General features: G+C 70.8%; 60 protein-coding genes, 1 tRNA gene and 1 pseudogene (2 of these 62 running past the window's edge). 26 read left to right on the forward strand and 36 right to left on the reverse strand.

Annotation, left to right across the window (positions count from 1 at the left end; all coding sequences use genetic code 11):
• Both ABD830_RS06725 and ABD830_RS06730 read left to right on the forward strand, forming a co-directional pair.
• Positions 1–1,450, forward strand: the 3' portion of a protein-coding gene (locus tag ABD830_RS06725) for a hydantoinase/oxoprolinase family protein (RefSeq protein WP_344985538.1). 566 nt of this gene lie to the left of the window's left edge; the window shows 1,450 of its 2,016 coding nt (coding positions 567–2,016); its start codon lies beyond the left edge, outside the window; its stop codon occupies positions 1,448–1,450.
• The gene (locus ABD830_RS06730; protein WP_344985539.1) at positions 1,435–3,135 is read left to right on the forward strand and encodes a hydantoinase B/oxoprolinase family protein; all 1,701 of its coding nucleotides are present in this window, start codon (positions 1,435–1,437) and stop codon (positions 3,133–3,135) included. The genes ABD830_RS06725 and ABD830_RS06730 overlap by 16 nt, the downstream gene beginning before the upstream one ends.
• On the opposite strand, the gene ABD830_RS06735 is transcribed toward ABD830_RS06730, so the two are convergent.
• The 6 genes from ABD830_RS06735 to ABD830_RS06760 all read right to left on the reverse strand — a co-directional run bounded on the left by ABD830_RS06735 (position 3,078) and on the right by ABD830_RS06760 (position 8,189).
• Entirely contained in the window at positions 3,078–3,671 is a 594-nt protein-coding gene (locus ABD830_RS06735; protein ID WP_344985541.1) for a Uma2 family endonuclease, read from the reverse strand. The genes ABD830_RS06730 and ABD830_RS06735 overlap by 58 nt on opposite strands.
• Positions 3,672–3,734: 63 nt before the next feature.
• Complete coding sequence (locus ABD830_RS06740; RefSeq protein ID WP_344985542.1) at positions 3,735–4,376, reverse strand: adenosylcobinamide amidohydrolase; 642 nt, start codon at positions 4,374–4,376, stop codon at positions 3,735–3,737.
• Complete coding sequence (locus ABD830_RS06745; RefSeq protein ID WP_344985543.1) at positions 4,373–5,146, reverse strand: ABC transporter ATP-binding protein; 774 nt, start codon at positions 5,144–5,146, stop codon at positions 4,373–4,375. Before ABD830_RS06745 ends, ABD830_RS06740 begins: the two co-directional genes overlap by 4 nt.
• Positions 5,143–6,177, reverse strand: a complete 1,035-nt coding sequence (locus ABD830_RS06750) for a FecCD family ABC transporter permease (RefSeq protein WP_344985544.1) — start codon at positions 6,175–6,177, stop codon at positions 5,143–5,145. Before ABD830_RS06750 ends, ABD830_RS06745 begins: the two co-directional genes overlap by 4 nt.
• A 2-nt stretch (positions 6,178–6,179) precedes the next feature.
• The gene (locus ABD830_RS06755; RefSeq protein WP_344985545.1) at positions 6,180–7,130 is read right to left on the reverse strand and encodes an ABC transporter substrate-binding protein; all 951 of its coding nucleotides are present in this window, start codon (positions 7,128–7,130) and stop codon (positions 6,180–6,182) included.
• A gap of 201 nt (positions 7,131–7,331) precedes the next feature.
• Positions 7,332–8,189: a Gfo/Idh/MocA family protein gene (locus tag ABD830_RS06760; protein WP_344985546.1), complete on the reverse strand. Its 858-nt coding sequence runs from the start codon at positions 8,187–8,189 to the stop codon at positions 7,332–7,334.
• Positions 8,190–8,311: 122 nt separating this feature from the next.
• Between ABD830_RS06760 and ABD830_RS06765 the strand changes: the two genes are divergently transcribed.
• Positions 8,312–9,844: an alpha/beta fold hydrolase gene (locus tag ABD830_RS06765; RefSeq protein WP_344985547.1), complete on the forward strand. Its 1,533-nt coding sequence runs from the start codon at positions 8,312–8,314 to the stop codon at positions 9,842–9,844.
• A 60-nt stretch (positions 9,845–9,904) separates the two neighbouring features.
• Here ABD830_RS06765 and ABD830_RS06770 read toward each other — a convergent pair whose 3' ends face one another.
• The 4 genes from ABD830_RS06770 to ABD830_RS06785 are packed head-to-tail and all read right to left on the reverse strand — an operon-like array spanning position 9,905 to position 13,615.
• Positions 9,905–10,720 carry an SDR family NAD(P)-dependent oxidoreductase gene (locus ABD830_RS06770; protein ID WP_344985550.1) on the reverse strand — a complete coding sequence of 272 codons (816 nt, stop codon included), beginning with the start codon at positions 10,718–10,720 and terminating at the stop codon, positions 9,905–9,907.
• Positions 10,717–11,910: a cytochrome P450 gene (locus ABD830_RS06775; protein ID WP_344985551.1), complete on the reverse strand. Its 1,194-nt coding sequence runs from the start codon at positions 11,908–11,910 to the stop codon at positions 10,717–10,719. The genes ABD830_RS06770 and ABD830_RS06775 overlap by 4 nt, the downstream gene beginning before the upstream one ends.
• A complete protein-coding gene (locus ABD830_RS06780) occupies positions 11,907–12,863 on the reverse strand; it encodes a phosphotriesterase family protein (RefSeq protein ID WP_344985552.1) in 957 nt (318 codons plus the stop codon). Before ABD830_RS06780 ends, ABD830_RS06775 begins: the two co-directional genes overlap by 4 nt.
• Positions 12,848–13,615 (reverse strand): phytanoyl-CoA dioxygenase family protein, encoded by a 768-nt coding sequence (locus ABD830_RS06785; RefSeq protein ID WP_344985553.1) that lies wholly within the window; start codon positions 13,613–13,615, stop codon positions 12,848–12,850. The genes ABD830_RS06780 and ABD830_RS06785 overlap by 16 nt, the downstream gene beginning before the upstream one ends.
• A gap of 274 nt (positions 13,616–13,889) precedes the next feature.
• Between ABD830_RS06785 and ABD830_RS06790 the strand changes: the two genes are divergently transcribed.
• Both ABD830_RS06790 and ABD830_RS06795 read left to right on the forward strand, forming a co-directional pair.
• Complete coding sequence (locus tag ABD830_RS06790; RefSeq protein ID WP_344985554.1) at positions 13,890–14,798, forward strand: TIGR03621 family F420-dependent LLM class oxidoreductase; 909 nt, start codon at positions 13,890–13,892, stop codon at positions 14,796–14,798.
• A 73-nt stretch (positions 14,799–14,871) separates the two neighbouring features.
• On the forward strand, positions 14,872–15,456 hold the full coding sequence (locus ABD830_RS06795) for a histidine phosphatase family protein (RefSeq protein WP_344985555.1): 585 nt from the start codon (positions 14,872–14,874) through the stop codon (positions 15,454–15,456).
• Between the two features lie 72 nt (positions 15,457–15,528).
• Here the strand turns inward: ABD830_RS06795 and ABD830_RS06800 are convergent, their stop codons facing one another.
• Entirely contained in the window at positions 15,529–15,897 is a 369-nt protein-coding gene (locus ABD830_RS06800) for a hypothetical protein (protein WP_344985556.1), read from the reverse strand.
• Positions 15,898–15,954: 57 nt separating this feature from the next.
• Here ABD830_RS06800 and ABD830_RS06805 point away from each other — a divergent pair, with 57 nt between their 5' ends.
• Both ABD830_RS06805 and ABD830_RS06810 read left to right on the forward strand, forming a co-directional pair.
• Complete coding sequence (locus ABD830_RS06805; protein ID WP_344985559.1) at positions 15,955–16,146, forward strand: hypothetical protein; 192 nt, start codon at positions 15,955–15,957, stop codon at positions 16,144–16,146.
• Between the two features lie 44 nt (positions 16,147–16,190).
• Positions 16,191–17,075 carry a TolB family protein gene (locus ABD830_RS06810; protein WP_344985561.1) on the forward strand — a complete coding sequence of 295 codons (885 nt, stop codon included), beginning with the start codon at positions 16,191–16,193 and terminating at the stop codon, positions 17,073–17,075.
• A 7-nt stretch (positions 17,076–17,082) separates the two neighbouring features.
• On the opposite strand, the gene ABD830_RS06815 is transcribed toward ABD830_RS06810, so the two are convergent.
• The 6 genes from ABD830_RS06815 to ABD830_RS06840 form a co-directional block, all read right to left on the reverse strand.
• Positions 17,083–18,222, reverse strand: coding sequence for an FAD-dependent oxidoreductase (locus ABD830_RS06815; protein ID WP_344985563.1), 1,140 nt, complete (start codon positions 18,220–18,222; stop codon positions 17,083–17,085).
• Between the two features lie 242 nt (positions 18,223–18,464).
• Positions 18,465–18,710 carry a GNAT family N-acetyltransferase gene (locus tag ABD830_RS06820; RefSeq protein WP_344985565.1) on the reverse strand — a complete coding sequence of 82 codons (246 nt, stop codon included), beginning with the start codon at positions 18,708–18,710 and terminating at the stop codon, positions 18,465–18,467.
• Between the two features lie 30 nt (positions 18,711–18,740).
• Positions 18,741–19,487 carry a hypothetical protein gene (locus tag ABD830_RS06825; RefSeq protein ID WP_344985566.1) on the reverse strand — a complete coding sequence of 249 codons (747 nt, stop codon included), beginning with the start codon at positions 19,485–19,487 and terminating at the stop codon, positions 18,741–18,743.
• 43 nt (positions 19,488–19,530) lie between these two features.
• Positions 19,531–19,788 carry a hypothetical protein gene (locus tag ABD830_RS06830; protein ID WP_344985567.1) on the reverse strand — a complete coding sequence of 86 codons (258 nt, stop codon included), beginning with the start codon at positions 19,786–19,788 and terminating at the stop codon, positions 19,531–19,533.
• A gap of 87 nt (positions 19,789–19,875) precedes the next feature.
• On the reverse strand, positions 19,876–20,112 hold the full coding sequence (locus ABD830_RS06835; RefSeq protein WP_344985568.1) for a DUF397 domain-containing protein: 237 nt from the start codon (positions 20,110–20,112) through the stop codon (positions 19,876–19,878).
• On the reverse strand, positions 20,113–20,934 hold the full coding sequence (locus ABD830_RS06840) for a helix-turn-helix domain-containing protein (RefSeq protein ID WP_344987643.1): 822 nt from the start codon (positions 20,932–20,934) through the stop codon (positions 20,113–20,115).
• Positions 20,935–21,164: 230 nt separating this feature from the next.
• Here ABD830_RS06840 and ABD830_RS06845 point away from each other — a divergent pair, with 230 nt between their 5' ends.
• Both ABD830_RS06845 and ABD830_RS06850 read left to right on the forward strand, forming a co-directional pair.
• Positions 21,165–21,659, forward strand: a complete 495-nt coding sequence (locus ABD830_RS06845) for an ATP-binding protein (RefSeq protein ID WP_344985569.1) — start codon at positions 21,165–21,167, stop codon at positions 21,657–21,659.
• A 78-nt stretch (positions 21,660–21,737) separates the two neighbouring features.
• Positions 21,738–24,158 (forward strand): helicase-associated domain-containing protein, encoded by a 2,421-nt coding sequence (locus ABD830_RS06850; protein WP_344985570.1) that lies wholly within the window; start codon positions 21,738–21,740, stop codon positions 24,156–24,158.
• Here ABD830_RS06850 and ABD830_RS06855 read toward each other — a convergent pair.
• Positions 24,142–25,152: an ABC transporter substrate-binding protein gene (locus ABD830_RS06855; protein WP_344985571.1), complete on the reverse strand. Its 1,011-nt coding sequence runs from the start codon at positions 25,150–25,152 to the stop codon at positions 24,142–24,144. The two genes, ABD830_RS06850 and ABD830_RS06855, sit on opposite strands and share 17 nt — an antisense overlap.
• An 87-nt stretch (positions 25,153–25,239) precedes the next feature.
• Between ABD830_RS06855 and ABD830_RS06860 the strand changes: the two genes are divergently transcribed.
• Genes ABD830_RS06860 through ABD830_RS06870 form a run of 3 tightly spaced genes read left to right on the forward strand, consistent with a single transcriptional unit; the run spans position 25,240 to position 28,191 of the window.
• Positions 25,240–26,343, forward strand: coding sequence for a FecCD family ABC transporter permease (locus ABD830_RS06860; RefSeq protein WP_344985573.1), 1,104 nt, complete (start codon positions 25,240–25,242; stop codon positions 26,341–26,343).
• Complete coding sequence (locus ABD830_RS06865) at positions 26,340–27,347, forward strand: FecCD family ABC transporter permease (protein WP_344985575.1); 1,008 nt, start codon at positions 26,340–26,342, stop codon at positions 27,345–27,347. Before ABD830_RS06860 ends, ABD830_RS06865 begins: the two co-directional genes overlap by 4 nt.
• Positions 27,348–27,387: 40 nt before the next feature.
• On the forward strand, positions 27,388–28,191 hold the full coding sequence (locus tag ABD830_RS06870) for an ABC transporter ATP-binding protein (protein WP_344985576.1): 804 nt from the start codon (positions 27,388–27,390) through the stop codon (positions 28,189–28,191).
• 10 nt (positions 28,192–28,201) lie between these two features.
• Here ABD830_RS06870 and ABD830_RS06875 read toward each other — a convergent pair whose 3' ends face one another.
• Both ABD830_RS06875 and ABD830_RS06880 read right to left on the reverse strand, forming a co-directional pair.
• On the reverse strand, positions 28,202–28,801 hold the full coding sequence (locus ABD830_RS06875) for a TetR/AcrR family transcriptional regulator (RefSeq protein ID WP_344985577.1): 600 nt from the start codon (positions 28,799–28,801) through the stop codon (positions 28,202–28,204).
• Between the two features lie 45 nt (positions 28,802–28,846).
• Positions 28,847–30,112 carry an ArgE/DapE family deacylase gene (locus tag ABD830_RS06880; RefSeq protein WP_344985578.1) on the reverse strand — a complete coding sequence of 422 codons (1,266 nt, stop codon included), beginning with the start codon at positions 30,110–30,112 and terminating at the stop codon, positions 28,847–28,849.
• 50 nt (positions 30,113–30,162) lie between these two features.
• Between ABD830_RS06880 and ABD830_RS06885 the strand changes: the two genes are divergently transcribed.
• Both ABD830_RS06885 and ABD830_RS06890 read left to right on the forward strand, forming a co-directional pair.
• On the forward strand, positions 30,163–31,095 hold the full coding sequence (locus ABD830_RS06885) for an endonuclease/exonuclease/phosphatase family protein (RefSeq protein WP_344985579.1): 933 nt from the start codon (positions 30,163–30,165) through the stop codon (positions 31,093–31,095).
• A gap of 48 nt (positions 31,096–31,143) precedes the next feature.
• Positions 31,144–31,464 carry a GroES family chaperonin gene (locus ABD830_RS06890; protein ID WP_344985580.1) on the forward strand — a complete coding sequence of 107 codons (321 nt, stop codon included), beginning with the start codon at positions 31,144–31,146 and terminating at the stop codon, positions 31,462–31,464.
• Here the strand turns inward: ABD830_RS06890 and ABD830_RS06895 are convergent.
• Positions 31,459–32,190 (reverse strand): TolB-like translocation protein, encoded by a 732-nt coding sequence (locus tag ABD830_RS06895; protein ID WP_344985581.1) that lies wholly within the window; start codon positions 32,188–32,190, stop codon positions 31,459–31,461. The genes ABD830_RS06890 and ABD830_RS06895 overlap by 6 nt on opposite strands.
• Before the next feature lie 255 nt (positions 32,191–32,445).
• Complete coding sequence (locus ABD830_RS06900; RefSeq protein WP_344985582.1) at positions 32,446–32,916, reverse strand: TIGR02611 family protein; 471 nt, start codon at positions 32,914–32,916, stop codon at positions 32,446–32,448.
• Between the two features lie 149 nt (positions 32,917–33,065).
• On the opposite strand from ABD830_RS06900, the gene ABD830_RS06905 reads away from it, so the two are divergent.
• The 5 genes from ABD830_RS06905 to ABD830_RS06920 all read left to right on the forward strand — a co-directional run bounded on the left by ABD830_RS06905 (position 33,066) and on the right by ABD830_RS06920 (position 36,220).
• Entirely contained in the window at positions 33,066–33,974 is a 909-nt protein-coding gene (locus ABD830_RS06905; protein WP_344985583.1) for a phosphotriesterase family protein, read from the forward strand.
• A 34-nt stretch (positions 33,975–34,008) separates the two neighbouring features.
• Positions 34,009–34,398: a PPOX class F420-dependent oxidoreductase gene (locus ABD830_RS06910; protein ID WP_344985584.1), complete on the forward strand. Its 390-nt coding sequence runs from the start codon at positions 34,009–34,011 to the stop codon at positions 34,396–34,398.
• A gap of 394 nt (positions 34,399–34,792) precedes the next feature.
• The gene (locus tag ABD830_RS54095; RefSeq protein WP_425567074.1) at positions 34,793–34,933 is read left to right on the forward strand and encodes a pentapeptide repeat-containing protein; all 141 of its coding nucleotides are present in this window, start codon (positions 34,793–34,795) and stop codon (positions 34,931–34,933) included.
• Positions 34,866–35,531 carry a sensor histidine kinase gene (locus ABD830_RS54100; RefSeq protein WP_378520797.1) on the forward strand — a complete coding sequence of 222 codons (666 nt, stop codon included), beginning with the start codon at positions 34,866–34,868 and terminating at the stop codon, positions 35,529–35,531. The genes ABD830_RS54095 and ABD830_RS54100 overlap by 68 nt, the downstream gene beginning before the upstream one ends.
• Positions 35,528–36,220, forward strand: a complete 693-nt coding sequence (locus ABD830_RS06920) for a response regulator (RefSeq protein ID WP_344985585.1) — start codon at positions 35,528–35,530, stop codon at positions 36,218–36,220. Before ABD830_RS54100 ends, ABD830_RS06920 begins: the two co-directional genes overlap by 4 nt.
• 1 nt (position 36,221) lies before the next feature.
• On the opposite strand, the gene secY is transcribed toward ABD830_RS06920, so the two are convergent.
• Together secY and ABD830_RS06930 are read right to left on the reverse strand one after the other, a co-directional pair.
• Positions 36,222–37,505 (reverse strand): preprotein translocase subunit SecY, encoded by a 1,284-nt coding sequence (gene secY, locus ABD830_RS06925; RefSeq protein ID WP_344987645.1) that lies wholly within the window; start codon positions 37,503–37,505, stop codon positions 36,222–36,224.
• 126 nt (positions 37,506–37,631) lie between these two features.
• Positions 37,632–38,408, reverse strand: coding sequence for a putative hydro-lyase (locus tag ABD830_RS06930; protein ID WP_344985586.1), 777 nt, complete (start codon positions 38,406–38,408; stop codon positions 37,632–37,634).
• A 125-nt stretch (positions 38,409–38,533) separates the two neighbouring features.
• Between ABD830_RS06930 and ABD830_RS06935 the strand changes: the two genes are divergently transcribed.
• Positions 38,534–40,165, forward strand: a complete 1,632-nt coding sequence (locus tag ABD830_RS06935; RefSeq protein ID WP_344985587.1) for a sodium:solute symporter family protein — start codon at positions 38,534–38,536, stop codon at positions 40,163–40,165.
• Positions 40,162–40,323 carry a hypothetical protein gene (locus tag ABD830_RS06940; RefSeq protein ID WP_344985588.1) on the forward strand — a complete coding sequence of 54 codons (162 nt, stop codon included), beginning with the start codon at positions 40,162–40,164 and terminating at the stop codon, positions 40,321–40,323. The genes ABD830_RS06935 and ABD830_RS06940 overlap by 4 nt, the downstream gene beginning before the upstream one ends.
• 89 nt (positions 40,324–40,412) lie before the next feature.
• Here the strand turns inward: ABD830_RS06940 and ABD830_RS06945 are convergent, their stop codons facing one another.
• Positions 40,413–40,643, reverse strand: a complete 231-nt coding sequence (locus ABD830_RS06945; protein WP_344985590.1) for a hypothetical protein — start codon at positions 40,641–40,643, stop codon at positions 40,413–40,415.
• Complete coding sequence (locus ABD830_RS06950) at positions 40,640–40,867, reverse strand: DUF6158 family protein (protein ID WP_344985593.1); 228 nt, start codon at positions 40,865–40,867, stop codon at positions 40,640–40,642. The genes ABD830_RS06945 and ABD830_RS06950 overlap by 4 nt, the downstream gene beginning before the upstream one ends.
• Positions 40,868–40,961: 94 nt before the next feature.
• Here ABD830_RS06950 and ABD830_RS06955 point away from each other — a divergent pair, with 94 nt between their 5' ends.
• Entirely contained in the window at positions 40,962–41,897 is a 936-nt protein-coding gene (locus ABD830_RS06955) for a LysR family transcriptional regulator (RefSeq protein ID WP_344985594.1), read from the forward strand.
• 48 nt (positions 41,898–41,945) lie between these two features.
• Here the strand turns inward: ABD830_RS06955 and ABD830_RS06960 are convergent, their stop codons facing one another.
• The gene (locus ABD830_RS06960; RefSeq protein ID WP_344985595.1) at positions 41,946–42,476 is read right to left on the reverse strand and encodes a histidine phosphatase family protein; all 531 of its coding nucleotides are present in this window, start codon (positions 42,474–42,476) and stop codon (positions 41,946–41,948) included.
• 206 nt (positions 42,477–42,682) lie between these two features.
• Between ABD830_RS06960 and ABD830_RS06965 the strand changes: the two genes are divergently transcribed.
• From ABD830_RS06965 to ABD830_RS06980, 4 genes are all read left to right on the forward strand, one after another.
• Positions 42,683–42,756: transfer RNA gene (locus ABD830_RS06965), tRNA-Ile, on the forward strand.
• Between the two features lie 308 nt (positions 42,757–43,064).
• Positions 43,065–43,745 carry a CBS domain-containing protein gene (locus ABD830_RS06970; protein WP_344985596.1) on the forward strand — a complete coding sequence of 227 codons (681 nt, stop codon included), beginning with the start codon at positions 43,065–43,067 and terminating at the stop codon, positions 43,743–43,745.
• Positions 43,730–43,924: a CBS domain-containing protein gene (locus ABD830_RS06975; RefSeq protein ID WP_344985597.1), complete on the forward strand. Its 195-nt coding sequence runs from the start codon at positions 43,730–43,732 to the stop codon at positions 43,922–43,924. The genes ABD830_RS06970 and ABD830_RS06975 overlap by 16 nt, the downstream gene beginning before the upstream one ends.
• 6 nt (positions 43,925–43,930) lie before the next feature.
• Entirely contained in the window at positions 43,931–44,188 is a 258-nt protein-coding gene (locus tag ABD830_RS06980) for a BON domain-containing protein (RefSeq protein ID WP_344985598.1), read from the forward strand.
• A gap of 142 nt (positions 44,189–44,330) precedes the next feature.
• Here ABD830_RS06980 and ABD830_RS06985 read toward each other — a convergent pair whose 3' ends face one another.
• The 9 genes and pseudogenes from ABD830_RS06985 to ABD830_RS07025 all read right to left on the reverse strand — a co-directional run.
• On the reverse strand, positions 44,331–45,308 hold the full coding sequence (locus ABD830_RS06985) for an Acg family FMN-binding oxidoreductase (RefSeq protein ID WP_344985599.1): 978 nt from the start codon (positions 45,306–45,308) through the stop codon (positions 44,331–44,333).
• 133 nt (positions 45,309–45,441) lie between these two features.
• Complete coding sequence (locus ABD830_RS06990) at positions 45,442–46,062, reverse strand: vitamin K epoxide reductase family protein (RefSeq protein WP_344985600.1); 621 nt, start codon at positions 46,060–46,062, stop codon at positions 45,442–45,444.
• Positions 46,059–46,817 (reverse strand): DsbA family protein, encoded by a 759-nt coding sequence (locus ABD830_RS06995; protein WP_344985601.1) that lies wholly within the window; start codon positions 46,815–46,817, stop codon positions 46,059–46,061. Before ABD830_RS06995 ends, ABD830_RS06990 begins: the two co-directional genes overlap by 4 nt.
• Before the next feature lie 175 nt (positions 46,818–46,992).
• Complete coding sequence (locus ABD830_RS07000; RefSeq protein WP_344985602.1) at positions 46,993–47,484, reverse strand: hypothetical protein; 492 nt, start codon at positions 47,482–47,484, stop codon at positions 46,993–46,995.
• A 47-nt stretch (positions 47,485–47,531) separates the two neighbouring features.
• Positions 47,532–48,224: a respiratory nitrate reductase subunit gamma gene (gene narI / locus ABD830_RS07005; RefSeq protein ID WP_344985603.1), complete on the reverse strand. Its 693-nt coding sequence runs from the start codon at positions 48,222–48,224 to the stop codon at positions 47,532–47,534.
• Positions 48,221–48,886, reverse strand: a complete 666-nt coding sequence (gene narJ / locus ABD830_RS07010; RefSeq protein WP_344985604.1) for a nitrate reductase molybdenum cofactor assembly chaperone — start codon at positions 48,884–48,886, stop codon at positions 48,221–48,223. The genes narI and narJ overlap by 4 nt, the downstream gene beginning before the upstream one ends.
• Positions 48,883–50,433 (reverse strand): nitrate reductase subunit beta, encoded by a 1,551-nt coding sequence (gene narH, locus ABD830_RS07015; RefSeq protein ID WP_344985605.1) that lies wholly within the window; start codon positions 50,431–50,433, stop codon positions 48,883–48,885. Before narH ends, narJ begins: the two co-directional genes overlap by 4 nt.
• Positions 50,433–54,048, reverse strand: a pseudogene (locus ABD830_RS07020) (nitrate reductase subunit alpha). Before ABD830_RS07020 ends, narH begins: the two are co-directional and overlap by 1 nt.
• A gap of 138 nt (positions 54,049–54,186) precedes the next feature.
• Positions 54,187–54,453 carry the 3' end of a globin domain-containing protein gene (locus ABD830_RS07025; protein WP_344985606.1) on the reverse strand. The gene runs 903 nt beyond the window's last position, so the window shows 267 of its 1,170 coding nt (coding positions 904–1,170); the start codon falls outside the window, past its right edge; its stop codon occupies positions 54,187–54,189.

The raw sequence follows: 54,453 nt of genomic DNA on the forward strand, positions 1-54,453 counted from the left end.
GGAGATCTGGCCGGAGATCCGCGAGTACGAGCGCGCCACCACCACCATCATGTCCGCATATATAGGCCCATTGATGGCGTCTTACCTTTCGCGGCTCCGGGAGCGGCTGGCCGAGATCGGGATCCGCGCGCCCATCCACGTCATGGAGTCGAGCGGCGGCGTGATCTCCGCCGAGCTCGCGGCCCGGCGGGCGGTGGCCACGATCGAGTCGGGCCCGGCCGCGGGGGTGCTGGCGGCGGCGGGTACCGGGTTCGCGAACGTGATCTCGTTCGACATGGGCGGCACCACCGCCAAGACCTGCGTGGTGCGCGGCGGGCGTCCGGAGATCACGCACGAGTTCCACGTGGGCGGCAAGGGCAGCTTCGGGGGGCGGCGCTCGGGCACCGGCGTACCGATCAAGACCCCGGCCATCGACCTGGCGGAGGTGGGGGCGGGCGGGGGCAGCGTGGCCTGGCTCGACCCGGCGGGCGCGCTGCGCGTGGGCCCGCACTCCGCGGGCTCGTCGCCCGGCCCCGCCTGCTACAGCCTGGGCGGCTCGGAGCCCACCGTCACGGACGCGAACCTGGTCCTCGGCTACCTCTCCTCGGCCTCGCTCCCCCTCTCGCCCGACCTGGCCGGCAAGGCCCTCGACCGGCTGGCGTCGCCTCTGGGGGTGTCCCGGGAGGAGGCCGCGTACGCCGTCCACGAGATCGTGAGCGCCTCGATGGCGTCGGCGGTGCACGTGGTGACGGTGCAGCGCGGCATCGACCCGCGCGGCTTCGCCCTGGTGGCCTTCGGCGGCGCGGGGCCCATGCACGCGGCCCGGGTGGCCGAGCGCTTCGGGATCGGGACGGTGGTCGTGCCCCCGTACTGCGGCGTGGCCTCGGCCGCGGGCCTCCTGTCGGGCGCCCTGTCCACGGACCGCGTCCTGTCCCGCCTGGACGCCCCGGACCCTGCGGCCGTGTTCGCCGCCCTCGCCGACGAGGCCGCCGCCGACCTAGGCGTCTCGCCCTCAGATCCCGGGGTGCTGGTGTCGCGGTCGGTGGACGTGCGCTTCAAGGGCCAGTCCCACGACCTGACCGTGGAGTGGACATCCGAGCGCCCGGTGCTGGCGTCCCGCTTCTTCGAGCGGTACGAGGAGGTGTACGGCATCGCGCAACGGGGCGAGATCGAGCTGGTCAGCTACCGGGCTCGGGTCACCGTCCCCACCACACCCCACCTCCCGGGCGCCGGTGCGGCGGCGGGCGAGCGTGCGACACCCGGCACAAGGAGGGCGTACTTCCCGGAGACCGGCGGCTACACCGAGGTCCCGGTCCACACCAGGGACACCGTCGACGGCAGCCCACTCCACGGCCCCGCGATCATCGAGGACGCCGAGTCCACGATCGTCGTCCCGCCCGGCTGGAGCGCCGCCCTGGCCGGGACCCGCGCCGTACACCTCACCAGGAGCACGACATGCCCGACCCCCTGACCGCCGAGGTGCTCAGGAACGCACTGGTCGTGGCGGCCGAGGAGGCCAGCATCGTGGTGGTCCGCTCGGCGTACTCGACGTTCATCGTCGAGGGCTCCGACGCCTCGGCCGCCATCCTCGACGCCCGGGGCCGCCTGATCGCGCACTCCATGGCCACCACGCTCATGAACAGCATGGCGCTCAAGGTGGCACTGCCCGAGCTGCTCAAGGACATCCCCCCGGACACCATGCGCCCCGGCGACGTGTACGTGCTCAACGACGCCTACCGCGGCGGCGTGCACACCAACGACCTGCTCGTCTACCGCCCGGTCTTCGTCCGGGACACTCCGGCGTACTTCACCGCCACCATGATCCACGTCTCCGACCTCGGCGGGCTCTCGGCGGGCGGCATGGCCCCGCTGGCCACGGACATCTTCCTGGAGGGCCTCCAGCTGCCCCCGGTGCGCCTGGCCACCAAGGAGGGCCTCGACCGGGCTGTCGAGGCCGTGCTCAGGGCCAACAGCCGCACCCCCGACAAGGTCATGGGCGATGTACGCGCGCTGGTGGCCGGGACTGCGGTGGCCGCCGCCCGCCTGGAGAGCCTGGTCGGCGAGTACGGCGAGGACGGCCTGAGCGCGGGCGTCGGCGAGTACCTGGACTACACGGAGGCCAGAACGCGGGCGGCGCTGGCCGAGCTGCCGGAGGGCCGGTTCGAGGCGGCGTACCCGATCGACGACGACGGCATAAATGCAGAACAATCCCACTACATCCGCGTCGCCGTCACCCTCGGCGACGACCGGGCCGTGCTGGACTTCGCGGGCACGGACCCGCAGGTCCCGGCGGCGATCAACGCCTCGGCCTCGCAGTCCCTCGCCGCCGCCGTCTTCGCCGTCCGCTGCTTCCTGGACCCCACCATTCCCATGAACGACGGCTGCCTGCGCGCCATCGAGGTGCGCCTCCCCGAGGGCTCCCTGCTCAACGCCCGCTCCCCCTACCCGTGCGGCGGCCGCTACGTCCCGATCTACGCCGCCATGGAGGCGGTCTTCCAGGCCATGTCGGACGCCGTCCCCGGCCGGGCCATCGCCGCCAGCGGCATCCTGCAGCCGTTCTCGATCTCGGCGGTGGGTGCGCCGTACTGGATCCACCTCTCGTACGACTTCGGCGGCGTCGGCGCCCGCCCCGGCCTGGACGGCCCGGACGCGACGGGCGTGCACTTCGGCATCGGCCGCAACTCGGTGCCGCAGGCGGAGCCGGTGGAGAGCCGCTGCCCGCTCATCGTCGAGTCCATCGAGACCATCCCGGACTCCGGCGGCCCCGGCCGCTTCCGCGGCGGCCTCGGCTCCCGCACGGTCTACCGCTTCCTGGCCGACTGCCACGTCACGACCCGCGGCGACCGCCTCCGCCTCGCGCCTCCCGGCCGGGACGGCGGGCTGCCGGGGCGGCTCGGGGGGTTCTTCAAACGCCACCTGGACGGGACGGTGGAGCGGCTGGCATCCAAGGTCAACAATGTGCGGTTCTCGGCCGGGGAGGCGTTCATCGTGGAGACGACGGGCGGCGGGGGGCTGGGGGCACCGGGCGAGCGGTCCAGAGAGGCGGTCCTGGCCGACCTCGAGGCGGGGCGTGTCACGCCTCGAGGAGCGGCCGAGGATTACGGATTCGAGAGCCGGCGGCCGAACAACTCTGCGGGATCGAAGCTGACACGGTAAGGGGTCGAGAGCGTGACCGTGGTCCCTGCCTTGTAGACGCTGGGGTCCCGGTAGGAGTCACCCTCGAGTTCGTGAACGTAAAGTGCCGGCCCTGGTTCGGGTTCGACGCGCCAGTAGAGGGGAATGCCCGCTGCCGCGTATGCCGCCGCTTTGGCCCCTCTGTCATGCATCTTGGTGCTCGGGCTGACCACCTCAACCGCCAGAAGCAGATCGCTGGGCGCGAACATGAGCCCCACCGACTCAGACACCGCCTCGGGCACCACGACCAGGTCGGGGATGTAGAAATCCTTGTCGCCAGGGCAAACGTTGACGGTTGGCAGTGCCTCCAGCCCAGGTGGCGCCGCGTCGGTGAGGATATGCGCCAGCCGGTAGATGGCACGCTGGTGCAGGGGGGTGGGGGCAGGGCTCACTACTAGGCTCCCGTTGAAGAGCTCGTAACGATTCCCGTCGTCCGGGAGTTTGAGCAGGTCGTCGACTGTGTATGGCGGCGCAGGAAGGACAATCTTGCGCCTCGCGGTCGGTTCGATCGTCGCCATTGCGGTCACCCACTCAGTATCGGGAGTCTCGCCCTCGCCCACATGCTACTTGCCCAAATTCCGTCACTTAAAGTCACGAGGCCGCCACGCCTCAGCGCCTCGCCGCACAGCCGTGTGCACGGCACGGGCCAGCCGCGCCCCCCACTCCGAGCGCGGCCCGCCGAACAACTCCTCGGGCCCGTCAACAGGCACCACCACGCACAACGCGTCCGACGCCGTCCCCGTGCACGGGAACCCCGCCTCGATGAGCGCCTGGGACTTCGCCTCCGTGACCGTCATCACCGCGTTGACCAGCGCCGCGTCCGTCATGGCCACCGGCAGGACGGCCACGATGTTGACGGTCCCCGCCCGGATGGGCGCCAGCTCCGGATCCGCGGCCCCCTCGGGGGCGGCGGCCCAGGTGGGGACGCGGAGGCCAACGGTCGCGTACGCCTCCACGCCGCCGTCGCAAGCCTGGACGTAGCGGTCGACGGAGGCGGCGGTCAGCATGCCGACCCCGTCACCACCGCCGGGGCCTAACGACACCAGGTGATCCACCGGATCCATCCGCGCATAGCCCGCCACCACCTGCGCGTTCAGCACCCACTCGCGGACCCCGATGCCGCCGCCGAGGAGGGCGGAGGAGATCATCCGCCACCCCGGCCCGAACTCCCAGAGCAGCGCCCCCAGCCGCGCCCCGTCCTCCACCCGATACGTGAGCTTCACGGCCCTCCCCTGACCAGGTGCACGACAGGCCGGCCGTCCGGCCCTGGCTCGATCTTGACACGGGCGTCGAAGTGCCGTCCCACCAACGACTCGGTGAGCACCTGGGCGGGCTTGCCCGAGGCGGCCGCGCGCCCGCCGGCCAGCAGGAGCAGGGCGTCGGCGTAGAGTCCTGCGACGGTCAGGTCGTGCAGGGTGGTGACGACGGTCAGGCCGTCGGCCCGGCGCAGCCGGTCCACCAGCTCCAGCACCTGCTGCTGGTGACCGAGGTCCAGCGCCGTCGTGGGCTCGTCGAGCAGCAGCACGGGCGCCTGCTGGGCGAGCGCCCTGGCCAGCACCACGCGCTGGCGCTCGCCGCCGGACAGCTCCCCGACGCGGCGCATGGCGAACGCGGCCAGGTCGAGCCGGTCGAGCACCGACGCGGTGACCTCCCGGTCGTGCGCGCTCTCCCGGCCCAGATACGGGATGTACGGGGTACGCCCGAGCAGCGCGTAGTCGAAGACCGTCATGTCGGGCGGCAGGGCGGGGGCCTGCGGCGCGTAGGCGAGCAGGCGGGCCCGTTCGCGGGGCTTGAGCCGGGCCGACGGCCGGGAGTCCAGCGTGACCTCGCCCCGGTGCGCGACGAGCCCCATGACGGCCTTGAGCAGGGTGGACTTGCCTGCCCCGTTGGGCCCGATGACGGCCAGCCACTCGCCGGCACGCACCTCCAGGGAGACGTCGGACACGACCTCGCGGTCGCCGAGCCGTACGGACAGCCCCTGAGTCCTGATCACGTGGCCGCCCGCCTGGTCATGCGCAGGACGCCGACGAAGAACGGCGCCCCCACGAACATGGTCACCACCCCGATCGGCAGCTCGGCGGGCGCGATCACGGTGCGCGCGATGAGGTCGGCCAGCACCAGGAACGCCCCGCCGCCGATCAGCGAGAGCGGCAGCACGATCCGGTACGACCCGCCCGCCAGCCGCCGCACGATGTGCGGGATGACGATGCCCACGAACCCGATCAGCCCGCTCACCGCCACGGCCGCCGCGGTGGCGAGGGAGGCGGCCAGGAGCACGGTGAAGCGCACCCGGGCCGCCCGCACGCCGAGGCTCGTGGCCTCCTCGTCGCCCACGGACAGCACGTCGAGCATCCGCCCGTGCAGCAGGAGCAGCACGGCCGAGACGGCGGCGTACGGCAGGACCAGCCAGAACTGGTCCCACCCGCCGCCGACGTCGCCGAGTATCCACGAGTAGATGCGCTGCAGCTCCTCAACCTTGAGCTGCTGGATGAACGCCTGGATCGCGGTCAGGAACGACGTGACCGCCACCCCGGCCAGCACCAGCGTCGCGGTGCCGCCCGCGCGCCCGGCGGTGTTGCCGAGCGTGTACGCGAGGAACACGCCGCCCACGGCCCCGAGGAAGGCCGCGAGGGGGATGCTCCCGGCCGACCCCGGCAGCAGCACGATGGCCGCGGTCGCCGCCAGTCCCGCCCCGGCCGCGGCGCCCAGCAGGTACGGGTCGGCGAGCGGGTTCCTGAACACGCCCTGGTACCCCGCTCCCGCCATGGCCAGCAGCCCCCCGACCACGGCGGCCACCAGCACCCGCGGCAGCCGCAGCTCGAACAGCAGCCCCTGCTCGACCGGCGCGAGCCCCGAGTCCACGTGCACGAACGGCAGCCAGTCCACGGCCTGGAGCACCACCTGCCAGGGCGAGATGTCGGCGGCCCCGTCGAGCAGCCCGGCGATCATGCACATGGCCAGCACGCCCAGGGCGCACACCACCCAGAGGGGTCTGGCCCTGGACGGGCCGGCCTGCCGTGTCATGGTCAGCTCGTGGTCCCGGCCTTGGCCACCGCGGCGCCGATGGACTCGGCGAGCTGGACGACGCGCGGCCCCCAGCGGGAGGCGAGGTCGTCGTCGAGCTGGACGACCTGGTCGTTCTTGATGGCGGACAGCCCCTTCCAGCCGGGCCGCTTGGCCAGGGTGTCCTTGCTCTGCCCGCAGCACTTGACGTCGGCCAGGAAGATCAGGTCGGGGTCGGCCTGGGCCACGAACTCGGCCGACAGCTTGGGATAGCCGCCCGCCTGGTCGGGGGCCTTGTCGGCGATGTTCGTGAGGCCGAACATGGCGTAGACCTGCCCGATGAACGTCTGGGACGTCGCCGCGTACGGCGTCTGGTCGAGCTCGTGGTAGTAGGTGAGCTTCTTGTCCTTGGGCGCGTCGGCGGCCAGCTTGTCCATGGCGGTCTTCATGCCGGAGACGACCTCGTCCGCCTTGGCCTTGTTGCCGGTGGCCGCGCCGATCTCGGCGATCTCCTCGTACGCGTCGTCCAGCTTGGTCGCGGCGGGCTCGAGCAGGACGGGCACGTTCACCTTGCCCAGCTCGGCGACGATGTGGTCGATGTCGTCGGAGACGATGACGAGGTCGGGCTTCTTGGCGACGATGGCCTCGACGTTCGGCTTGAAGCCGGACAGGTCGGTCTTCGGGGCCTGCGCCGGGTAGTTCGACTGGTCGTCGACCGCGACGACCTGAGGGCCGGCGCCGACGGCGAAGAGCGTCTCGGTGTGGGTGGCCGAGAGGGAGACGATCCGTTCGGGCTTCTTGGCGAGGGTGACCTTGCCGTTGCCCGCCTCGATCGTGACGGGGAATCCCGCCGAGGAAGCGGGGGCGGTGCCTGTGGGGGCGGCGGTGGTGGTGGGGGTGGTGGTCTGGCCGCATCCGGCCAGGACCAGCGTTCCCAGCAGCGCGCCCGCGAAGGCCGTGCGTACGGGCCTCACGAGTAGTCCTTTCACACTGTTCGGAACCGAGAGACCCGCGTTTGAGCGACGGATCACCCTTTTCCACGAGGGTTGATGACGTCGGCGCAGAGGCAGGCGACCTGGCTATGACAGTTGCGGGACAGCGCCGGATTCGCACCGGACTTCGCTGCAGCACTGCGCGTCGGACAAACGCTATCAATGCTCCAGATGCGCGCGACGTCAAGGGGCGAGTTGGGCCTCCGCCTCGGTGATGATCGCCTGGAGTCTCAGTCCGTGGGCGGCGTCGAGGGGGTGGCCGCCGCCGTTCCGCACGGTCTCGGCGAACTCCGCCACGAGGGTGACCATGGGGTCGTCGTCGAAGGGCTGGAGCACGGCGCTGCCGGCGCGGCCGTACACGGCGAACGTGGACGGCGGCGGGTCCCCGGCGGCGGCCATGCACAGCGACGCCTCGCTGACCGCGCCGCCCTCGTGCTCGAGCAGCAGTCCGGTCCAGCCGAGCGGGTCGCCGTGCGCGCGCACCCCGGTCACCCGGCCCAGTGCGGCGTCGAGCAGGTCGATCACGTGCGGCCCGACGTCGAGCAGCGCGCCCTTGTCGAGCCGCCACGGGGTGGCGTAGGGGTGGTCGCCGAGCAGGACGCCGGAGATGTTCACGGCGTGGCCGCCGAACGCCTGGATCTCGCGGCACCGGGCCAGGAACGCGCGGGTCTGGGCGGCGTACCGCATGGTGAGGACCATCTGGGAGGCCACGCCCGCCTCCGCGACGGCCTCGGCGAGGCGCCGGGCGCCGTCCAGCGTGTCCGCGAGCGGCTTCTCCAGCAGCAGCGCCTTGCCCGCGCGGGCGGCGCGGACGCCGAGCTCGGCCTGCACGGCGGGCGGCACGCAGAACGCCACGGCCTCGCAGGCGTCGAACAGCTCCTCGATCCGCTCGAACACCGGCGCCCCGAGCCGGGCGGCGGCCTCAGGCCGGCGGGCCCACACCCCCGCCAGCCGCGTGTGCGGCCCCCTGGACAGCATCGGCGCGTGCGCCCGCTCGGCCCACGGCCCCGCTCCGACCAACCCCACCGCCACCGGCTCCATGAAACCTCCCTTTTGTGGTGGATTTTTCCACATTGCGTATGGCGATCTTTGTAGCATGTACGGCTGTACGGCCTCTTACCGGATGTAAGGGGCAAAGTCAGCTTCCAACGGGGAATCAAACAATGCGAAAAAGCGTCATCAGTACGCTTCTGGCGGGCTTAGTGCTGGCCGCCTCGACCGGGGGAGTCGCCTCGGCGGAGCCGAGTCCCGAAACCTCGACCCCCGCACCCATCGGCTGGGCGGCGTGCGGCGACTACGGCGGCGAATGCGCCACGATCAAGGTCCCGGTCGACTACGCGAACCCGTCGGGCGCCACCCTCGACCTGGCGATCGGCCGGCTCAAGGCGCTCAACCCGGCCAGGCGCATCGGCGTGCTGGTCGTGCATCCCGGCGGGCCCGACGCCTCGGGGATCAACCCGTTCATCCTGCACAACGCCATCCCGGCCGAGAGCGCGCTGCGCCAGTACTTCGACCTCGTCAGCGTGGACCCGCGCGGTGTCGCCCGCAGCAACCCGGTGCAGTGCGACGCGGACCTGCTGGATCAGATGCCGGGCACCTATCCGGCCAACGAGAGCGAGTACCAGGGGTGGCTGGCGTACAACGCCAAGCTCTCGCAGAACTGCCGCGAGCGCACCGGCCCGCTCTACGACCACGTGGACACCACGAACGCCGCCCGTGACGTGGACTCCATCCGCGCCGCGCTGGGCGAGAAGCAGATCAGCTTCTTCGCCCTCTCGTACGGCACCCAGGTCGGCCAGCAGTACGCCGAGCTGTTCCCGCAGAACATCCGGGCCATGGCGATCGACTCGAACATGGACCACAGCATCACCTCCGCCTTCCGCTACCTGCAGACGACCACCGAGGACTTCGAAGGCTCGTTCAAGGCGTTCGTCAGGTGGTGCGGCGAGACGCCGGCCTGCGCCCTGCACGGCGAGAACGTCACGGCGATCTGGGACGGGCTGCACCGCAAGGCGGCCGAAGGCACGCTGAAGGATCCCGCCACCGGCGAGCCGATCACGGCCGAGACGCTGCGCATCTTCCTGTTCGACGGCATGTACGACCCGGCGGGCAGCTGGTTCGACGTGGCCACGACCCTGAAGGACCTCCAGGCCGGCACGGCCGCCAAGCTCCCCACCCTGGCCAAGCCGAAGGCGGAGACCGCCTCCTACGCCTACCAGGCCATCTGGTGCTCCGACTGGAAGTGGCAGGTCACCGGCTTCAAGCAGCTCGACCAGTACCGCAGGCAGCTCGAGGCGCTCTACCCGCACACCAAGCTCTCGCCGTTCTGGTCGGACGTCGTCCTCTGCCTGGGCCGGCAGGGCAAGGTCACCAACCCGCAGCACCGCCTCGACATCTCGGGCGCCCCACCGGTCCTGCTGCCCAAGGCCCGCTACGACGTCGGCACCCCGGCGGCCTGGAACTACGGCGCGGCCGCGCAGATCCCCAGGGTCAGGGTCCTGGAGTACGACGGCGTGGGCCACGGCCAGTACCGCAACAGCACCTGCGCCCGCAACCACATCGAGACGTACCTGACGAGCCTGAAGCTGCCGCCGAGCGGCACGCACTGCGCTCCCGAGTACCCCTCGCAGCCGCCCACCTCGGTGCGTGCGAACCAGGAGCAGCCGCTGTCCGTAACCGGACGGCCGCTGCACTGAACCGGCCCGGGTAACCGGGCACGATGGGCGGGCGCCCCGCGCGGTGCCCGCCCATCGGCGTCACTGGGCGGCGCGCCACTGGTGGATGGCGTGCTGCGGACGGTGGGCGAGCGTGCCGGAGTCGATGGCGACGGTCTGGCCCGTGACGCAGCGGGCCTCGTCGGAGGCGAGGAAGCACACCAGGTTCGCGACGTCCTCGGGGGCGCAGGCCCAGGGCAGGAGCCGCTCGGCGGCCTTGTCGGTGAGCTGGTCCTGGGTCATGACCCGCTGGGCGGTCTCGGTGAGGACGAGCGCGGGGGCGACGGCGTTGCAGCGGATGCCTCGGGGGCCGTACATCGTCGCCACGTAACGCGTGAAGCCGATCAGGGCCGCCTTCGAGGCCCCGTACGCGGGGTGGATGGTGTCCCCCACCAGGGCGGACACCGACGACATGAGGACGATGGCGCCGCCGTCCGGCATCGCGGGCACCGCGTGCTTGACCGTGAGCATGGCGCCGCGCAGGTTGACCTCCATCGTGCGGTCCCAGACCGCGGCCTCGAGCGAGTCCAGGTCGCGGTCGCGGCCGTAGACGTCGGCGTCGAGCGCGGCGGCGTTGGCGTGCACGACGTCCACCCGGCCGAACGACGCGACCAGGGCCGCGACGGCCTCCTCCACCTGCTTGTCGTCGGAGACGTCGCAGGTCAGCGCCATGGCCGAGCCGCCGTGCGCGCGGATGGCGGCGGCGGTGGCCCGGGCCCTGGCCGCGCGCAGGTCGAGCACGCCGACGCAGGCGCCCTCGGCGGCCAGGCGCTCCGCGCAGGCCGCGCCGATGCCCGAGCCCGCGCCCGTCACCAGCGCGACGCGACCGTCGAAACGGCCGGAGAGGCGGGTGCTCACCACTCCACCGCCAGGGCGGCCAGGCCGCGGCCGACGAGCGACCTGCGGTAGGCGATCGGCTCGCCGGCGACGAACCTCAGGCGCGGCAGGCGGCGGCCGAGCACCTCGAGGGCCGTACGCAGCTGCAGGCGGCCGAGCGCGGCGCCGACGCAGAAGTGGATGCCGTAGCCGAAGACCATGTGCTCGGCGGCGTTCGGCCGGTCGATCAGGAACCGCTCCGGATCAGGGAAGACGCTCTCGTCATGTGCGGCGGAGTCGGTGGAGAGCAGGACGAGGGATCCCGCCGGGATCGTCACGCCGTGCGAAGTGACGTCGGTCACGGCATACCGGAACGAGCCGAGCGCGGCGCCGTCGATGCGCATGCACTCCTCGACGGCGTTCGGGACCAGCTCGGGCGGCACCGGCCAGGCGTCCTCCCGCAGCAGGCGCAGGACGGCGTTGCCGAGCTGGTTCGGGACGGTGTCGTTGCCGCCGAGCAGGATGGTGGAGATCAGCTCGACGACCTCGCGATGGGTCAGCTCGGCGCCGATCAGGGAGGTCATCAGGGACGTGAAGTCGTCCTGGGGGTCCTTGGCCCTGGCGGCGACCAGCCGGTCCACGTAGTCCAGATAGGTCAGGAAACTGTCGGCGAGTTCGAGCTGGCGGTCCGGGGGCTGCGGCGACAGGAAGAGCTGGAACCAGTCCTTCACGTGCGCCTGGACGAACGCCTCGTCGGCCTCCGGCACGCCGATGAAGCGGGCCGTCAGCTTGATCGACGGCTCATGGCCGATCTCGGAGACGAAGTCGGCCCGGCCGCGTGCCTCCAGGCGGTCCAGCAGCTCCTCGTTGAGCCGCCGGAACGCCTGCTCCATGGCCGCGACCGCCCGGGGCGTGAACGCCCTCGACACCGACCGGCGCAGGCGGGTGTGGTCGGGCGGGTCCACGTTCGCCACGAAGCTGGACAGGAACGAGCCGTGCTCGCCCAGCTTCTCCTTGGTCTCGCGGGTGAGACTGCGGGAGATCGTGAGCGAGCCCTTGGAGGAGAAGCGCCGCGGGTCGCCGTAGGCCGCCCGCACGTCGGCGTAGCGGGTCAGCACGTACGCGCCGAGGTGCTCGCTCCGGAACACCGGCCGGTCCTGGCGCAGCCTGCGCAGGAAGTCGTACGGAGCGGCGACGTGCCAGTCCGAGCCGACGTCGAAGTCCTCGATCATGCGAAGATCCTCCGCGGGTTGTCGACGAGCATCTGATGGAGCTGGTCGTCCGTGACGCCCCTTTTGCGGAGCTCGGGCAGGACGTCGCGGGAAATGTGGAGGAGGTGGTAATGGGGGTGGCGCTGCCGTACGACGTCGGCGTCGAAGCGGTCATTGAAACAGTACGAGTCATGACTTAAGACCATTTTTTCGGCGTGTCCGCGCTCGCACATTTTCGCCACTATTTCCACGCGGTCCTCGAAAGGACTGATCGTCTCTATGCCGAAGCGGTCCATGCCGAGGTAGGAGCCGTTCGCGACGAGCTCTTCCAGGTAGGCCACGTCGGTGGAGTCCCCGGCGTGCCCGATGACCACCCGGCTCAGGTCCACGCCCAGCTCGCCCAGCAGCCGCTGCTGCTCGAGGCCGCCCTTGGAGGCGCTGTGGGAGTGCGTGGTGATCGGCGCGCCGGTCTCCAGGTGCGCCTCCGCGACCGCCCTGAACACTCGCTCGCACCCCTTGGTCATCCCCAGGTGGTCGGAGGCGCACTTCAGCATGGCCGCCTTGACGCCGGTCCCGCCGATGCCCTCCACGATGTCCCGTACGAAGAACTCCGGCAGCCGGTCCGGTCCCCCGAACAGCGATCCCGGCCCCCGGTTGGCGAAGTACGGCGGCAGCGCGTCGTAGGTGTAGAGCCCCGTGGCGACCACGATGTTCACGCTGGTCAGCTCGGCCACGCGCCGCACCGCGGGGACGTACCTGCCGAGCCCCACCACGGTCAGGTCCACGATCGTGTCGATGCCCTCGGCCTTCAGCGCGTCGAGCTTGCCGGCCGCCTCGCGCGCCCGCGTCTCGAGGTCCCACGCCTCCGGGATGTCCGGCCAGTTCCACAGGATCTCGGGGCTCAGCCCGAAGACGTGCTCGTGCATGAGCGTCGCCCCCAGATCCGCCACCGGGCCCCTCACGGTCTCAGGCATGGGAACCTCTCGTGCTCGAACGGCCGGTTGACCTCGAGTCCGAGCTCGTCGGTCTGCCGGTACGGCAGGCCGGTGTAGAGGGCGTCGGCGTCGAAGTACGTGACGGTGAACGACAGGCGCGGGGTGTCGCGGCGGTTGGCAGGCGCGCCGTGGACGGTCAGGGCGTGGTGCACGGTCGCGTCCCCCGCCCGCAGGTCGAGCGGCGGCGACAGCTCCAGGTCCTTGAGCCACGGGTGCTGGCTGAGCTGGTCGTCCCCCGGCCGGGTGAAGCTCCGCCCGAGCAGCCCGTACCGGTGGGAGCCGTCGTAGAAGCGCAGCGACCCCATGTCGGCGGGCACGTCGGCGAGGGCCAGCCACACGGTCAGCATGGCCGAGCGGTCCATCGGCATCCACGGGAAGTCCTGGTGGAACTCGGTCGCGCCGTGCTCCCCCGCCTCCTTGACCAGGAGATTGGTGACCTGCACGCGCACGGCCCGCACGCCGCGCAGCAGCCGTACGACGTTGCGCCCCATCGCGGGGCTCAGGGCCAGCGCGCCGAACATCCCGTCGCTCGCCGCGATGTCCCTCGACTGCCCGAACGCCTCGTCGACCAGCGTCTCGTGGCTCCTGGAACGCGCGCGCAGGAATCCCTCGGCCCGCTCGCGCAGCGCCGCCACGGCGCCCGGATCGACCAGCCGCCCGAGCCGTACCCAGCCGTGTTCGTCGAAGAACGCCGCCTCGTCATCCGTCACCTGGCGCACGGGGATCTCCATGGGGCCAGTCTGGCACTTGAGCAAGCGCTTGGTAAGACCCGCGCGTTGAGCAGGCCCTACTCATGCGCGCCGCGCCCGGCGAGCTCACTCATCCGGAGCCTCGTCGCCAACCTCGGCTCCTACCCTCTCTGGAGGCCGGGCTCGACGCGCCCACCACGAACCGGCTCGCCCGCAGCGGGTGCGCGGCGGCGACACTGTACGCGCACCGAGCGGGGTTCGGCGGTTCGCGCGTACAGTTTCGCACAAGCGCTTGCTCAAGACAGCGGGAGGCATCATGCGGCGGTTCAGGTTCGGGGCGGTGGTGCGGGAGGCCGAGTCGGGCGAGGCGTGGGCCGAGAAGGCGAGGCGGCTGGAGAGTCAGGGGTACGACGTGCTCCTCGTGCCCGATCATCTCGTCGGGCCCCGGTTCGCCCCCGTCGCCGCGCTGACGGCGGCCGCCTGCGCCACCACCAGGCTGCAGGTCGGCACGCTGGTGTTCGCCAACGACTTCCGGCATCCGGCCGTGCTGGCCAAGGAGGCGGCCACGCTCGACCTGCTGTCCGGCGGGCGGCTGGAGGTCGGGATCGGGACCGGGTGGCTCGCGGGCGACTACGCGGGGGCCGGGCTGGTGCTGGAGCCGCCCGGGGTGCGGGTGGAGCGGCTGCGGGAGGCCGTCGCCGTGCTCAAAGGGCTCTGGGGCGAGGGGCCGTTCAGCTATCAGGGCAAGCACTATCGCATCGACGGGCTCGATCAGCGGCCCAAGCCCGTACGGAAGCCGCGTCCGCCGATCGTGCTCGGCGGCGGCGGGGCACGGATGCTGCGGCTGGCGGCCGAAGAGGCGGATGTCGTGAACATCGGGATGCGGGTCCGGCCGGACGGCACCGGTCCGGACGAGAAGGACGGCGGGCTGACGGCGTTCCTGGACAAGCTCGAGGTGGTGCGGGAGGCCGCCGGGGAGCGGTACGCCGGGCTGGAGCTCGGGACGAGCGTCATGCAGGTGGGTGAGCGGAAGGCGGAGGAGGCGTGGAGCGCCGCCGACAGCTCGTCGCTCGTCGGGACGCCCCAGGTGCTGCTCGGGACGCGCGCCGACATCATCGACAAGCTCCACTATTGGCGGGACGAGCACGATATTTCGTACTTCGTGGTGCACCACGAGCGCGACCTGGACACCTTCGCCCCCGTCGTCGAGGAGCTCGCCACCTGATGCGAGCCCCGGTGCGAGGCCCGATGCGAGGCCTCGTGCGGCTCGAAATCGGACGTGCCCGATGATGGACCCCATGAAAGAGATGCTGCTGCTCCGGCATGGAGAGACCGAGTGGAGCAAGGCGGGCCGGCACACGGGCCGCACCGACCTGCCGTTGACGGAGCACGGCGAGGACCAGGCCAGGGCGCTGGCGTCGCTGGTGAAGGGGCAGGTGTTCGACCTGGTGCTGGTCTCCCCCGCGCAGCGCGCCCGGCGTACGGCGGAGCTGGCCGGTTTGAACGGCTACGAAGTGGACCCCGACCTGTGGGAGTGGGACTACGGCGGGTACGAGGGCATCACCACGCCCGAGATCCGCCGGACCCACCCCGGCTGGTACCTGTGGCGCGACGGCGTGATCCCCGGCGACGCCGAGCATCCCGGCGAGAGCGCCGAGCAGGTGGCGGCCCGCGCCGACCGGGTGATCGCGCGGGCCAGAGCGGCAGAGGGCCGGGTGGCGCTGGTGGCGCACGGCCACTTCCTGCGGGTGCTGGCCGCCCGCTGGCTGGGCCTCGGCCCCGAGGAGGGCAGGCTGCTGAAGCTCGACACGGGCACGTACTCGCGGCTCGGCTTCGAGCACGAGGAGCCGGTCCTGACGACCTGGAACGCCCCCATCGGCTGAGCCCCGGATGCTCCTGTGAAGTCGTGAGCGCCGCCAGGCCAGGGCCCGACAGATCCGGTCACGGGCCCAACGTCAGTCAGCCGATGGGTCAGGCCCTGGCGGGAGGCCGCCCGCCAGGCTGATCCGGCGGCGGTACTCGCGCGGCGACGCGCCGGTGACCCGGGCCATCCAGCCGGACACCGCGCCCTGCCCGGCGACGGCCAGGTGCAGGCGCAGCAGGTGGATCAGCATGACCAGGGCGAGATGCTCGGTGACCAGGGTCGAGGCGAGCGACCGGTCGCGCGGCTCGGCGTCGATCTGCTCGAGCGCCCAGCGCACGGTCGCGGCCTCGGCGGTGCGCCCGAGAACGTGGGCGAAGCTCGAGACCGAGTTGCACGCGCTCGGCCATGCCACGCACACCCCGGCGCTCCCGAGCGCCGGCGACCAGCCCACCGCGGGCATGCATGACGATGCCGCCGTGCTGGCCGCGGAACTGGCCTCGATCGCAGGATCGGTACGTTGGTCAACCAGACCGTCCGATCGTTCGCGGAGAAGGTCGAGGCGGCAGCCTGGCGGAACATCCCGTCCACCTACATCATCACCGAGCAGGACAAGGCCATCCCTCCCGCGCTGCAGGAGCAGATGGCGGCGCCACAGCCTCGGCTGCCGCGCCCCCAGCCCAGCCGACGAAAGGCACGTTACCTGGCGTAACGGCACGGACGGGAGACGGCAAAGTCGGAAAGGGCCAGGCCGCGGTGGTCGCCGACCTGAACGGCCGCCCTGTCCAGCTCACGTCGTACACCACCGCCGACTTCCAGGCCCAGCGGAACCCGTTCACCCTGTGGGCATGGCAGCCGGACCGGCGGCGGTTCGTGAAGACCGACTACCAGGAGACGGCGGTCTCCCCCGACGGACGCTGGACAGTCGCGCACCTGACGTTCACAGAGCCGGGCAAGGACCGCCTGCGGATCATCGACCGGAAGACCGGCAAGAGCCGGGACATCGAGATCGAGCTCACCGAGTACACTCCCAGCACCGAGAACGGCGGCACCCAGTATCCCCAGATGCGCTGGCCCCGGTGGTCACCGGACGGCAAGAAACTGCTCTTCACCGTCAGCCTGGCCCGCCAGGACGACCGCTCGGCAGGAGTCCTGATCCTCGATCTGCCCGACTTCACGCCCCGCTTCATCAAGATCCACAAGGCGCTGGTCACCGTCGGCGGTTTCGAGTGGAACCAGGACGGCACCCGTTTCCTGGTCAGGCACGGCAGGCTCGGCAGCACGACCGTCCGCCTCTACGACCTCCAGGGCAAGGCCGTCAAGGAATACCAGGTGCGCGGAAGGCCGGGCGGTGACGGGCGCGGCGTCTTCTCGCCCTCCGGCAAGCGGTTCGTCACCGCCTGCCTGCCGCTGGAGAAGGCCGCCTGCGTGTGGGACGCGGCGACCGGCAAGGCCGTCACGAGACTTCCCGTCGTCGCGGGCGCGCGTCCCACGACCCTCGGCTGGTACGACGAGAAGCACCTGCTCATCTCCACCGCGGCCGGCATCGGGATCGTCGATCTGAAGGGCCGCGTGACCGAGACGCTGCTCAAGCTCGGCAAGAGCTCCGAGATCTACCCGCACTTCGGCGCGGTGAGATGACGTGAGGTCACCGGCGGGGGTGATCGATCGCAGCGTCCACAAGCCGGGCGTCGACAGCCGGGAACGAACCGTCCCCGAACAGGATCCGTCCCGCCAAGGCACGACCGGCACGACTGCGCAGCACCGCCACCGCAGCCTCTGCGGCGGCGGGGGACCGGATGCCGGCGAACACCCGGCGCAACAGCAGCCGGCCTCGGAACCGGGTCCGCAACGCGCCCCCGTCGTACAGACTCAACATGCGCCGGTCGCCCGTACGCAGGTACCCGGCGACGACCGCCGCGGCCAGTTCGGACATGCGTAAGCACGGGTCCAGCCCGCCGGCCGTCAATGGCGACACCGCGCCCGCCGCGTCGCCGACGAGCAGCCCGGCGGGGCACGCCAACCGTCGCAGCACGCCGCCGACCGGGATCGGACCACCTCGGCGCTCGACCGGGCCGGCCGACGCCGCCCGGCCGGGCGCGTCCGCGGCGAAAGCGTCCAGCAGGTGGCGGACGCCGGTGCGCATCGCGCCCGGATACCCCGCGACGCCTATATGCGCGTACCTGCCGTCGTCGATGACCCACCCCAGATACCCCGGAGCGACCCGAGGATCCAGCACACAGTGGAACGCCGGGGTGGTCGTGCCCGACGCGACCGGATGGACGATCTCGGCACCGACGAGAAAGCGCCGGTTCACATCAAGGCCGAGATCACGCGCCACCCGGGAGCGAGCGCCGTCCGCGCCCACCAGGAACCGCGCCGCCACCGGCTCCGCCCCCGCGAACTCCACAGAACCCATCGACGCACCGACATACCGTACGCCCAGGAGAACCCGCGCCCCGGCCGACTCCGCCGCCCGCCGCGCATGCTCGTAGACGGCCGCCATGTCGGCCACGCGATACTCGTCCCGCCCACTGGTCAGCCGGATCGGCGCCCGCCGCGACGGCGGATACAGCAGGACGTCCCGTACGCCAGGCCCGAGCAGATGGTCCGGCAGATCGAAGTCATCAAGGGTGCGCCGCACGAAGATCCCGGTCGTACGGATGCCCGTCGACAGCGACCTGCGGCGGTCGACCACCAGCACGTCCAGGCCCCGCAAGGCGAGCAGGCGAGCCGTACGCAGGCCGGCCAGTCCCGCACCCACGACCAGTACATCCACTGTCCGCATATCTGGCGACGCTAGGAGCAATGCCCTGCCCGCGGGACCATCTGCACGCGACCCGCCCACTACCTCTACACCGTCACCACACTCGCGACCGTGCCTTGCTCCGCCGCCAACGCCCTGAAGATCAGCGAACGGCAGCAGCGGGAGAAGGCAAGTTCAGTGGAGTCACCCGTCGTGGTCTGTGGTCAGGGCCCGCTGCATGAGCGCGGTGTCGACCCAGCGGCCGTGCTTGTACCCGACGCTGTTCAGCCGGCCGGCGGGTGCGAAGCCGAAACGCTGTGCAATGCGGTGGAAGCGACGCTTCCAGTGTCCGCGATGATCGCGATCATCTGACGCATGCCCGCCTGCGCGCACCGGGTCAACAACACGTCGAGCAGCGCGCCGCCCAGACCTCGGCCTGTCTGGTCCGGGGCGAGATAGATCGAGTCCTCCACGGTGTGCCGATAGGCCGGCTTGGGACGCCATGGACCGGCGTTGGCGTACCCGGCCACGTCACCGTTGAGGTCGGCGACCAGGACGCGTCAACCTGGCGCCAGGCGGCAACCGGGGAACGGTGCCAGCAGCGTCTCACGCCAGGGGCCTTCCAGGTAGTCGCGAGCCCGCTTACCCCAGTCCAGCAGCCGGGGATCGGGCTCCACCTCGTCGTCGAGGCCCAGTGCGGCGTCGCGGGCGCGCTGGGTGGCCAGGTGGTCGTCGAGCGAGACGGCCCATACGGTGACCGCCTCGGTGTCGCAGAACAGCACCTCGTACAGGCCGACCAGGGTGTGGCCGTGCTCCGCGAGCAGCGGCGCGCGCTCGGTGCGCGACGCGTGGAGGTAGTCGAGCGCGGCTCCCGGGCGTACGCGGGCGCTCTCGAAGAGATAGAGCTCGGCGGCGGGCGCCTCGGAGAGCGGCGGGCAGCCGGGCGCGGCCCCGAGCGGCCGGGAGAACGCGGAGAAGCGCAGGTCGTCGATGTCGGACAGGAACAGGCGCTCGTCGACGCCCTGATAGATCTCCATCATCTGGCGCCAGCCGCCGTCCCACCCGCCGTGGCAGTCCCACAGCGTGACGGCCTTGAACTGCGGGTGGCCGGTGATGCCGACGGCGTAGAAGGCGCCCACGAGGTCGATCTCGCGGGACCTGATCGACATGCCGGAGGTGAGCGAGGGCGCGGTGCGGGACTCGTCCTCGCGCTTGTAGCGGGTCAGCCAGGTGAGGTACTCCAGCGGCCGCCTGGAGTTCATCGGCCGGAAGTCGACCTCTTCGAGCAGGTGGATCGCGCGCCGCACCACGCCTCCTCTACCAAGCGGTTGCTTGGCATGAGGATATCGATCAGGCCACCGCTTGGGAAGGTTGCGGGCCGCGCCCGGTGAGCCACTCCAGGACCTTGCGGTGCCCCGAGGCGGCGTCCTCGAAGTGGCCCCAGTGCCAGTAGCGCGGCTGGTCCCGGATACCGGTCACCCAGGTGCGGTAGGAGACGGAGCCTCCCGTGCTGGCGGGCGCCACGCCGTATGTGCGGATCACGACCTTGCCGCCCGGCGCGAACAGCACGTCGTCGGCGATCGGATACAGGGTCATCTGCTCGAGCATGACCCGATTCTGCCGACAGGACGAGGCCGGGCGGTTACGCCTCCGGCGCGCCTCCGTTAAGCGGGCGCGCCGGAGGTTACAAAGCTGTTAAACGAGCAGGCCGTCGAACTCTCCGTCCTTCACCCCGAGCACCAGGGCCCGGATCTCGTCGCGGGTATAGATGAGGGCGGGGCCCTCGGGGAAGCGTGAGTTGCGCACCGCGATGCCCCCGTCGGGAAGCTCCGCGAGCTCCACGCAGTTGCCCTGCGAGTTGCTGTAGCGGCTCTTGCGCCACGCGACCTGCGTCAGGTCGGCCGCGGGCATGCCGTTGTAGGTCTGGTTCATCTACATCTTTCTGAGAAGACCGCCGATGAGCTCGACGGTGCCCCCTGGCGTGGTGCTCTCCACGCACAGCTGCTCCATGGCCGTGAGGTACGGGTCGATGTCCTCACGCTTGTCCAGGTACAGGGCACCCCAGAGCTGCTCAACGTAGACAACGTCCGACAAGTCGGACTCGGGAAACCGCAAGATGCTGAACGCGCCCCCTTCAGCGGCATGCTTGCCGAACCTGAAGGGCATCACCTGAAGGGTGATGTTGGGAAGGGCAGCGACTTCCAGCAGATGCTGGAGCTGCTCGGACATGACCTCCCGCCCGCCGATGGTCCGTTTGAGCGCCGCCTCGTCGATGACGGCCCACAGGCGGGGCCCGTCCTTCTGGGTGAAGCGCTCTTGACGCTGCATGCGCATATGCACGCGACGTTCGATTTTGTCCGGACTCAGACCGGGGTTGCCAAGCTGGAATACCGATCGCGCATACGAGGCCGTCTGCAACAATCCTGGCACGAACTGGACCTCGTAGGTACGGATCAGCTCGGCGGCCTCCTCCAGGCCCACGTATGTGGTGAACCACGAAGGCAGCTCGGCCGAGTACTTGTGCCACCACCCGGGGGTGTTGGCCTCACGAACCATCTCCAGCAGGGCACGGCGCTCGGCATCGTCGACGACGCCGTACAGGGTGAGCAGGTCTTCCACGTCACGTGTCTTGAAGCCGACGCGCCCGAGCTCCATGCGACTGATCTTGGACTCGGACGCCCGGATGTGGAATCCGGCCTGTGCCCGGTCGAGACCGCTCGCCTCACGCAGGCGCCTGAGACTCGCACCCAGCATGATGCGCCGAACGGTCGAGCCGGAACCAGGCGGATCAATGGACACGTGCTGCTCCTTGTTCGTTTCCTTGCGACTCAGTCTGTCACTTCACGGCCGAAAGATCATGGGCCGCGGACAAGATCCCCTTTCCCCCATATTGACCATTTGAGGCCAACCGTAGCGTGTGCACGGGGTGTCTGCACGTGCATTCGCTCTTGCACCTGCACGGCGATTTGTCGCAGAATGATCACGTGCAATCCACCACGGTGCCCGGCCAGTGGACCACGTTCGATTGGTGGCCCCCGGTCGGCTGGTGGCCGGAGGCGGCCCGCGATCTGCTGGTCCCCGGCCCCTGCTCGAGCGCCACGTTCGTGCTCCCGCCCAGCCCTGCCTCGGTCCACTCGGCCCGTAGCTTCACCACGGGCGCGTTGTCCGCATGGGGTCTCGGTGAGCTGATCGAGAACATGGAACTGGTGGTCTCCGAGCTCGCCACCAACGCACTGCGCCACGGCCTGCGCCTCGACGACGCCCACGGCGCGTGCCCCGTCCACATGTCCCTGGTGCGCCGGGGCCCCCTCGTCACCTGCGCCTTCACCGATCCAGGCGCATCGGTGCCGGTGCTGCGATACCCTGGCCCCCTCGACACCGGCGGCCTCGGACTCCACATCGTCGAATCCCTCAGCCACCGCTGGGGCTGGTCCGCACTTGCACCTCACGGGAAGATCGTCTGGGCAGTCCTCTCCTGACCGGGGGTGATCTGCATTACCGTGGATGCTCATGGCTCACGGTGAGTCCCACGCGCGACCCCATGAGAGTGCTGACAGATGAAAGATCACCTGCTCGGCTGGCTGCGAACACTCGACGAAGACAGGCTTGGCCGCGTCCTGGCCAACAGGCCCGACGCCATCGCCGCGCCCTGGCCGCGGCGGCTCGACACGCTGGCCCAGCGCCTGGGCAACGGCTTCGCCGTGATGGAGACACTGCGCTGCCTGCCGCTGCCCTGCCTGCAGCTGGCCGAGGCGGCCCTGGCCATGACCCGCCCCACGGCCGAGCGGCTGGCGCAGTTCGTGGACGCGCCGCTCGAAGAGGTGACCCCCTGGCTCGAACACCTCTACGACCACGCGCTGGCCTGGCCGGGCGACGGCGGCGTCATCCATCTCACGGAGGGCGTCGCCCGCTGGTGGTCCGCCCCGCTCAGCCTGGGCGAGCCACTCGACCATTACCTCAACTCCTGGTCGATCGGCAACGACGCGCTGAACGCGCTCGCCCGCAACCTCGGCCTGTCCACCCAGGGCAACAAGCGCCGCGTCATCGCCCGCGTCACCCAGGCGCTCAGCGACCGCGCCCGCCTCAGCGCGCTGGTGCGCGGCGCGCCTGACGGCACGGTCCCCCTGCTCGACCGGTTCGCCTGGCAGGGCCCCGCGCTGAACGTCGACGGCGGCAGGTTCGTCACGCCCGGCACGCCGGAGAAGTGGTGCGCCGACCACGGCCTGCTCTTCCGCCCGAGCTGGCACGTCGCGGAGATCCCCCGCGAGGTGGCGATCTGCCTGCGCGGTCCCGGCTACCACCCGGCCTACCGGCCCGAGCCGCCCGAGGTGGCGACGATCCCCGTCGACCCCGAAGAGGTCGACCACCTGATGACCCTGGCCGCGCCGCACGTCGTCGAGCGGTGCGCGGCCCTGCTCGACAACACCGCCAAGACACCGCTGCCGCTGCTCAAGACGGGCGGCGTGGGCGTGCGCGAGGTCCGCAGGATCGCCAAGGAGACCGGCTGCGACGAGGACGAGACGCGGCTGCTGCTGGAGGTCTGCACGGTGGCCCGGCTGCTGGCCTGGGACGAGCCGTCGGGCGGCATGATCCCCACCGACCGGTTCGACCGGTGGCGGCTCGACGAGGGTTCGGCGCGGCTGCGGGTCCTGCTTGCGGCGTGGTGGCGCATGGAGCGCTCGTCGCTACGGAAGATCGACGGCAAGTACGGCACCGTGCTCGGCGACGACCCCTCGGGCAGCGCGGTGGCCCGGATCCGCAGGGCCGTGCTGTCGGCCCTGGCCGACCTGCCGGCGGGCACCGCGTTCGCCGACCGCGACAGCCTCGTGGCCAACGTCCACTGGCACACGCCGCTGCTCGACCTGGAGCTGCTGGTGGCATGCGCGCCCGCGGTGCTCGACGAGGCCACGCTGCTGGGGCTGCTGGCCACCAACGCGATCACCGACCTGGGCAGGGCGCTGGCCGGGCTCACCGCGAAACCGGGCGACGAGAACGACGACGCCGTCCCCATGGTCGAGCACGACCCCGTGCTGGCCGAGGTGGCCACCAGGGCGCTGGCGAGCGTGCGCAGGAGCGCGCTGTTCGGGCCCGACCTGACCGCGGTCGTGACCGGGCCGCCGTCGGCGGAGCTGGCGGCGCTGCTCGACCGGGCCGCCGAACGCGAGTCGCGGGGCGCGGCCTCGGTGTGGCGCTTCACGACCGAGAGCGTGCGCCGGGCGCTCGACCACGGCTACGACGCCGACGACCTGCTCGACGAGCTGGCCGCGGTCGGCACGATCCCGCAGCCGCTGGAGTACCTCGTACGCGACACCGCGCGCAGGCACGGCGAGGTCACGGTCACCACGGTCGGATGCGTCATCCAGGCCGGCGACCCCGCGCTGCTGGCCGAGATCGCCGCGCACCGGCGGCTGAGCAGGCTCGGCATCCGGCTGCTGGCGCCCACGGTGCTGGTGAGCGCGGCGCCGGCCGAGCGCACGCTGGCCGCGCTGCGAGAGGTCGGCTACTCCCCTGTGCCCGTCTCCGACACCGGCGAGATCACCGTCCACCGGGCCAGGCACGAGGAGCCGCAGGGCGGCAAGCTCATCCTGCTGCCCGGCGGCCAGGTGGCCGAGCTGTCGGAGTTTCCCGGCATCACCGAGATGGATCCGCTTTCGTACATGTTCGCCGAGCCGACGCCGGACCCGTACGAGCACGCCCGCCGCCTCGTCGAGGCCGGCCGGTCCGACGACGAGACGAACGGCCGCACGTGGGCGATCATCGGCAGGATGGCCACCAGGCTGCCGACGGCGCAGCAGTCGCTGCTGGGCTTCGTGGTCGACCGGGGTGTGCGCGCCGGCATCACGCTGACCGACGGGCTGACCGCCACGATCAGCCACGGCGAGCTCAAGGGCGGCGCGCTGGACGCCTGGTGCGAGGAGGCAGGCGACTACCTGGAGTTCCCCCTCGCCGAGATCGTCGAGGTCAGGGGAGCTCTTTAGCCTTCTTCAGGTTGGCCACCAGGCCCTCGAGGAAGGCCGCGTAGCCCTGATAGCTGTAGGGCGCCTCGGCGTTCCACGGGTAGAGCTGGCCGGCCTTGACCGCGGGGAGCTTGGCGAAGGTGGGCTTCTTCAGCATCTCCTCGGGCTTGAGCGACTGGGTGCGGGTGTCGTAGAGGATCACGTCGGCGTCGTACTCGTCGGCGTTCTCCCAGCTCAGCGTCTGGAAGAAGCCGCCCTCGTCCACCTTGGCGGGCTTGACGACGTCCAGGCCCGCGTTCATGAGGTGCACGATGTCCGGGTACTCCGGCGGGTTGACCACCCACATCGCGTCGGCGCCGCCGGACATCATGAGGATCTTGAGGTTCTTGAACTGCGCCAGCTCCTCGGTGGCGGCCTCCATGCGGGCCTTGGCCTCGGCCACGCCCTCCATGCTCGCGCCCAGTGACGTGGCCAGCTCCTCGTACTTGCTGATCACCTGGGTCGCGCTGCGGCCGGTGAGCATGACGCCCGCGGTCGGGGCGACCTGCTCGATCGTGCTCTTCGACCTCTCCGGCACGTACCAGAGGGTGCCCTTGATGTACATGCTGCTGACCAGGAGGTCGGGCTGGAGCGAGATGTACTTCTCGACGTTGAACTCGTCCCAGACGTTGCCCAGGCCCTCGACCTTGGCGATGTCCACGTTGCCGACCTGGGGGTCCTTCGTGCCGTCCTGCAGCTTGTGCGGGCCGAAGACGGCGATGGGGCGCACGCCGAAGTCCCACAGGGCGGCCGCGGCGCCGACCTGGGCGACGATCCTGGAGGGCGCCTTGGGCTGGTCGATCTTCTTGCCGCGGTCGTCGATGAACGTCCAGGCCTGAGCCGCGGGGCCCGATGCGGTGGGGGCGGCCGTTCCCGTGGTGGTCGATTCGCCGCCGCACGCCGCCAGCGTCAGGGCCGCCGCGAGGCCTGCGGCGGACGCCAGGAAGCCCCTGCGAGCCAGTACCGGTCCCGACATGTCCATCTCCTAAGGTTAGGCTTGCCTTCCTACTTGGTCATTAGATTAGCCTTACCTAAGTTTGACCGCCACGAGAGGGGGAGTCGGGTGCGCCCGGCTGAGCAGAGCGCTGAGCACACCGCCGAGCACACCGCCGGGGCCGCGGACGCCGACCCGCCCATCGCCGCCGAGGGCGGCGGGCGCGCGGCGAGGGGGCGGACCGCCGCGCTGGCGGGTGGGCTCGTCGTCGCCGTGGCGGTGCTGGCGCTGGTGGCGATGGCGAGCGTGGCGCTCGGGGCGCGGTCCATGTCGTTCTCGACGGTGATCGACGCCTTCCTCGCCCCGGACGGCTCCGGCGACCACACGGTCATCCGCGAGCTGCGCGTCCCGCGTACGTTCCTCGGCCTCGGAGTGGGCGCCACGCTGGGGCTGGCGGGCGCGCTTATGCAGAGCCTCACCCGCAACCCCATGGCCGACCCCGGTCTGCTGGGCGTCAACCAGGGCGCGGCGCTCGGCGTCACGCTGGCGCTCGGTCTGTTCGGGCTCTCCGACCCGGCGCTCTACGTGTGGTTCGCGTTCGGCGGCGCCGCGCTGGCCTCCGTCGTCGTCTACGCCCTGGCCTCCGCGGGCCGCTCCGGCTCCAGCCCCGTACGTCTCGCGCTCGCCGGCGTCGCCCTCGGCATGGTGTGCACGGCGGTCGCCTCGGCCATCCTGCGCATGGACACGCCAACGTTCGACCGGATGCGGTTCTGGCTGACCGGGTCGCTGGCCGGGCAGACGGCCGACACGCTGGTGCGGCTGGCGCCGTTCATGGTGGCGGGGCTGGCGCTCGGCCTGCTGCTGGCCAGGCCGCTCAACATGCTGGCACTCGGCGACGACGCCGGCAAGGCGCTGGGTGTGGCCGTGAACCGTACCAGGATCCTCACCGGGGTGGCCGTCACGCTGCTGTGCGGCGCCGCCACCGCCGCCGCAGGCCCGCTCTGGTTCGTGGGGCTGATCGTGCCGCACGCCGTCCGCGCGGTGGTGGGGCCCGACCAGCGGTGGGTGCTGCCGTACTCGACGCTGGCCGCGCCGGTGCTGCTGCTGGGGGCCGACGTGGTGGGCCGGGTCATCGCCCGGCCCGGAGAGGTGCAGGTGGGGATCGTGTGGGCGGTGATCGGCGCGCCGATCTTCATCGTGCTGGCCAGGCGGAAGCGGGTGGCGGCGCTGTGACCATCCGCGTCGGCCCCTGGTCCGTACGGCTCGCGCCCCGCGCCCTGGCCGTCAGCGCGGCCCTCGTCGTGATCGCCTGCGCGGTGACCGTGGCGGCCATCTCGACGGGCGAGTTCACGGTTCCCGTGCCCGACATCGTCTCCGCGCTCTTCGGCCAGGGCACGCCGGTCGCCGAGCTGATCGTCAGCAAGCTCCGCGCCCCTCGCGTGGTGACGGGGCTGCTGGTCGGGGCGGCGTTCGGGGTGAGCGGCGCGATCTTCCAGAGCCTCACCAGGAACCCCCTGGGCAGCCCCGACTTCATCGGCCTCACCGCGGGCGCCTCGACGGGCGGCATCGTCGCCGTGGTCGCGGGCGGCTCGGCCCTGACGATCGCCGGCGGCGCGCTGGCCGGCTGCGTGGTGACGGCCGCGCTGGTGTACGCGATGGCGTTCCGCGGCGGCGTGCAGGGCTACCGGCTGGTCCTGGTCGGCATCGGGGCCAACGCGCTGCTGCTGGCGGTCAACTCGTACCTGCTGACCCGGGCCGACATCAACGACGCGGCCACCGCGGGCTCCTGGCTCACCGGCAGCCTGAGCGGGCGCGGGTGGGACCACGCGGTCCCCGTGGCCCTGGCGCTGGCCGTGCTGCTGCCGGTGTGCGCGTTCGTGGCGCGGCCGATGCGGATGATCGAGATGGGTGACGACGCGGCCAAGGCCATGGGGATCAGGGTCGAGGTCGTGCGCGCGGCGGCGATCACGGTCGGCGTGCTGCTGTCCGGGGTGGCCACGGCCGCCGCCGGGCCCGTCGTCTTCGTCGCGCTCGCGGCGCCCCAGCTCGCCCGGCGGCTCACCCGCTCGCCAGGGGTGACGATGGGGGCGTCGGCGCTGATGGGGGCCGTCCTGCTCACCGCCGCCGACCTGGCCGCGCAGCGTGTGCTCGCCCCCACCCAGCTGCCCGTCGGCGTGCTGACCGCCGCGATCGGCGGCACGTACCTCGCCCTGCTCCTGCGAAAGGACCGCCGCTGATGCCCGTGGAAGAACCGGCGCTCAGAAAGGACGGGCGCTGATGACCGCCGCCCGGCTGTCAGGCACCGGCCTCACGCTCGCCTACGACCAGCGGGTCGTGGCGACCGGCCTGAGCGTGACGATCCCCGACGAGTCCTTCACCGTGATCATCGGCCCGAACGCCTGCGGCAAGTCCACCCTGCTGCGCGCCCTGGCCCGGATGCTCAAGCCGAAGGCGGGCGCGGTGCACCTGGACGGGAGCGTGATCACGTCGCTGCCCTCCAAGGAGGTGGCGCGGCGGCTCGGCCTGCTCCCCCAGAGCTCGATCGTGCCGGACGGGATCACCGTGGCCGACCTGGTGGCCAGGGGCCGCTACCCGCACCAGCGGCTCATGCGGCAGTGGTCGCGCGCCGACGAGGCGGCGGTGGCCGAGGCCATGCGCGCCACCGACGTGGCGGAGCTCGCGGACCGCATCGTGGACGAGCTGTCGGGCGGGCAGCGGCAGCGGGTGTGGCTGGCCATGGCGCTGGCCCAGGAGACACCGATCCTGCTGCTGGACGAGCCGACGACGTTCCTGGACATCTCCCACCAGATCGAGGTGCTGGACCTCTGCGCCGACCTGCACGAGACCGGCCGCACGATGGTGGCCGTCCTGCACGACCTGAACCAGGCCTGCCGGTACGCGACCCACCTGATCGTGATGCGGGCCGGGGAGATCGTCGCGGAGGGGGACCCGACGGAGATTGTCACGCCGGAGCTGGTGCACCGGGTGTTCGACCTGCGCTGCGAGATCATTCCCGACCCGCAGACCGGCACCCCGCTCATCGTCCCGGAGGCGCGCCGCCGCGTGCCCACCGCCCCCTGACCCCGTCCCCTCAGAGGCCCGTGGTGAGAGCGGTGGCGAGCGTGGTGACGGCGGCGACGGCCCGGGCCTGACCGTAGGCCTCCTTCAGGACGCCCGCTGACTCCGCGCTCATCGCGGCAAGGAGCGTGTGGGACAGCGCGTCGGCGTCGCAACGGTGGCGGGCCTCGGCCAGGAGGAGCGCGACGTGCCGGTGCCAGAAGCGGTAGGCCCCGATCCGGTAGCGGGCCCCCGGGCTGGCGGTCTCCGACATGCGCACCAGGTCCAGGTGGGCGAAGAGGTACTCCAGGTAGGCGGCCACGAACGCGTCCAGGCGTTCGGCAGCCGGGGCGCCGGGACCCAGGGGTGGTGGGCCGGAGAGGATGCGCTGCTGGAGGTCGCGTTCGCGGGCGTCCAGGAGCGCCACCGCGAGACCTGACTTGTCGCCGAATCGGCGGAACAGGGTGCCCTTGCCCACGCCGGCCTCCGCCGCGACGGCGTCCATCGAGACCGCCTCCACCCCCTTCTCCGCGAACAGCCGGGCAGCGGCGCACAGCACCTTCTCCCGGTTGCGTGCCGCGTCCGCCCGCTCCTTCACCGGCCGGCCCACCAGAAACTCCAGCGACTCAGACATGATTCGGACTATAGTCCAGTTCAATGCCGAGGAGCACAGGCGAGCTCAGAGTGCTCCGCAGCGGCGCACCGCGAGCAGCGCCAGGGCCCGCGTGACCTCGCGCAGCTCCCTCAGCTCGACCTGCTCCCTGGGGGCGTGCGCGAACCGCACGTCCCCGGGCCCGTAGTGCAGCGTCGGGATCCCGCCGGCCGCGTACAGCCGCAGGTCGCTCCCGTACGGCGCCGCGGACTCGGCCGGGCGCGCGCCCGTGACGTCGGCGACCGCCTGCCCGACCTCCTCCAGCAGCGCGTGGCCGGCCGGCAGCCGGCCGCTGGCGAACTGGCCGCCGGGCCAGGTCACCACCGGCGGGTTGGCGCGCAGCCAGGGATGCGCGACGGCCGCGACCGCCTCCTCGAACGCGGCCCGCGCCGCCGCCGGGTCCTCGTCCAGCCGCACCCCGAGCCGCCCCTCGGCGACCAGCAGGTCGGGCACCGTGCTGGCCCAGTCACCGGCGCGCACGGTGCCGATCTCGATCGGGTACGGCATCGCGTTGCCGCGGAAGAGGCCCGGGACGTCGCGGTTGCGCTCGGCCTCCAGCCGCCTGACGGCCTCGAAGACCGGCCAGAACACCTCGATCGCGTTGACGCCCTCGTACCGCGTGGCCCCGTGCGCCGCCCGTCCGGCGATCTCCAGCCGGAACGTCAGCGCGCCCGCGTTGGCCGTGATGACCGTGCCGCTGGTGGGCTCGGTGATGACCGCGGCCTCCGCCGTGTGCCCCCTGTCCAGGGTGGCGAACGCGCCGAGCCCGCCGTCCTCCTCGCTGATCACGCAGTGCACGGCCAGCGGCCTGGCGAGCCTGATCCCGGCCTTCCTGATGGCCCGCGCCACGGCCAGGTTGGCGACCAGGCCGGCCTTCATGTCGCAGGCGCCCCTGCCGTGCAGCACGTCGCCGGTGATCCGGGCGGCGAACGGGTCGCTGCCCTCCCACTTGGCCAGGTCGCCGGTGGGGACGACGTCCACGTGGCCCTGGAGCGCGAGCGCGGGCGGTCCTCCACTCGAGTCGGCGCCCTCGCTGACGGCCACGACGCCGTACCCCTCGGTCCTGGGCGCCTCGGTGCCGGGGAAGCCGGCACGGCCGGTCAGGTCGGCGAGGTCGAGCTTCCAGACGTCCACGTCCATGCCGGCCTCGGTGAGCAGGCGGGCGAAGCGGTGCTGCAGCTCGGACTCGGCGTCGGTGCCGGTGACGCTGGGGACCCTGACGGTCTCGGCCAGCAGGCTCACGGTTTCGGCCTCGTCGATGGCGTTCAGGACCTCGGCTTCCACGTCGCGCATGGCGGACAGCCTCTCATGAACCCAAAGCGGGCTTCATGGTGATACAGGGCATGCGGACATGGGTGAGCTGGATCGTGGTGGCGCCGTTCGCGGCGTGGGCGGTGGTGCGGCTGAGCGGGTTCGAGCCGGACTGGCCGTGGGTGCCGATGGTGGCGTACACGCCGTACGCGGCACTCGCGACGGTGGTGATCCTCATCCTGGCCTGCCTGCTGAGGCGGTGGGCGGTCGGAACGGTCGCGCTCGTCTCGGCGCTGGCGCTGATGCCGGTCATGCTCCCCCGCGCGCTGGCCGACGGCAACCCCGAGGCCGGCGGGCCGAGGCTGCGGGTCCTCTCGGCGAACCTGCTGGTGGGACGGGCGGACACCGAGCAGCTGATGGCGCTGATCACCGGGCTGCGGCCGGACGTGCTGACGTTGCAGGAGTTCACGCCGGAGGCCATGAGCCGGTTGGACGAGGCGGGGGTGCGCAAGGTGCTGCCGTACGCCGTCACCCGCCCGCTGCCGGGGGTCGGCGGGTCGGCCGTGTACGCCCGGCACCCGCTGAAGGCCGGTGAGACGATCAAGCACGGTGGGTTCGGGCAGGCCAGGGCCTGGCTCACGCATCCCGGCGGGCCACGGGTGGATATCGTGTCCGTGCACCCGTGCGCGCCCAAGCGGATCGGGCGGCAGCCGTGCTGGCAGGCGGGCCTGGCGGCGCTGCCGCGCGCGGGCAAGGAGCTGAGGGTGCTGGCCGGCGACTTCAACGCCACGCTCGACCACCTGCCGGTCCGTGAGCTGCTGGCGAGCGGCTACCGGGACGCGGCCGACGTCATGGGGCGGGGGTTCGTGCCGACCTGGCCGCAGGAGGGCTCGAACGCGAACGTGCCCGGCGTGCCGATCGACCACGTGCTGGCGGATTCGCGGATGGCGGTGCGGGACTTCGAGGTGCTGGCGCTGGGGCACACCGACCACCGGCCCGTGTTCGCCGAGCTCAGGCTGCCGTGATCGCATTTCCGGAGTGTGGCGCGTGTCGCGGCTCGTAAACTTGTGGGCGTGGTAGAGCCCAAGTTCGAGATTCAGATGCTGCACGACCGGGTCATGATCAAGCTGGAGCACGAGGCCGAGGAGCGGCGCAGCGGCTCCGGCATCGTCATTCCGGCGACGGTCAAGCTGGCCAACCGGCTGGCCTGGGGCGAGGTCTGCGGCGTCGGCACGAACGTGCGCTCGGTCAAGGTGGGCGACAAGGTGCTGTTCAACCCGGAGGACCAGTTCGAGGTCGAGGTGCACGCGCAGACCTATCTGGTGATGCGCGAGCGCGACCTGCACGCGGTGGCCACCCAGGAGACCGACCACGGCACCGGCCTCTACCTATGACACCCGGCTGAACGAGAGCCAGAGGTCCGACGCCCACGCGGTGCGCGGCACCTCCGCCAGCACGCGCGTCTCCTTGCCGCTCAGGTCGAGCACCGCCAGCCGGTAGGCCGTGCCGCGCGCCATGACGGCGATGACGTGGCTCTCGTCCCACCAGCCGAAGAGCGCCTCGGGCCGCGTGTTCACGCGCTGGGCGATCTTGCCGGTGGCCGGGTCCACCAGGCAGAGCTGCTCCTTGAAGCGCGACGGGCACCACGTGGTCAGCCGCCTGCCCGACGGCGAGAACGGGTCCTCCGGGCCGGTGGGCAGGCCGACGCCCGCGTAGGTGCGCATGACCGCGCCGTCGGAGGGCCGGTAGACGCGCAGGCCCGTGCCGTACATGGAGACGAGGTTGCCGTCGGGGCTCCACCAGAAGCCCGCCTTCCGGCTCAGGCCGGTGACCCGCACCGTGCGCGCGCTCCTGGCGGCCACGTCCACGACCGTGAAGCCGAGCACGCGCCATGTGCCGCTCTCCTTCTGCTCGACCGTGAGCGCGACGCGCCTCCCGTCGCGGGACCACGAGGCGTAGGAGGCGGTCATCGGCTTCCTGACCGTGCGGATCCGGGAGGAGGCGCCGGTGGTGCGGTCGGTGACGATCAGGGAGTCGTAGCCCGACCGGTACGAGCGGGGCACGCCTGCCGCCAGGCGGCCGCCGGGCGAGACGGACACCTCCGACAGCGACTGCTCCAAGGCGAAGGCGTCGCCGGTCGCGGATCTGAGGTAGGTGCGCTTGGTGCCGAGGCCATAGGCGGCAAGACGTACGGGATCGCCCGTTTTTTTCCCGATATTTCATGCCAGTGGTGGCGGGCAGCACGAGGTCAGCCCGGGCCGCGACCGAGAGCGTCGCGGGCCCGGCGTAACCCCCGGGAAGCGTCAGGGACAGCGCGATGGCGATTTTGGCGATCACGCCCGAAGATTAGGCAGGAACGTACGAAATTTCGGGCGCTATGCCGACCGGGTCTCGATGTAACGCCGGGCGATCTCGATCAGGTCGATGCCGAGCGTGCGCAGGCCGAAGTAGACGATCACCCCGGCGACGGCCACCGTCACGATGAGCACGACGACGCGCACGAGCCAGCCCTGCCGCTTGTACCACTCCATCCAGGCGTGCAGCGTGCGCTTGCCGAAGTCGAGCACCTTGCGCGCCCAGTGGAACTCCACGGCCAGCACCGCGAGCCCCGCGAACACGACCGCCCACCCCGGCCCGGGGAACGGCACCATGATCAGCCCCGCCACCACCATGAGGGTCCCGATCACACCGAACACGATCTTCAGCGTGAGCGCCCCCGTGCGCGTGGACCTGATCCCGTCGAGCCACCCTTGGAGGCCCGTGCGGCGTTCGGGCATGCTGGAGCGGTCGGCGGCCTCACCCTTGATCATGTCGGCGTCGCCGGTGTCGGAGTCCTGAATCTGCACAATTCCCCCCGGCAGTCGGTATGCCCTCCAGGATACGGCGCGCTACCTGGTGGCCACTTGCAGCCGACTGGCAAAACAGCAAACCCGCCAGACGGTAAATTTTCCACCTGACCGGAACGTCGTCCGGCAAACATCGGTTAATGTCTCATATGCCCGAGGTTTTGCTCCGTACCGTCACCGGCCCTGTACGCGCGGCCGCCATCACCGGTGCCGTGCTCCCCCACGAGCACCTGCGTACCGACATGCGCTGGGCGGTCGGCATCGAGTCCGACCCGTACCGCTGGCTCGACGAGGAGCACGCCGTCACCGCCGAGCTCCGCGAGCTGCGCCAGTCCGGCGGGCTCGGCCTGGTGGTGGATCTGACCTGCATGGGCATGGGCCGCGACGCCGCCGCCCTGGCCCGCATGGCGGCGGGCAGCCGGGTGCCGGTGATCGCCTCGACCGGATTGTTCGCGGAGCCGTTCACGGAGGTCGGGGACGCGGACGTGGACTCGCTCACCAGCCGGCTGATGGACGAGATCGTCAGCGGCGCGGACGACATGGGCGTCTTCCCCGGCGTGATCGGCGAGGTCGGCTCCTGGGGCGCCGAGCCCACGCCGCGCGAGGAGCGCTGCCTGATCGCCGCCGCCCGCGCCTCGCTGAAGTCGCGTCTCCCCGTCGCGACGCACGGCGCGAACGCCCCGGCGCTGCTGGAGATCCTGCTGGGGCAGGGCCTGCCGGGCTCGCGGGTGGCCGTCGGCTACGCGGGCGCCGATCTGGGGGCGGCCAGGAAGATCGCCGAAGCGGGCGCGTACGTGAGCCTGGGTGTGCTCGGCCTCGGCCCGGACCAGGCGGCCAGGATCGCGCTCGGCCTCATCGAGGACGGCCACGCGGACCGCCTGCTGATCAGCTCGGGGCTGAGCCGGGTGGCGCAGCTGCGCAAGTACGACGGGCCCGGCTACTCCCACCTGTTCGACGCCCTGCTGCCGCGCCTGCGCGAGGCGGGCGTCGGCGAGGACACGATCGGCCTCATCACCCACGAGAACCCGCTGCGCTGGCTGACCGACGGGCTGACTTGACCTCAACCAATGTCAAGGTTGCAGACTCGACCGCATGACCTTCACCTCATCGGAACTTGAGTACCTGTCGTCGCAGCACCTCGGCCGCCTGGCCACCGTGTCGCCCGACGGCCAGGTGCAGAACAACCCGGTCGGCTACTTCGTCGACGCCGAGACCGGGATCATCACCATCGGCGGCCACGCCATGGGCGCGTCGAAGAAGTTCAGGAACGTCCAGAAGGGCAGCACCGTCGCGCTCGTCGTGGACGACCTGGCCTCGGTCGATCCGTGGGTGGTGCGGGGCATCGAGATCAGGGGCACGGCGGAGGCGCTGACGGACGTCGACCCGCCCATGCCGTTCTTCTCCAGGGAGATCATCAAGATCACCCCCAGGAAGATCACCTCGTGGGGGCTGGCGGGTCCGCGCGAGACCCGGGTCGTGTGAAAGCTCGCTAGGATCTGGGCTACACGAGGCTTGGCCGGGTGGGGATGGTGACGGAGCACACGCACAGGAGCGGCCGCCTGCGCCGGCCACTGAGCGCTCTGTCGCGCCTGACCCGGCTCGGCGACGTCCCGGTCGTGGTCATGCTGGCGTGGGCCGGCTGGCTGGCCGTCCCCTGGTCGTTCAGCGGCCTCGCCCAGGCCCGCGCGGCCGCGGCCGCTGCCGCCGCCGAGGCCGAGCCGCCGCAGGTCGATCTCTCTCCCGCCTCCGTACGCCCGTGGGCCATCCCTGCGGCCCAGCCCCGCCACCTCAAGACCGTCCGCCGCGCTGCTGCGACGGGCGGGGAGGAGACCGCGCCGGCCTCGACGGGATGGGTCGCGGCGGGACCGGGCTCGGTATGGCCCGGCTCGGCGGGACCCGGCTCGATGGCGCCCGGCTCAGTGGGACCCAGCTCAGTGGGACCCGGCTCGATGGCGCCCGGCTCGGCGCGGCCCAGCTCAGCGGGATCGGCGGTCTCGGCGGCGCTGCGCCACGATGAGGCTGCTCCGGGCGCGACGGACGTGGTGGCGGCGGAGCGGGCCAGGATCGCCGGGGAGGTGCACGACGCGGCCGGGCACGGCCTCGCGGCCATCGCCATGCAGGCCGGGCTCGCGCTCGTCGCGCTCGACGACGATCCCGAGCAGACCAGGGCGTCTCTGCGAGCGATCAGGGAGACCAGCACGACGGCACTCACCCAGCTCCGCGCGGCGCTCGACGGCATCGACCCACCCGGCGGTGATCTCATCCGGCTCATCGAGGGCGTCCGGGCGGCGGGCCTGCCGGTGGACGTCGAGCCCGTGGACTTCACCGTCCCCGCCCGCCTCCAGGACACCGTCTACCGCGTGGTACGCGAGTCACTGACCAACGTGCTGCGCCACGCGGGCCCCACCAGGGCGCTCGTGCGCGTGGGCGGGGAGCCGGGCCAGTTCGTGCTGGAGGTGGCCGACCGCGGCGCGGGCCGGCCGGACGCTCCGGAAGGGCGCGGGCTGGCCGGGATGCGCACCCGGGTCACGGAGGCGGGCGGCCACTTCGCCGCCGGGCCGCGCGACGGCGGCGGCTTCCAGGTGATCGCCCGCTTCCCCCAGGTCTCCGCATGACCGCCACGCAGCCGGTGAGCACGCCGGACGCCGAGGGCGTGATCAGGGTGGCCGTCGCAGACGATCAGGCGGTCGTGCGCATGGGGCTGCGGGCGCTGCTCGAGCGGGCGCCCGGCATGGAGTGCGTGGGCGAGGCCGCCGACGGGAGCGCCGCGCTGGCACTGATCCGCCGTGTCCGGCCCGACGTGCTGCTGCTCGACATCCGCATGCCCGGCATGGACGGCCTGGCCACGCTGCGCGCCATCGCCGAGGACCCCGGGCTGCGCGGCACGAGGATCGTCGTGGTGACGACCTTCGCCGTGGACGAGTACGTCTTCGCCGCGCTCCAGGCCGGCGCCAGCGGCTTCGTGCTCAAGGACAGCGCCCCGGAGGAGCTGGTCAACGCCGTGCGCGTGGTGGCCGCCGGAGAGGCGCTGCTGTCACCGGCGATCACCAGGAAGGTCATCGGCATGTTCGGGCGGCACGGCGCCGGTCCGGTCGAAGGGCTGGAGACGCTGACGCCCCGGGAGCGGGAGCTGGTGGCCTGGGTGGCCACCGGCAGGTCCAACGAGGAGATCGCCGAGGAGCTGGTGATCAGCCCCGACACCGTCCGCACCCACGTCAGCCGGGCCATGGTCAAGCTGCGCGCGAGGGACCGCGCCCAGCTCGTGGTGTTCGCCATGCGAGCCGGGCTGAGCGTCCCCGCCTGAGCTACCGCAGGAAGCCCTCGTAGTTGCGCTGCTGGAGCTGGGCCTCGATCTGCTTCACGGTGTCCAGCCCGACCCCGACCATGATCAACACGCTGGTCCCGCCGAACGGGAAGTTCTGCCGCGTACCCGGATCCTTGAGGACCGCGAAGGCCACCAGCGGCAGCAGCGCCAGCGCTCCCAGGTAGACCGCCCCGGGCGCGGTCAGCCGCCCCAGCACGTACGCCAGGTACCGCGCCGTGGGACTTCCGGGCCGGATCCCGGGAACGAACCCCCCGTACCGCCGCATGTTGTCCGCCACCTCCACGGGGTTGAAGGTGATCGACACGTAGAAGTAGGCGAATCCCACGATCAGCAGCACGTACACGCTCATATAGAGCGGACCCGTGGTCAGGTTGCGCTCCACCCACGCCTGTCCCGCCTGGCCGAGCAGCGGCGCCGCCAGCGTGGGCAGGTACAGCAGCGACGAGGCGAAGATCACCGGCACGATCCCCGCCTGGTTCACCTTCAACGGGATGTACGTGCTGCTCCCCCCGTACATCCGCCGCCCCACCATCCGCTTGGCGTACTGCACCGGGATCCGCCGCTGCGCCTGCTCCACGAAGACCACGGCCGCCACCAGGCAGAGCCCCGCCGCGATCATCACCGCGAAACTCAACGGGCTCACCACGAAGATCTTCGCCATGTACGCCGGGAAGACGGCCACGACCTGCGAGAACATCAGGAGCGACATCCCGTTCCCGATCCCGCGGTCTGTGATCAGCTCGCCGAGCCACATGACCACGCAGGCCCCCGCCACCATGGTCAGCACGATCACGATCACGGCGAGCAGGCCCTCGTCCCGCAGCAGCGGCCGCGGGCAGCCGGGCAGGAGCTGCCGGGCGCGGGCCAGAGCGACGACCGTCCCGGCGTTCAGCACGGCGAGCCCGACCGTCAGGTAGCGCGTGTACTGCGTGATCTTGGCCTGGCCGCGCTGCCCCTCTTTCCTGAGCGCGTCCAGCCGGGGCACGAGCACGGCGAAGAGCTGCATGACGATGCTGGCCGTGATGTACGGCATGACGCCCAGCGCGAACACCGACAGCTGCAGCATCGCGCCCCCGCTGAGCATCTGCACCATGTCGAACAGGCCGCCCCTGGCCGCTCCCACGCACTCCCGCACGGTCATCACGTCCACCCCCGGCGCGGGCATGAGCTGCCCGAGGCGGAACAGCACGATCAGGCCCAGCGTGAACAGCAGCTTCTTGCGCAGCTCGGGCACCCGGAAGGCCCCGATCAATGTCCCGGCCAATGTCCTGGTAAGAACGGTCAGCATGGTCAGCATGGTCAAGGAGTCTGACCGGGGCGGCCCGCCGGGTCGTCCGCCGAGACGAGGCACCCGCGTACGCAAATCCGCGTACACGGGACGCGGTAGTCGTCAGACGCGGTAGTCGTCGTCGCGCGCGTCCAGGATCGCCATGTGCCCCGGCAGGTGCCCGATCGCGTACTCGACGCCGCTGGCCATGACCGCCGCCTGCGGCGTCACCCCGCACGCCCAGAACAGCGGCACCTCCCCCGCCCGCACCTCCACCGGGTCGCCGAAGTCGGGCCGTCCCAGGTCGCGGATCCCGATCGCCGCGGGGTCGCCGACGTGCACCGGCGCCCCGTGCACCAGCGGATAGCGCCCGGTCACCTCGACGGCGGTCTTCACCAGCGCCTCGGGCACCGGCCGCATCGACACGACCAGCGGCCCCGACAGGCTGCCCGCCGCCTCGCAGGGGACGTCGGTGACGTACATCGGCACGTTCGTCCCCAGCTCCAGGTGCCGTACCGGCACGCCGGCCGCGAGCAGCGCGGCCTCGAAGGTGAAGCTGCATCCGATGAGGAACGGCACCAGGTCGTCCCGCCACTCCGCCACCACGTCGCCGAGGTCCGCGACCGGCTCGCCGTCGCGGTAGAGCCGGTACCCGGGCAGGTCGGTACGGAGGTCACCGGGGAACAGCGGCGTGGACCAGGCCCCCGGCTCCCCCACGTCGAGCACGGGGCACGCCTGCGGGTTCTGGTGGGCGAACAGCAACAGGTCGTACCGGAGCTGCCTGGGCACGGCGATCAGGTTGGCCTGCGTCCAGCCCCGGCACCAGCCCGCCGTGGGCACGCGCTCGCCGGCGCGGAAGCGCTCCCGGGCCTGCGCCGGGCTGAGGTCGGCGACGTTCACTCCCCGACAGTATGGCGGGCCGCGTTCGACGGTCCACAACGGCTCGCGGGCCCCGTACCTGAGGGGCACTCACATCAAGCGGCGAAGCCGGTGATATTGGGGCTTTCCGGGGTAGCGAGAGCGCCGTGCGCCTCGACGTGAACCTCCTCGACTACGTCCTCATCGCGATCTACTTCGCCACCGTCCTCGCCATCGGTGTCGCCGCGCGCAGGCGGATCAGCTCGAGCCTCGACTTCTTCCTGGCCGGCCGCGGCCTGCCGGCCTGGATCACGGGGCTCGCGTTCGTGTCCGCCAACCTCGGCGCGATCGAGATCCTCGGCATGGCGGCCAACGGCGTGCAGTACGGCGCCATGACCGTGCACTACTACTGGGTCGGCGCGGTCCCGGCGATGGTCTTCCTCGGCCTCGTGATGATGCCCTTCTACTACCGCTCCAAAGTCCGCAGCGTGCCCGAGTTCCTGCGCAAACGCTTCAACGGCGCGACGCAGCTGCTGAACGCGATCACGTTCGCGGTGGCGCAGATCCTCATCGCGGGCGTGAACCTCTACGCGCTGGCCCTGGTCATGGAGGCGCTGCTGGGCTGGCCGCTGCCGGTCTCCGTGGTGGTCTCGGCGGTGATCGTGCTGTCGTACATCACGCTCGGCGGGCTCTCCTCGGCGATCTACAACGAGGTGCTGCAGTTCTTCGTGATCCTGGCCGGACTGATCCCGCTGACCGTGCTCGGCCTGATCAAGGTGGGCGGCTTCTCGGGGCTGGCGGACAAGGTACGGCAGAGCACGCTGGGCGAGGGCGGCCTGCACACCTGGGCGGACACGGCGGGCGGGAACCCGATGCACGCGCACTGGATCGGCATCGTGTTCGGGCTCGGGTTCGTGCTGTCCTTCGGCTACTGGACCACGAACTTCGCCGAGGTGCAGCGGGCCCTGTCGGCCAGGAACACGAACGCGGCCAGGCTCACGCCGATCATCGCCTCGTACCCGAAGCTGTTCATTCCGCTCGTGACGGTGCTGCCGGGGATGATCGCGCTCGTGCTGTTCAACGGCTGGGGCGAGGGCCAGGACTACAACAGCGCGATCCCGCTGCTCATGCGGGACCTGCTGCCGAACGGCGTGCTGGGGGTCGCGGTGACCGGGCTGCTGGCCTCGTTCATGGCGGGGATGGCGGCGAACATCAGCGGCTTCAACACGGTGTTCACCAACGACATCTGGCAGTCGCACCTGCGTCCTGACCGCGACGACAGCCACTACCTGCGGGTGGGCCGGATCGCGACCGTGGTGGGCGTGGCGCTGGGCGTCGGCACGGCGTTCATCGCGGCCGGCTACTCCAACATCATGAACTACCTGCAGGCGCTCTTCTCGTTCTTCAACGCGCCGCTCTTCGCGACCTTCATCCTCGGGCTCTTCTGGCGGCGGATGACGCCGTGGGCGGGGTTCTGGGGGCTGCTCGCCGGCACGTCGGCGGCCTTCGCGTCCTACATCGCGTTCAAGGCCGGGATCGTGGACTTCGGCACCGAGCTGAACGCCAGCTTCTGGGGCGCGGGCCTGGCCTTCGCCGTGGACGTGGTCGTGTCCGTCGCGGTCACGCTGGTCACCACGGCGAAGCCGGTCGAGGAGCTGCGCGGGCTCGTGTACGGGCTCAGCGCCGTCAATCTGGAGGACGACGCGCTGGCGGGCGACACACGGTGGTACCGCTCCCCCGTGCTGCTCGGCACCGGCGCTCTCGTCCTCGCCGCAGCGATGTACGGGGTGATCATATGAGTGACATTCGCATGGTGATCGGCGGGCTGTTCCTGCTGTACGGCGTGATCCTCGTCGTCGCCGGGGCACTCGGGAGCGCGGTCAACCTGTGGACCGGCCTCGCCATGGCCGTGTTCGGCGGCACGTTCGTGGCCTGGGCCCGCCTCAGACGGCTCTGACGGACTCCTCGGCCCGCCAGTCGCAGGCCGCGCGGGCGGCGATCACGTCGTCGGTGTGCTCGCGGACGCAGATCGCCGCCTCAGCACCCTCAGTACTCGACCTCGAACGTGTGGGGGCCCAGGGCGTACCCGTCTCCCCTGGGCAGCACGTACCCGTGCTCGATCAGGTGCGCGAGGCACTCGCGCACCTCCTCTTCGGTCAGTCCGGACGCCCGTACGAGCCCTGCCAGGCTCGCCCCTCCATGCTCGACCGCCTGGGAGGCCACCGCCTCGTACACGTGGATGTCGACGTCGGACAGAGCCTGCACATCGTGTGTCATGACCGCTGCCTCGCCCCCTCTCTCAACCGGTACGGATCGACCTCGCGATCCGGGTAGCGACGGAGGTACTCCGCCTCCAACTCGTTCATACGTGACGTGTGCACCGCCAGAGCGTCGTCCGATCCGTGGAAGAACGTGTCACTCCGGGTGGTGTGCAGTTGCCGCAGCTCGCGGAGCAGATCCTCGTCGCTGAGCTGCGCGGCGTCTATGCCCATGGTCGTCATGGGCTTCCCCTACCCCCGTGCCCTCGACAATATCTGTCACATTTCCTGACATATGGGCATTGTTTGTAAGAGATCGCCGCCTTACCGTCCCCTTATGGACCTCGAGCTCAGGCACCTCAGGATCGTCCGCGCGGTCGCGGACGCGGGAAGTGTGAGCAAGGCCGCATCCCTGCTCGGGCTGGCACAGCCGGCCCTGACCGCCCAGCTCAAGCGTATCGAGAGGGGACTCGGCGGCACCCTTTTCGAGCGCGACCGGCACGGCGCGAGACCCACCAGGCTGGGCGAACTCGTGCTTTCCAGGGCACGAGTGCTGCTCCCCGCGGCCCAGGAGCTACAGGAGGAAGCCGTACGTTTCGCCGCCTCCCCCTCCTCCCCCGGCTACCGCATCGGCGCGACCAACGGCCCCATCCTGGGCGGCCTGGTCGACCGGCTGGCCAGGGAACGCGCGGTCAGCACGTACACCTCCTGGTCCACGCACGAGCTGACCAGCATGGTCGAGCTCGGCCGCCTCGACTACGTGCTGACCGGCGCCTGCGGCGACTCCGGCACCCCCGCCGGCGCCCTCGTCTGGGAGTCGATCGCCCTCGACCCCGTCTTCTGCCTGGTCGGCGAGGAGCACCCGGCCGCGCAGGAGAAGGAGGTGGAGCTGGCCAGCCTCGCCGGCGAGCACTGGGCGGTGACCCCGGGCGACGGCTGCTTCGCCGACTGCTTCGCGACGGCGTGCGCGCGCGCCGGCTTCACGCCCGGCACGATCTACGAGACCGACGTGTCCACCTGCACACACCTCGCCCAGGTCGGCCGCGCGGTGGTGCTCTGCCAGGCCACCCACCAGCCCGCCCCCGGCCTCGTCATGGTGCCGCTCGCCGGGGCGCCGCTGCGCTGGCGCCAGCTCCTCGGCCGCCACCCCACCGCACCCGACACCGCGTGGGTGGTGGCCCAGGCCAAACAGGTCCACAGAGACGCGGTACGCCGGAGCCCGGTCTACTCGGACTGGCTCGTACGGAACCCGGGCCATGGCACCGCCCCCTGACCTTCGCCGTCACCGCGGGGAGGGCGCGCCTCCCGGCCCCCTCCCCCGTTACGCCAGGCTGTACTCCCACCCCGGCCGCCAGTCGAACGGCGCGTCCACCAGTTCCTCCAGGGCAGCCCCGTCCAGCAGATGCTGCAGCGCCCACCGATTGGCGGAATGCGACACCAGCAGCACCTCCCGCCCCTGCCACTCCTCCATCACATCCCGCAGAAATGCCGCCGTCTCCGCCACGACCTGCCGATAGCTCTGCCCGCCCGGCCACGGCGTGTCGATGTGCCTGCTCCGCAACGCCGCCACCTCGCTGACCGGCCGCCCGTTGTAGATCCCGTAGTCACATTCCCTGAGCCGCCGATCGAGTCTGATCTCCTTGCCGCTCCCCGCAAAGGCGATCTCCGCCGTCTCCACGGCCCGCCGCAGGTCGGAGGCGTACACGACATCCACCTCCCGCCGCCGCGCCCCCAGCTTCACAGCCTCCGCCCGCCCGCGCGGGGACAATTCACCGGGCAACCACCCGGTGGCGATGCCCGTCTCGTTGTCCACGGTGATCGAATGCGTCTCGTAAACCAGCTTCACGGCCACGCCCAGACGCTACCCGCCCCACCTTCCGGCCGGAATATGATCGAGTCAGGCTCCAACAACGTTGCCGGGCATGGAATGATGTCGGCGGAGACCTGTCTCCCGTTCGGCGGGGAACGACGACCGGATCCGATGCTCTAGCCTTAGCATGCGCGAGGGCTCGGCACGATCCATCGGACATCCCGCCGCACGTCACACAACTGAATCCAGGGGCGGTAGCTCAGCCGGTCAGAGCATCGGACTCATAATCCGTGGGTCGTGGGTTCAAGTCCCACCCGCCCTACTCTTCAATACCGCGTTCGACCTGGGGTTTCACGTTTCCCGCCAGCCTCGGATCGCGTTGTTGATCATGGTTGGTTGCTCGCTGGTTGCTCTTGTGTACGGACCGTGTATCGCGGTAGATCGTTTAGGCGCTCACCAACCTCTCGTATCCGCGGCTCGGTGAGCAGGGACCTTCGGCCTCAAGGCGAGGGCCGTACGGCGGGTGCGCCCACTGCGTTGACCAACCAACGACTGTCCTGCTCGGGACCTACGTCCCTACTTCCCGGACCGTCTGGGAGATGTGATGAGAGCAATCAATAGGAGGCAGTCATGCGAGTGACCGTCGCGGATGTGATGACGAGGAAAGTGTTCTCCGTCACCGCCGCCACCCCGTTCAAGGCCATCGCTCAAACGCTCATCACCGGCGGCGTCAGCGCCGTACCGGTCACCGACGACGACAACCATGTGATCGGCATGGTCTCCGAGGCTGACCTGCTGCGCAAGGAGGAATTCCGCGAGGAGTTCTACCGCGAGGGCTACCGGCCCCCGCTACGCGCCCGGCTCCGCCACCCCAAGAGCCGCCAGAAGGCCAACGGCGACACCGCCGCCGACCTCATGACCAGTCCAGCGATCAGCGTCTCCCCCACGGCGTCGGCCGTCGGCGCAGCCCGCCTGATGGACGCCCGCCGCGTCAAGCGACTCGCCGTCGTCGCACCCAACGGCCGTCTGGTGGGCATCGTGAGCCGCCGTGACCTGGTCAAGCTGTTCGTGCGAAGCGATGAGGAGATCGCCGCCGAGATCCGCGACGATGTCCTCGACCGCAGCCTGTGGGTGGACACCTCCGGCGTCACCGTCTCGGTGAACAACGGCGTGGTGACGCTGTACGGCCAGATGGACCGCCGCACCGAGGCGGGGATCGCGGTCCGCATGACCGGCCGCGTCAACGGCGTCGTCGACGTGGTCGACAAGCTGACCTGGAAACACGACGACTCCGCGTGGGAAGCCAGGTAGCCATGCTCGTGCGCGAGGTCATGAGCAGCCCGGCCATCACAGTCCGCCCCGCCGACCCGGTGCGGCAGGCCGTCCGGGTCCTGTATGGCCATGACATCACCGCCGCTCTGGTGGTCGACGACGGCGACCGCCTGGTCGGCGTGGTCAGCGAGTTCGATCTGTCAGCTGCCATGACCTGATCAAAAGTGTTCCTCCGCCCCGCCACGGACATCGAGCGCCAGGTTCGGGAAGCCGTCCAAGCCGTCCCTGGCGACGTCACCGACCTCCGCATCACCGTGGCCGACGCCGTCGTCACCCTGTCGGGGAGGTACGACGAGCGCAGCCATGCCATCGTCGTGGTTCGCATGATCGAGCGCATCGACAGCGTGGTGGCCGTCCACGATGAGCTCAAGTGGAAGCACGACGACATCGCCGATCTCCCTGTCGTCTGGGGCGGGGCCTGATCTGGATGCGCGAGGCCTCCGTTGTCCGGCGGCGACCGGTTCTGACCTGATTTGGGGCGCGAGCCCAGCAGCTTCGGGCGTATACGACGTCTGCGATCGGGTGCTGCGGGATTGGCCGCCGCAGACCGGCAGTCCTGGGTCCTCACCAGAGGATCTCGGACAAGGGCCGGCGCATCGATCCCTTGTCGTCGAAGGTGACACCCAGGCGCATGATCAACTGAGGGTATTGCCCTGAGCAGAGCTCCTGCCTCATGAATTCGCGCAGCAACTCCATCTCGAGCGCCTGGGTGTGGAAGGCGGCGCTGACGCCGTGCGCCGAGGCGTACAGCAACACGTGTTGCAGCGCCTGCCCGGCATCGATCCAGTCCTGGCGGCTGTCCCCCCGCGTCGTGAGCACCGCCACGACCCCGGTCGCCGCGGAGGCTCTCTGGTCCGTCTGGCTCCCCCAGTCATGCCCCCAGGCGTAATCACGCTGCGGGAAGTGCGGCTCGGTACGCGCCGCCTCACGGGGATAGCCCTCGGCGGGCACCCCGTCCGTGCGGCTACTGCCCGGTGGCCTTGCCCAGCGGATCACCTCGAGGCTGAAGCGCTGGTCCTGGGCCTGCACGCCCTGCGCGGCCTGGGTAAGTGCGGCGATCACACTGACCGCTTCGACAGAACGAACGGGCGTCAGCTTGACCCCCTCATCCGCGGCTGCCAGGACCAGCTTCTCGACAAGCGCATCCGGCACCGGCACATCGGCGAAGCCCGCCCGGTGCGTGCGGCGCCGCTCGATCTCGCCACCCAGAGCATGAATCGATTCGTCCGCCTGTACCTCGGCACCCAGCCGTAGCGTGGCGAGCAACGACGGGCGATCCGGATCGGGCAGGACGCGCACGACAGGCTCGAAGCCCTCGCAGCTCATCGCCGTACGCATGGTGAACAGGGCCGCACCGCAGCTGATCAACATCTCCCGCCCCGAGACGTCCTCGACGCGCAGCTTCCTGTCCGGATCGGCCCGCAGACATATCTCCTGCTCGGACACCGAGAAGGTCCAGGGCTGCGTGTTGTGCGTGGAAGGCGCCCAGCGCGCGGCATCCATCGCGGCGTCCAGCGCATGCTTGACCGAACCCATTGCCATGGCTCTCACCTCCATGGATCCTCACACCTAGTTCAGCACCCGGAGGCCGCCACGGTCAGGGGCGGAGGTCCCTCTTCCTATGGACGTCGGCCCCGCTGATACCGAACACGGGCATGCCGACCGTGACATGACGCTAGCCGAACAGCGTCCAGCCGTACTTGAGCACGACGGCCAGGACCACGACCAGGATCCAGATCGTGACGGCCATCACGTCCAGGTCGGCGTCGATGCCCCTGGTCAGTGCCGCCTGTACTCGCCTGGGCAGGAACAGGTTGCCGTCGCGGACGTTCACGTGCGTCAGGGTCGACCACACCAGCGTCGTGGACATGGTCACCAGCAGGCACCACGGGCACAGTGCGCCGATCACGTACATGGACTGGAAGAACAGCCAGTACGCGAAGATCAGGCCGAGCGTGTAGACCACCTGCGCCGCGAACATGAACCAGCGCGGGAACCGCACCCGGCCCAGGCTCGCCACCGCGATCGTGATCACGACCGGCTCGGCCACCAGCCCCAGGAAGGCGTTCGGGAAGCCGAACAGGTGCGCCTGCCAGGAGCTGCCGACCGTGCCGCAGCTGACGACGCTGTTGATGTTGCAGGACAGGTCCGCACCCGGGTCGGCCGCCAGGCGTACCGCGTCGATCGACAACACGAAGGACGCGGTCAGGCTGAGGCACGCCGAGAACAGCATGGTCCCGAAGATCCATGCGTTGGAGTGCCGGAGCGCGTGCAGGCGAGGGAGGACCGTGGTCACCACTGGCCCTTGGCTGCGATCACGGCCGCCATCAGCGGGCCCGCAGTGTAGAGGTCGCCCTCGAACACCTTGCCGTTGATCTTCACGGTCGGCGTTCTCGAGATCCCTGAGTCGAGCACAGCCTCGGTCGAGGCCGCGACCCACGGCTCGAAGCTGCGGCCGGCGAAGGCGGCCACCACATCCGCCGGCACCCCGGCATTGCGGGCCAGCGTGGCGATCTCCTCGTCGGACAGACCGCGGCTACCCTCCTCAGGCTGATTGGTGAACAGCGCCGTGCTCAGCGCCAGCACCTTGCCGGGCGCCCGGTCGGCGACGGTGGCGACGGCGTTGGCCGCCCGCGTGGAGTACTTCGCGCCGCTGGACGCCTGGTCCAGGAACGACAGCGGGTGCAGCTCCAGCCGCACCGTCCCGTCGGCCGCCATCCGGTCCAGCGCGCCGCTGTTGGCCTGCTCGAACCGCCCGCAGTACGGGCACATGTAGTCGAGGTAGACCTCGAGCTTCACCGGCGCGGCCGCGTTGCCCAGGCCCAACGCCCCGCCGACCGTCGCGATCGCCGGGGCCTTGCCCCTCTGCGACGCCGGGGAGCTGCCGTTACCCGCCGCACTGATCAAGCTGATCACGATGGCGACCAACAGCCCCACGATGATCAGCCCGCCGCCGACGGCGATCAGGCAGGTGCGCTTCTTCCTGCGCCGCTCGGCGACGGCTCGGGCGTTGCGTAGCTCGCGGGACTTGATTCGTGCCTCGATGCTCATGGCCTCGATTCCTCGCTGGACAAAGATGGGGTGCAGGGCCGGGGGTGCCAACCATGTGGGCCTTGGTCCTGTGTCGGGCGTCGCCGGCGTGATCGGTGATCCGGTACGTGCCTGGCGGGGCGGCGCGGTGTCGTACGTGGCCCGCAGCAGGCGTCGGGACCCGCGAGTCGCATCGTCAGGTGGCGAGGGCGAGCGTGATGCTTGCGGCGAGCAGAGCGACGCCGGTCATGGTCAGCAGTGCGCCCAGGCCGATGACCAAGGTGGTGAGCTGCCAGGCCTGGTAGGCGTTCAGCAGGGAGGCACGCAGCATCTGGCCGGTGAAGGCGGTCTGCCGCAGCCCCTCCAGCTTCTCGTCGTCGCCGCCCGCGGCGTGCAGCTCGGCGCTGATCTCGCCATACGACCGACCGCCCGTCGCCATCAGCACGTTGTTTCCGATCACTTGGGCGAAGGCGCGGGCTTGTGAGCCCGTCAGGACCGCCTGGCCCTGATAGGCAGCGAGGTCATTGGGCAGCCCTTTGCCTGGGAAGCTGATCGCCTGCCCGCGCAGTTCCGTCTTGATCTCGGCGCGCGCCTTTACTCCCCGCGCGGCCATGATCGGACCTGCCGCCATCATCGCGGCACCGGCGGCGCCCAGCAGGACCACCGCTGTCGTTCGAACAACGCTCATGTCCTACTCCTTCGTGCGATGTGGCATCGGGCCCGGGCCGCGGATGTTCATCGAGCCGCTCCCTTGAGCGGGGTGCGCCGCCGGTAGACGACGTAGGGGCGCCACAGGTAGGCGATGGGCGCCGACCAGACGTGGACGAGCCTGGTGAACGGCCAGATCGCGGCGAGCACCCAGGCCGACATGGCGTGAAGCCGGAAGATGAGTGGCACGTCGGCCATCAGGTCCGGGTCGGGGCGCAGGGTAAGGATGCCGCGGAACCAGACGGCGATGGTGGCGCGGTAGTCGTAGCCGCCGCCGAGCAGGTTCTTGCCCACGGTCGCGGTCAGGCCCAGCAGGATGACCGCCGTCAGGACCGCGAACAGGACCTTGTCAGCGCGGGTGGTGGTGCGGCGCACCCGCGGGCTGGTGAGCCGGCGGGCCAGCAGCAGCCCCAGCCCCGCGACCACCATCAGCCCTGCCACGGTCCCGGCACTCACCGACACCAGGTGGTACAGCTGCTCATCGACGCCGACCGCTTCGGTCCACGATGCGGGGACGAGCAGGCCGAGCACGTGACCGCCGATGGCGGCGAAGGCGCCGAGGTGAAACAGCGGCGAGCCGAGCCGCAGGATCCGGCTTTCCAGTATCTGGGTGGTGCGGGTGGTCCAGCCGAACTGGTCGACGCGCCAGCGCCAGACATGGCCCACAACGAAGATCGTCAGAGCGATGTAGGGGATGACGACCCACAGCGCGACGTTCACGGCAGCACCTCCGTCTCGTTCATCAGTGGTCCGAACGGCGCCAGGCCGACCTCCTCGGCGGGCGGTCCGGCCAGCGCGAGGTCGGTGACGGCGGCGCGCTCGGCCGCGGACAGGTCGGGCAGTTCGGTGCAGAGGGCGTCGAGGACCAGCGCGTAGGGCGAGCCGCTGTCGTGTAGGGCCGTGCGGATGAGTTCGAGGCCTTTGCGGTGCTGGCGCAGCGGCGCCTCGCCGGTGGCGGGTCCGGCCAGGGCGGCGAATTCGCAGACCACGGGCAGGAAGTCGGGTAGTTCGCCTTCGGGTGGGGTGAGTCCGGCGAGCCGGTAGCGCTGTTTGAGGGTGAGCAGGGCCATGCCGCGGCGGCGGGTGTCGCCGTGCAGGTAGTAGGTGAGATAGAGGCTGGACCTGCGGCGCAGGTCGAACGTCTCGACGTAGGCGCGGGCCAGTGCCATCGGCTCCGTGTCACCGAACCAGACGAGGAACCGAGTCAGCGACCCACGCGCCGCCGACTCCGGCAACCGGCTCACGGCCTCGGCCAGCTCGTCACGGGCGGCGAGCAGGCCGGCGTCGGGGTACTGCAGCAGGACGGAGACGAGCCGCAGCAGGGCCGCGCGATCAGCGGGCTCGGCGAACGTGACGGACTCGCGCCGGGCGAGGAGCTTCATGCCGTGCCTCCCCTTCCGACGAAGAGCTTCAGCCCTATGCGGCCGTCGCCGCGCCGCCCGGTCACGCCGGGCGGGTGGAACTCGCTCATGCCCGGCCCGCCGTCGCCGTCGAGGCTGCATCCGTCCGCCTGGGCGGCCAGGGCGGCGGCGTCCTCGCGGTGTGCGGCGGGCACGACGTAGCGCTCGTCGTACTTGGCGATGGCCAGCAGACGGTACATCTCCTCCATGTCGGCCGCCGTCATCCCCACGGCGTCCAGCAGGTCGGTGGCCACGGTGCCGTCGATGGTGCGGGCGCGCATGTACGCGCGCATGGCTGACAGCTTCATCAGCACCCCGGCGACGACCTCGGTGTCCCCGGCCGAGAACAGGCTCGCCAGGTACTCCAGCGGGATGCGCAGGTCGGTGATGGCGTGGAAGACGTTGTCCGGGTCGTCGGCGTCGGCGCCCGTCCCTGTCACGGCGTCGAGCACGGGGGACAGCGGCGGGATGTACCAGACCATGGGCAGCGTGCGGTATTCCGGGTGCAGCGGGAGCGCCACCCGGTAGCGCATGGCCAGCCGGTAGATGGGCGAGCGCCGCGCGGCCTCGATCCAGTCCTCGCTGATGCCGCCGGCGCGGGCGGCGGCGGTCACCGCGGGGTCGTCGGGGTCGAGGAAGACCTTGCGCTGGGCCTCGAGCAGGTCGCGCGGGTCCGCGACCCGGGCGGCGTCCAGGACGGCATCGGCGTCGTACAGGATGAGCCCGATGTAGCGCAGCCGGCCGACGCAGGTCTCGGCGCACACGGTCGGCTGCCCCGCTTCGATGCGGGGGAAGCAGAACGTGCACTTCTCGGCCTTGCCGGTCTTGTGGTTGACGTACACCTTCTTGTACGGGCACGAGGAGACGCACATGCGCCAGCCGCGGCAGCGGTCCTGGTCCACCAGGACGATGCCGTCCTCCTCCCGCTTGTACATCGCGCCGGACGGGCAGGCTGCCACGCAGGCCGGGTTGAGGCAGTGCTCGCAGATGCGCGGCAGGTGGAACATGAAGGTCTTGTCGAACTCCATGCGCACCTTCTCCGCCATCGCGGCCAGGTTGGGGTCGGCCGGGGCGTGCTCGGGAGCTCCGCCCAGGTCGTCCTCCCAGTTCGCACCCCAGGTGATGGCCATGTCCTGACCGGTGATGGCCGACTTCGGGCGGATGACCGGAGTGTGCGGGCCGGCGGGTGCGTTGATCAGCGTGTCGTAGTCGTAGGTGGCGGGCTCGTAATAGTCGTCCAGGTCCGGCAGGTCGGGGTTGGAGAACAGGTTGAGCAGCCGCTTGATCCGGCCGCCGGCGCGGAGCTTGAGCCGCCCCCGCTGGTCCACCTGCCAGCCGCCGTGCCAGCGTTCCTGGTCCTCGTAGCGCTTGGGGTAGCCGACGCCGGGCTTGGTCTCGACGTTGTTGAACCAGACGTACTCGACGCCGTCCCGGTTGGTCCAGGTCTGCTTGCACGTGACCGAGCAGGTGTGGCAGCCGATGCACTTGTCCAGGTTCATCACCATGGCCACCTGGGCGAGAACGCGCATCAGTAATCGACCTCCTGGGTCCGGCGGCGGATCACCGTGATCTCGTCACGCTGGTTGCCGGTCGGGCCGTAGTAGTTGAAGGCGTAGGTGAACTGCGCGTACCCGCCGATGAGGTGGCTGGGCTTGAGCAGCAGCCGGGTGAGCGAGTTGTGCACGCCGCCGCGCCGGGCCGACTTCTCCGTGAGCGGGACGTTCACGTTGCGGTCCTTGGCGTGGTACATGTACACGGTCCCGGCAGGCATGCGGTGCGAGACGACCGCGCGGGCCACGACCACGCCGTTGCGGTTGTACGCCTCGATCCAGTCGTTGTCGGCGACCCCGATCCTGCGGGCGTCCTCCACGCTCATCCAGATGGTGGGCCCGCCGCGCGACAGGGCCAGCATGTAGGCGTTGTCCTGGTATTCGGAGTGGATGGACCACTTCGAGTGCGGGGTGAGGTAGCGGACGGTGACCTCGGCTCCGTTCCCGTCGCCCTGCTCGCCGTAGTGGCGGCGCATGTTGAGCGGCGGCCGGTACGCGGGCAGCTGCTCCCCCAGCTCGATGATCCAGTCGTGATCGAGGAAGAACTGCTGGCGGCCGGTCAGCGTGTGCCACGGCTTGTCCCGTTCGACGTTGATGACGAACGCCGAGTAGCGGCGACCGCCCGATTCCGACCCGGACCATTCGGGCGAGGTGATCACCGGCTGTGGTCTGGACTGGGTGTCGGCGAAGGTGATCCGCTTCCCTTCGTGTTCGGCGGCCAGATCGGCCAGCTCTGTTCCGGTGCGCTGCTCCAGGGTCTCAAAGCCCTGCGTGGCCAGGCGGCCGTTGGTGGTGCCGGACAGCGCGAGGATGGCTTCGCACATGCGGTCGGCCGTCGCGAGCGAGACGCGTCCTTCGCTGGTGGTGCCGTTCTTGCCGGCCAGGTAGTCGAGCTCCGGGCCGACCCGGTAGGTCACGGCTTTGGTCGTCAGTCCCAGCTCGGCGAAGAGCGGCCCGACGGAGCGCATGCGCTCGCCGACGGCGGCGTAGTCGCGCTCGATCGTAATGATCTTCGGCATGGTTCTGCCGGGGATCGGCTCGCATTCGCCGTGTTTCCAGTCGCGCACCCGGCCGCCGGGCTGGGCGAGCTCGTCGGGGGTGTCGTGGGCGAGCGGGACGGCCAGGACGTCGGTGCGTTTGCCGAGGTGGCGGGCGGCCAGCTCGGAGAAGCGGTCAGCCAGGCCGAGGAAGGCGTCGTAGTCGGCGCGGGTCTGCCAGGGCGGCGCGATGGCCGGGTTGAAGGCGTGCACGAACGGGTGCATGTCGGTCGAGGACAGGTCGTGCTTCTCGTACCAGGTGGCGGCCGGCAGCACGACGTCGGAGAACAGCGCCGTGGAGGTCATGCGGAAGTCGATCGCGGTGAGCAGGTCGAGCTTGCCGTCGGTGGCCTCTTCGCGCCAGGTCACCTCGGCCGGGTGGACGCCTTCATGGTTGCGGGTCTCGGCGTCGGTGCCGAGCAGGTGGCGCAGGAAGTACTCGTTGCCCTTGCCGGAGGAGCCGAGCAGGTTGGCCCGCCACACGGTCAGCACGCGGGGGAAGTTGGCGGGGTCGCCAGGGTCCTCGGCGGCGAAGCGGAGATGTCCGGACTTCAGCTCGTTCACGACGTGCTCGGCCACCGGCACCCCCTTCTCGGCCGCCTCATCGGCGAGGGTGAGCGGGTTGCGGTTGAAGGTCGGGTGCGAGGGCAGCCAGCCGAGCCGCGCGGCCTGGGCGTTGCAGTCGGCGAACGACCTGCCGTCGAAGGCGCCGGAGCCGAGCGGGCTGGCGAGTTCACCCGCCCCGAACTGCTCGTAACGCCACTGGTCGGTGGCCAGGTACCAGAACGCGGTCGCGGCCATGTGCCGCGTCGGCCGCTGCCAGTCGAAGGCGAAGGCCAGGTGCTGGAAGCCGGTGATCGGCCGGACCTTCTCCTGGCCCACGTAGTGCGCCCAGCCGCCGCCGTTGACGCCCTGGCAGCCGGTCAGCAGCACCAGCGTCAGGAAGGCGCGGTAGATCTGGTCGGAGTGGAACCAGTGGTTGGTGCCTGCGCCCATCGCGATCATCGACTTGCCCTGGGTGTGCTCGGCGTTGCGGGCGAACTCGCGGGCAATCCTGGCGATCGTCGCGGCGGGCACCGAGGTGATCTCCTCCGCCCACGCCGGCGTGTATGGCTGGCTGGCGTCCAGGTACGACTCCGGCCACTCGCCCGGCAGGTCGCGGGCCACGCCGTACTGGGCCATAAGCAGGTCGAACACCGTCGTGACGAGCTTGCCTCCCACTTCGGTCACGGGCACGCCGCGGCGCATGACCGAGCCGCCCTCGGTGGCTCCCTCGTCGAAGCGCGGCAGGTCGACCTCGACCGCCCGGCCCCCGAGCAGCGTCAGCTTGGGCTCGGCGCCGTCCAGGTCGAGGTTCCAGCGGCCCTCACCCTCCTGGCCCCAGCGGAACCCGAGCGACCCGTTCGGCACGACCGCCGCGCCGCTCCCCTCGTCCAGGAAAAACCGTCTTGAACTCGGCGTTCTCGCTCTGCTCCCCCAGGTCGGCGGCGGTCAGGAAGCGGCGCGGCACGTACGCGTCGCCGCGCTGCTCGAGCGTCACCAGGAACGGCAGGTCGGTGTATTTGCGGACGTAATCGGTGAAGTACTGGACCTGGCGGTCCCGGAAGAACTCGGTCAGCGTCACGTGCCCCATCGCCATGGCCAGCGCGCCGTCCGTGCCGGGGTGCGGAGCCAGCCAGTCGTCGGCGAACTTGACGTTGTCGGCGTAGTCGGGACTGACCGCGACGACCTTGGTGCCCTGGTAACGGGCCTCGGTCATGAAGTGCGCGTCCGGCGTGCGGGTGACCGGGATGTTGGAGCCCCACATGATGAGGTAGCGGGAGTTCCACCAGTCGGCCGCCTCGGGCACGTCCGTCTGGTCGCCCCATACCTGCGGTGATGCGATCGGCAGGTCGGCGTACCAGTCGTAGAACGACAGCAGCGTGCCGCCGATCATCGACAGGAACCGCGTCCCGGCCGCGAACGACGCCATCGACATGGCCGGGATCGGCGAGAACCCCACCACCCGGTCAGGACCGTACTCCTTGATCGTGTGCACGTGCGCGGCGGCCATCAGCTCGAGGACCTCCTCCCAGCTCGACCGCACGAACCCGCCCTTGCCGCGAGCCCGCTTGTACGCCCGCGCCCCCTCGGGATCGCCGGTCAGCTCCGCCCAGGCCCGCACGGGGTCGCCCAGCCGGGCCTTCGCCTCGCGCCACATCTCCAGCAGCACACCCCGCACGTACGGGTACCGCACCCGCGAAGGCGAATAGGTGTACCAGGAGAAGGACGCGCCACGCGGGCAGCCGCGCGGCTCGTACTCCGGCGACTCCGGCCCCACCGACGGGTAGTCGGTCGCCTGGTGCTCCCACGTGATCAGCCCGTCCTTGACGAACACCTGCCACGAGCACGAGCCCGTGCAGTTCACGCCGTGTGTCGAGCGCACCACCTTGTCGTGCGCCCACCGGTCCCGGTAGAAGCGGTCCCAGCCGCTCGGGTCGATCTGGTGGAGGGTACGCCCGTCGGCCGACACCTCCGACTTGGTGAAGAACGTACGGGCGGCGAGCAACGGCCCCATGCCGGGCACCGCATCGATATCAGTCACAGAATCTCTCCCGCCCCATGGTCAAAAGTGGACATGGCTCAAGATTCGGGCTCACCGCCCGTCTCGCGGCAGGGACCAAAGTCCCCTGTCCCGGGCCCGATAGGCCCGGGATCAGTCGGCGGCCAGCCACAGGTCGGGGCCGAAGACCTCGTAGTGGATGTCGCGAGCCGCCACCCCCGCCTTCAGCAGGCGGGCGCGCATGTCACGCATGAACGGCACCGGACCACACAGATAGGCCACAGCCCCGGCCGGAACGTCTATGCCGTCCAGATCCATCAGGCCCTCGCGGTCCGGGGCGGCCGCACCGCTCTCGTACCAGAAGACCAGCTCGGTGGCCAGCCGCAGCATGTCCTCGCGCAGCGCGTGCTCGGCCCGTGA

The organism is Nonomuraea helvata, assembly GCF_039535785.1.
Classification (GTDB): domain Bacteria; phylum Actinomycetota; class Actinomycetes; order Streptosporangiales; family Streptosporangiaceae; genus Nonomuraea; species Nonomuraea helvata.

What these genes read in the sequence shown, in the direction of transcription:
- ABD830_RS06875 (WP_344985577.1), bottom strand. Translation starts at nt 28,801, where the DNA reads ATGTCTGAGTCGCTGGAGTTTCTGGTGGGCCGGCCGGTGAAGGAGCGG.
- narH (WP_344985605.1), bottom strand. Translation starts at nt 50,433, where the DNA reads ATGCGCGTTCTCGCCCAGGTGGCCATGGTGATGAACCTGGACAAGTGC.
- ABD830_RS06775 (WP_344985551.1), bottom strand. Translation starts at nt 11,910, where the DNA reads ATGATCGAGGACTTCGACGTCGGCTCGGACTGGCACGTCGCCGCTCCG.
- ABD830_RS06830 (WP_344985567.1), bottom strand. Translation starts at nt 19,788, where the DNA reads ATGCTCGAGCAGATGACCCTGTATCCGATCGCCGACGACGTGCTGTTC.
- ABD830_RS06985 (WP_344985599.1), bottom strand. Translation starts at nt 45,308, where the DNA reads ATGGCAATGGGTTCGGTCAAGCATGCGCTGGACGCCGCGATGGATGCC.
- ABD830_RS06730 (WP_344985539.1), top strand. Translation starts at nt 1,435, where the DNA reads ATGCCCGACCCCCTGACCGCCGAGGTGCTCAGGAACGCACTGGTCGTG.
- ABD830_RS07000 (WP_344985602.1), bottom strand. Translation starts at nt 47,484, where the DNA reads ATGAGCGTTGTTCGAACGACAGCGGTGGTCCTGCTGGGCGCCGCCGGT.
- ABD830_RS06780 (WP_344985552.1), bottom strand. Translation starts at nt 12,863, where the DNA reads ATGCCTGAGACCGTGAGGGGCCCGGTGGCGGATCTGGGGGCGACGCTC.
- ABD830_RS06940 (WP_344985588.1), top strand. Translation starts at nt 40,162, where the DNA reads ATGAGTGACATTCGCATGGTGATCGGCGGGCTGTTCCTGCTGTACGGC.
- ABD830_RS06790 (WP_344985554.1), top strand. Translation starts at nt 13,890, where the DNA reads ATGCGGCGGTTCAGGTTCGGGGCGGTGGTGCGGGAGGCCGAGTCGGGC.
- ABD830_RS06905 (WP_344985583.1), top strand. Translation starts at nt 33,066, where the DNA reads ATGCCCGAGGTTTTGCTCCGTACCGTCACCGGCCCTGTACGCGCGGCC.
- ABD830_RS06795 (WP_344985555.1), top strand. Translation starts at nt 14,872, where the DNA reads ATGAAAGAGATGCTGCTGCTCCGGCATGGAGAGACCGAGTGGAGCAAG.
- narJ (WP_344985604.1), bottom strand. Translation starts at nt 48,886, where the DNA reads ATGAAGCTCCTCGCCCGGCGCGAGTCCGTCACGTTCGCCGAGCCCGCT.
- ABD830_RS06880 (WP_344985578.1), bottom strand. Translation starts at nt 30,112, where the DNA reads ATGCGCGACGTGGAAGCCGAGGTCCTGAACGCCATCGACGAGGCCGAA.
- ABD830_RS06970 (WP_344985596.1), top strand. Translation starts at nt 43,065, where the DNA reads ATGCGAGTGACCGTCGCGGATGTGATGACGAGGAAAGTGTTCTCCGTC.
- ABD830_RS06920 (WP_344985585.1), top strand. Translation starts at nt 35,528, where the DNA reads ATGACCGCCACGCAGCCGGTGAGCACGCCGGACGCCGAGGGCGTGATC.
- ABD830_RS06995 (WP_344985601.1), bottom strand. Translation starts at nt 46,817, where the DNA reads ATGAGCATCGAGGCACGAATCAAGTCCCGCGAGCTACGCAACGCCCGA.
- ABD830_RS06950 (WP_344985593.1), bottom strand. Translation starts at nt 40,867, where the DNA reads ATGACGACCATGGGCATAGACGCCGCGCAGCTCAGCGACGAGGATCTG.
- ABD830_RS06750 (WP_344985544.1), bottom strand. Translation starts at nt 6,177, where the DNA reads ATGACACGGCAGGCCGGCCCGTCCAGGGCCAGACCCCTCTGGGTGGTG.
- ABD830_RS06885 (WP_344985579.1), top strand. Translation starts at nt 30,163, where the DNA reads ATGCGGACATGGGTGAGCTGGATCGTGGTGGCGCCGTTCGCGGCGTGG.
- ABD830_RS06785 (WP_344985553.1), bottom strand. Translation starts at nt 13,615, where the DNA reads ATGGAGATCCCCGTGCGCCAGGTGACGGATGACGAGGCGGCGTTCTTC.
- ABD830_RS06850 (WP_344985570.1), top strand. Translation starts at nt 21,738, where the DNA reads ATGAAAGATCACCTGCTCGGCTGGCTGCGAACACTCGACGAAGACAGG.
- ABD830_RS06815 (WP_344985563.1), bottom strand. Translation starts at nt 18,222, where the DNA reads ATGCGGACAGTGGATGTACTGGTCGTGGGTGCGGGACTGGCCGGCCTG.
- ABD830_RS06870 (WP_344985576.1), top strand. Translation starts at nt 27,388, where the DNA reads ATGACCGCCGCCCGGCTGTCAGGCACCGGCCTCACGCTCGCCTACGAC.
- ABD830_RS06800 (WP_344985556.1), bottom strand. Translation starts at nt 15,897, where the DNA reads ATGCCCGCGGTGGGCTGGTCGCCGGCGCTCGGGAGCGCCGGGGTGTGC.
- ABD830_RS06765 (WP_344985547.1), top strand. Translation starts at nt 8,312, where the DNA reads ATGCGAAAAAGCGTCATCAGTACGCTTCTGGCGGGCTTAGTGCTGGCC.
- ABD830_RS06835 (WP_344985568.1), bottom strand. Translation starts at nt 20,112, where the DNA reads ATGAACCAGACCTACAACGGCATGCCCGCGGCCGACCTGACGCAGGTC.
- ABD830_RS54100 (WP_378520797.1), top strand. Translation starts at nt 34,866, where the DNA reads ATGGCGCCCGGCTCGGCGCGGCCCAGCTCAGCGGGATCGGCGGTCTCG.
- ABD830_RS06735 (WP_344985541.1), bottom strand. Translation starts at nt 3,671, where the DNA reads ATGGCGACGATCGAACCGACCGCGAGGCGCAAGATTGTCCTTCCTGCG.
- ABD830_RS06945 (WP_344985590.1), bottom strand. Translation starts at nt 40,643, where the DNA reads ATGACACACGATGTGCAGGCTCTGTCCGACGTCGACATCCACGTGTAC.
- ABD830_RS06840 (WP_344987643.1), bottom strand. Translation starts at nt 20,934, where the DNA reads ATGCTGGGTGCGAGTCTCAGGCGCCTGCGTGAGGCGAGCGGTCTCGAC.
- ABD830_RS06855 (WP_344985571.1), bottom strand. Translation starts at nt 25,152, where the DNA reads ATGTCGGGACCGGTACTGGCTCGCAGGGGCTTCCTGGCGTCCGCCGCA.
- ABD830_RS54095 (WP_425567074.1), top strand. Translation starts at nt 34,793, where the DNA reads ATGGCCCGGCTCGGCGGGACCCGGCTCGATGGCGCCCGGCTCAGTGGG.
- ABD830_RS06910 (WP_344985584.1), top strand. Translation starts at nt 34,009, where the DNA reads ATGACCTTCACCTCATCGGAACTTGAGTACCTGTCGTCGCAGCACCTC.
- ABD830_RS06955 (WP_344985594.1), top strand. Translation starts at nt 40,962, where the DNA reads ATGGACCTCGAGCTCAGGCACCTCAGGATCGTCCGCGCGGTCGCGGAC.
- ABD830_RS06760 (WP_344985546.1), bottom strand. Translation starts at nt 8,189, where the DNA reads ATGGAGCCGGTGGCGGTGGGGTTGGTCGGAGCGGGGCCGTGGGCCGAG.